At 72.4% G+C, this 56854-nt stretch carries 51 protein-coding genes and 1 pseudogene (1 of these 52 running past the window's edge); 19 read left to right on the forward strand and 33 right to left on the reverse strand.

Annotated features, from left to right (window positions below; translation table 11 throughout):
• Positions 1–302: 302 nt before the first annotated feature.
• Positions 303–563 carry a hypothetical protein gene (locus tag C2142_RS38395; RefSeq protein WP_148647390.1) on the reverse strand — a complete coding sequence of 87 codons (261 nt, stop codon included), beginning with the start codon at positions 561–563 and terminating at the stop codon, positions 303–305.
• Between the two features lie 208 nt (positions 564–771).
• Here C2142_RS38395 and C2142_RS38400 point away from each other — a divergent pair, with 208 nt between their 5' ends.
• The 4 genes from C2142_RS38400 (at position 772) to C2142_RS38415 (ending at position 4586) form a co-directional block, all read left to right on the forward strand.
• Positions 772–1863 (forward strand): glutamate--cysteine ligase, encoded by a 1092-nt coding sequence (locus C2142_RS38400; protein WP_148647391.1) that lies wholly within the window; start codon positions 772–774, stop codon positions 1861–1863.
• A 190-nt stretch (positions 1864–2053) separates the two neighbouring features.
• Positions 2054–3238 (forward strand): alcohol dehydrogenase catalytic domain-containing protein, encoded by a 1185-nt coding sequence (locus C2142_RS38405; protein ID WP_148647392.1) that lies wholly within the window; start codon positions 2054–2056, stop codon positions 3236–3238.
• A gap of 53 nt (positions 3239–3291) precedes the next feature.
• Complete coding sequence (locus C2142_RS38410; protein WP_148647393.1) at positions 3292–4272, forward strand: SDR family NAD(P)-dependent oxidoreductase; 981 nt, start codon at positions 3292–3294, stop codon at positions 4270–4272.
• The gene (locus tag C2142_RS38415; RefSeq protein ID WP_208693248.1) at positions 4188–4586 is read left to right on the forward strand and encodes a hypothetical protein; all 399 of its coding nucleotides are present in this window, start codon (positions 4188–4190) and stop codon (positions 4584–4586) included. The genes C2142_RS38410 and C2142_RS38415 overlap by 85 nt, the downstream gene beginning before the upstream one ends.
• 159 nt (positions 4587–4745) lie before the next feature.
• Here C2142_RS38415 and C2142_RS38420 read toward each other — a convergent pair whose 3' ends face one another.
• Complete coding sequence (locus tag C2142_RS38420) at positions 4746–6479, reverse strand: hypothetical protein (RefSeq protein ID WP_241003079.1); 1734 nt, start codon at positions 6477–6479, stop codon at positions 4746–4748.
• A 63-nt stretch (positions 6480–6542) separates the two neighbouring features.
• Entirely contained in the window at positions 6543–6749 is a 207-nt protein-coding gene (locus tag C2142_RS38425) for a hypothetical protein (RefSeq protein WP_148647395.1), read from the reverse strand.
• A gap of 782 nt (positions 6750–7531) precedes the next feature.
• On the opposite strand from C2142_RS38425, the gene C2142_RS38430 reads away from it, so the two are divergent.
• A complete protein-coding gene (locus C2142_RS38430; RefSeq protein ID WP_148647396.1) occupies positions 7532–7987 on the forward strand; it encodes a hypothetical protein in 456 nt (151 codons plus the stop codon).
• A 664-nt stretch (positions 7988–8651) separates the two neighbouring features.
• Here the strand turns inward: C2142_RS38430 and C2142_RS38435 are convergent.
• From C2142_RS38435 to C2142_RS38460, 6 genes are all read right to left on the reverse strand, one after another.
• Positions 8652–9617 (reverse strand): antibiotic biosynthesis monooxygenase, encoded by a 966-nt coding sequence (locus C2142_RS38435; RefSeq protein WP_148647397.1) that lies wholly within the window; start codon positions 9615–9617, stop codon positions 8652–8654.
• Positions 9614–12352 (reverse strand): molybdopterin cofactor-binding domain-containing protein, encoded by a 2739-nt coding sequence (locus tag C2142_RS38440; RefSeq protein WP_148647398.1) that lies wholly within the window; start codon positions 12350–12352, stop codon positions 9614–9616. The genes C2142_RS38435 and C2142_RS38440 overlap by 4 nt, the downstream gene beginning before the upstream one ends.
• Positions 12349–13176 (reverse strand): FAD binding domain-containing protein, encoded by an 828-nt coding sequence (locus tag C2142_RS38445; RefSeq protein ID WP_148647399.1) that lies wholly within the window; start codon positions 13174–13176, stop codon positions 12349–12351. The genes C2142_RS38440 and C2142_RS38445 overlap by 4 nt, the downstream gene beginning before the upstream one ends.
• Positions 13177–13766: 590 nt before the next feature.
• The gene (locus C2142_RS38450; protein ID WP_148647400.1) at positions 13767–14066 is read right to left on the reverse strand and encodes a DUF4193 domain-containing protein; all 300 of its coding nucleotides are present in this window, start codon (positions 14064–14066) and stop codon (positions 13767–13769) included.
• Between the two features lie 706 nt (positions 14067–14772).
• Positions 14773–14919, reverse strand: a complete 147-nt coding sequence (locus C2142_RS38455; RefSeq protein WP_153882863.1) for a hypothetical protein — start codon at positions 14917–14919, stop codon at positions 14773–14775.
• A 270-nt stretch (positions 14920–15189) separates the two neighbouring features.
• Complete coding sequence (locus tag C2142_RS38460; protein WP_148647401.1) at positions 15190–15921, reverse strand: SDR family oxidoreductase; 732 nt, start codon at positions 15919–15921, stop codon at positions 15190–15192.
• A gap of 287 nt (positions 15922–16208) precedes the next feature.
• Between C2142_RS38460 and C2142_RS38465 the strand changes: the two genes are divergently transcribed.
• The 4 genes from C2142_RS38465 (at position 16209) to C2142_RS38480 (ending at position 19052) form a co-directional block, all read left to right on the forward strand.
• Complete coding sequence (locus tag C2142_RS38465; RefSeq protein ID WP_148647402.1) at positions 16209–16784, forward strand: TetR/AcrR family transcriptional regulator; 576 nt, start codon at positions 16209–16211, stop codon at positions 16782–16784.
• A 90-nt stretch (positions 16785–16874) separates the two neighbouring features.
• Positions 16875–17663, forward strand: a complete 789-nt coding sequence (locus C2142_RS38470; protein WP_148647403.1) for an SDR family oxidoreductase — start codon at positions 16875–16877, stop codon at positions 17661–17663.
• A gap of 707 nt (positions 17664–18370) precedes the next feature.
• Positions 18371–18760 carry a transglycosylase SLT domain-containing protein gene (locus C2142_RS38475; RefSeq protein WP_148647404.1) on the forward strand — a complete coding sequence of 130 codons (390 nt, stop codon included), beginning with the start codon at positions 18371–18373 and terminating at the stop codon, positions 18758–18760.
• Between the two features lie 112 nt (positions 18761–18872).
• Entirely contained in the window at positions 18873–19052 is a 180-nt protein-coding gene (locus C2142_RS38480) for a hypothetical protein (protein WP_148647405.1), read from the forward strand.
• A gap of 127 nt (positions 19053–19179) precedes the next feature.
• On the opposite strand, the gene C2142_RS38485 is transcribed toward C2142_RS38480, so the two are convergent.
• The 4 genes from C2142_RS38485 to C2142_RS38500 form a co-directional block, all read right to left on the reverse strand.
• Positions 19180–20022 carry a sugar nucleotide-binding protein gene (locus C2142_RS38485; RefSeq protein WP_148647406.1) on the reverse strand — a complete coding sequence of 281 codons (843 nt, stop codon included), beginning with the start codon at positions 20020–20022 and terminating at the stop codon, positions 19180–19182.
• A 137-nt stretch (positions 20023–20159) separates the two neighbouring features.
• The gene (locus tag C2142_RS38490) at positions 20160–20495 is read right to left on the reverse strand and encodes a hypothetical protein (protein WP_148647407.1); all 336 of its coding nucleotides are present in this window, start codon (positions 20493–20495) and stop codon (positions 20160–20162) included.
• Between the two features lie 52 nt (positions 20496–20547).
• Positions 20548–21078, reverse strand: a complete 531-nt coding sequence (locus C2142_RS38495; RefSeq protein WP_148647408.1) for a UDP binding domain-containing protein — start codon at positions 21076–21078, stop codon at positions 20548–20550.
• Between the two features lie 444 nt (positions 21079–21522).
• A complete protein-coding gene (locus C2142_RS38500) occupies positions 21523–22341 on the reverse strand; it encodes a LysR substrate-binding domain-containing protein (RefSeq protein ID WP_148647409.1) in 819 nt (272 codons plus the stop codon).
• Between the two features lie 69 nt (positions 22342–22410).
• Between C2142_RS38500 and C2142_RS38505 the strand changes: the two genes are divergently transcribed.
• The gene (locus tag C2142_RS38505) at positions 22411–23304 is read left to right on the forward strand and encodes an NAD(P)H-binding protein (RefSeq protein ID WP_148647410.1); all 894 of its coding nucleotides are present in this window, start codon (positions 22411–22413) and stop codon (positions 23302–23304) included.
• A gap of 595 nt (positions 23305–23899) precedes the next feature.
• Here C2142_RS38505 and C2142_RS38510 read toward each other — a convergent pair.
• The 4 genes from C2142_RS38510 to C2142_RS38525 all read right to left on the reverse strand — a co-directional run bounded on the left by C2142_RS38510 (position 23900) and on the right by C2142_RS38525 (position 25759).
• Entirely contained in the window at positions 23900–24127 is a 228-nt protein-coding gene (locus C2142_RS38510; protein ID WP_148647411.1) for a hypothetical protein, read from the reverse strand.
• 82 nt (positions 24128–24209) lie between these two features.
• The gene (locus C2142_RS38515; RefSeq protein WP_148647412.1) at positions 24210–24674 is read right to left on the reverse strand and encodes a hypothetical protein; all 465 of its coding nucleotides are present in this window, start codon (positions 24672–24674) and stop codon (positions 24210–24212) included.
• Positions 24671–25261 carry a sigma-70 family RNA polymerase sigma factor gene (locus tag C2142_RS38520; RefSeq protein ID WP_148647413.1) on the reverse strand — a complete coding sequence of 197 codons (591 nt, stop codon included), beginning with the start codon at positions 25259–25261 and terminating at the stop codon, positions 24671–24673. Before C2142_RS38520 ends, C2142_RS38515 begins: the two co-directional genes overlap by 4 nt.
• A gap of 45 nt (positions 25262–25306) precedes the next feature.
• Positions 25307–25759, reverse strand: coding sequence for a hypothetical protein (locus C2142_RS38525; RefSeq protein ID WP_148647414.1), 453 nt, complete (start codon positions 25757–25759; stop codon positions 25307–25309).
• 530 nt (positions 25760–26289) lie between these two features.
• Here C2142_RS38525 and C2142_RS38530 point away from each other — a divergent pair.
• The gene (locus C2142_RS38530) at positions 26290–27918 is read left to right on the forward strand and encodes an alpha/beta hydrolase (protein ID WP_162002669.1); all 1629 of its coding nucleotides are present in this window, start codon (positions 26290–26292) and stop codon (positions 27916–27918) included.
• A 68-nt stretch (positions 27919–27986) separates the two neighbouring features.
• On the opposite strand, the gene C2142_RS38535 is transcribed toward C2142_RS38530, so the two are convergent.
• The 6 genes from C2142_RS38535 to C2142_RS38560 all read right to left on the reverse strand — a co-directional run bounded on the left by C2142_RS38535 (position 27987) and on the right by C2142_RS38560 (position 36096).
• On the reverse strand, positions 27987–31280 hold the full coding sequence (locus tag C2142_RS38535) for a BTAD domain-containing putative transcriptional regulator (protein WP_148647416.1): 3294 nt from the start codon (positions 31278–31280) through the stop codon (positions 27987–27989).
• Positions 31281–31863: 583 nt separating this feature from the next.
• Complete coding sequence (locus C2142_RS38540) at positions 31864–32640, reverse strand: MATE family efflux transporter (protein ID WP_148647417.1); 777 nt, start codon at positions 32638–32640, stop codon at positions 31864–31866.
• 837 nt (positions 32641–33477) lie between these two features.
• Positions 33478–33687 carry a hypothetical protein gene (locus C2142_RS38545; protein ID WP_148647418.1) on the reverse strand — a complete coding sequence of 70 codons (210 nt, stop codon included), beginning with the start codon at positions 33685–33687 and terminating at the stop codon, positions 33478–33480.
• A 195-nt stretch (positions 33688–33882) separates the two neighbouring features.
• Positions 33883–34587: a carbon-nitrogen hydrolase family protein gene (locus C2142_RS38550; protein WP_148647419.1), complete on the reverse strand. Its 705-nt coding sequence runs from the start codon at positions 34585–34587 to the stop codon at positions 33883–33885.
• Positions 34588–34678: 91 nt separating this feature from the next.
• On the reverse strand, positions 34679–35716 hold the full coding sequence (locus C2142_RS38555) for a hypothetical protein (RefSeq protein WP_148647420.1): 1038 nt from the start codon (positions 35714–35716) through the stop codon (positions 34679–34681).
• Between the two features lie 32 nt (positions 35717–35748).
• A complete protein-coding gene (locus tag C2142_RS38560) occupies positions 35749–36096 on the reverse strand; it encodes a hypothetical protein (RefSeq protein WP_148647421.1) in 348 nt (115 codons plus the stop codon).
• Positions 36097–36699: 603 nt separating this feature from the next.
• Between C2142_RS38560 and C2142_RS38565 the strand changes: the two genes are divergently transcribed.
• Positions 36700–37626 (forward strand): hypothetical protein, encoded by a 927-nt coding sequence (locus C2142_RS38565; protein WP_148647422.1) that lies wholly within the window; start codon positions 36700–36702, stop codon positions 37624–37626.
• A gap of 637 nt (positions 37627–38263) precedes the next feature.
• Here C2142_RS38565 and C2142_RS38570 read toward each other — a convergent pair.
• Complete coding sequence (locus tag C2142_RS38570) at positions 38264–39115, reverse strand: NAD(P)H-binding protein (RefSeq protein ID WP_148647423.1); 852 nt, start codon at positions 39113–39115, stop codon at positions 38264–38266.
• A 276-nt stretch (positions 39116–39391) separates the two neighbouring features.
• The gene (locus C2142_RS38575; protein WP_148647424.1) at positions 39392–40273 is read right to left on the reverse strand and encodes an SDR family oxidoreductase; all 882 of its coding nucleotides are present in this window, start codon (positions 40271–40273) and stop codon (positions 39392–39394) included.
• An 86-nt stretch (positions 40274–40359) separates the two neighbouring features.
• Between C2142_RS38575 and C2142_RS38580 the strand changes: the two genes are divergently transcribed.
• From C2142_RS38580 to C2142_RS38590, 3 genes are all read left to right on the forward strand, one after another.
• Complete coding sequence (locus tag C2142_RS38580) at positions 40360–40938, forward strand: TetR/AcrR family transcriptional regulator (RefSeq protein WP_148647425.1); 579 nt, start codon at positions 40360–40362, stop codon at positions 40936–40938.
• A 106-nt stretch (positions 40939–41044) separates the two neighbouring features.
• Positions 41045–41410 (forward strand): hypothetical protein, encoded by a 366-nt coding sequence (locus C2142_RS38585; RefSeq protein ID WP_148647426.1) that lies wholly within the window; start codon positions 41045–41047, stop codon positions 41408–41410.
• A gap of 342 nt (positions 41411–41752) precedes the next feature.
• Complete coding sequence (locus C2142_RS38590; RefSeq protein WP_148647427.1) at positions 41753–42304, forward strand: YceI family protein; 552 nt, start codon at positions 41753–41755, stop codon at positions 42302–42304.
• 887 nt (positions 42305–43191) lie between these two features.
• Here the strand turns inward: C2142_RS38590 and C2142_RS38595 are convergent.
• Together C2142_RS38595 and C2142_RS38600 are read right to left on the reverse strand one after the other, a co-directional pair.
• Positions 43192–44001, reverse strand: a complete 810-nt coding sequence (locus C2142_RS38595; RefSeq protein ID WP_148647428.1) for a hypothetical protein — start codon at positions 43999–44001, stop codon at positions 43192–43194.
• 314 nt (positions 44002–44315) lie between these two features.
• On the reverse strand, positions 44316–44984 hold the full coding sequence (locus C2142_RS38600; protein ID WP_148647429.1) for a hypothetical protein: 669 nt from the start codon (positions 44982–44984) through the stop codon (positions 44316–44318).
• 200 nt (positions 44985–45184) lie between these two features.
• Between C2142_RS38600 and C2142_RS38605 the strand changes: the two genes are divergently transcribed.
• Complete coding sequence (locus tag C2142_RS38605; protein ID WP_241003081.1) at positions 45185–45976, forward strand: hypothetical protein; 792 nt, start codon at positions 45185–45187, stop codon at positions 45974–45976.
• 270 nt (positions 45977–46246) lie between these two features.
• Here C2142_RS38605 and C2142_RS38610 read toward each other — a convergent pair.
• The 4 genes and pseudogenes from C2142_RS38610 to C2142_RS38625 form a co-directional block, all read right to left on the reverse strand.
• Positions 46247–46774 (reverse strand): annotated as a pseudogene (locus C2142_RS38610) (transposase); the annotation flags it as partial.
• Positions 46775–47138: 364 nt separating this feature from the next.
• Positions 47139–47441 carry a hypothetical protein gene (locus C2142_RS38615; protein WP_148647430.1) on the reverse strand — a complete coding sequence of 101 codons (303 nt, stop codon included), beginning with the start codon at positions 47439–47441 and terminating at the stop codon, positions 47139–47141.
• Between the two features lie 218 nt (positions 47442–47659).
• Positions 47660–49342: an IPT/TIG domain-containing protein gene (locus C2142_RS38620; RefSeq protein WP_148647431.1), complete on the reverse strand. Its 1683-nt coding sequence runs from the start codon at positions 49340–49342 to the stop codon at positions 47660–47662.
• 668 nt (positions 49343–50010) lie between these two features.
• On the reverse strand, positions 50011–50607 hold the full coding sequence (locus C2142_RS38625) for a hypothetical protein (protein WP_148647432.1): 597 nt from the start codon (positions 50605–50607) through the stop codon (positions 50011–50013).
• Between the two features lie 282 nt (positions 50608–50889).
• On the opposite strand from C2142_RS38625, the gene C2142_RS38630 reads away from it, so the two are divergent.
• On the forward strand, positions 50890–51453 hold the full coding sequence (locus tag C2142_RS38630) for a hypothetical protein (protein WP_148647433.1): 564 nt from the start codon (positions 50890–50892) through the stop codon (positions 51451–51453).
• A 47-nt stretch (positions 51454–51500) separates the two neighbouring features.
• On the forward strand, positions 51501–52034 hold the full coding sequence (locus C2142_RS38635; RefSeq protein WP_241003083.1) for an EF-hand domain-containing protein: 534 nt from the start codon (positions 51501–51503) through the stop codon (positions 52032–52034).
• A 780-nt stretch (positions 52035–52814) separates the two neighbouring features.
• Here C2142_RS38635 and C2142_RS38640 read toward each other — a convergent pair.
• Complete coding sequence (locus C2142_RS38640; protein ID WP_148647434.1) at positions 52815–53558, reverse strand: IPT/TIG domain-containing protein; 744 nt, start codon at positions 53556–53558, stop codon at positions 52815–52817.
• 1241 nt (positions 53559–54799) lie between these two features.
• Here C2142_RS38640 and C2142_RS38645 point away from each other — a divergent pair.
• Positions 54800–56593, forward strand: coding sequence for an IPT/TIG domain-containing protein (locus tag C2142_RS38645; protein WP_148647435.1), 1794 nt, complete (start codon positions 54800–54802; stop codon positions 56591–56593).
• Here the strand turns inward: C2142_RS38645 and C2142_RS38650 are convergent.
• Positions 56559–56854: the 3' portion of a transposase gene (locus C2142_RS38650; protein ID WP_162002670.1), read on the reverse strand. It continues 34 nt past the right edge of the window; the window shows 296 of its 330 coding nt (coding positions 35–330); the start codon falls outside the window, past its right edge; it ends in the stop codon at positions 56559–56561. The genes C2142_RS38645 and C2142_RS38650 overlap by 35 nt on opposite strands.

The raw sequence follows: 56854 nt of genomic DNA on the forward strand, positions 1-56854 counted from the left end.
TTCCCTCCTCCCACCACGACGCCGAAGCCGCAGGAGTCTGGCTCGTCCTCGTCGGCGCCAGCCCCCAGCTCCTCCACCTCATGGCGCTCACCGGCACCGACGAGATCTTCACCCTCCGCCCCCACCTGCGTGCCACGCGGCCGCCCCGCTCCCCATGAACCACCCGATGAAACCGCCGGCCCGCTACGCGGTCACCCCGGCGGGCACCGCGGATCACACGCACCACCCGAGGTCGCCGTCGCCCGCTTCACCGGCCGCCGCACCCCCGACGGCCCACCGCTCCACGCCGACGGCGCCGGCCCTCAGGGCTGGTCGGGCGGCTCCTCGGGACCGCCGGAAGCGGCGCCGTCCGCCGACGCCTCGTCGGCGTCGCGGACGGTCTGGGCGGCGTCGGCGGTGGCGTCGTACCGTTCGCGCACCGCTGGGTCCTGTGCCGCAGGATCGGGACGCTCCTGCGCCGCTCCGGTGCCGGCCGCACGGTCCCCGTACGACCGGTCCCCCGCGGCCTCGTCCTGGCCGGCGTCCGGCTTCACCCGGCGCTTGCCCCTCGCTCTGGAGACCACCTGTTCCTCCCCGATACCCGGTCCACGGTGTTGGCAGGGCCCTCGCATCACACGGTACGAGGCCGGTCGGCGGCGACGGTCCAGGCACGCGGCGCGCCGGGCTCGCGACGACACGTCCGGCGGTGCACGTCGTACCGCCGCACTCGCGGCCCCCGACGAGGCACGGGTCCGCAGGTTCCCGTGCCCCGTCGACGGGTAGCCGCCGGAGGTGCTCACCATCGGCGTCGAGGAGGAATACCTCCTCATCGACTCGGTGACCGGTATGCCCGTCACCCGCGCGGCCCGGGTCCGCAGCGCCGCCGGGCTCCAGCCGGCTCTGGGAGACGACGAGGTCCAGCGGGAGCTGAGCCAGGCCCAGCTGGAGGTTGCCACCCCGGTCTGCCGGACCCTGGATGAGGTCGGCGGTCACCTGCTGCGCCTGCGCCACACCCTGGCGCAGGCGGCCGAGGACTGCGGGTGCCGGCTGGCCGCCACCGGATCCGCCCCCTTCACCGACCGCCTGGCGGTTCCCATCACACCGACCCCGCGCTACCGGCGGATGCGCCGACAGGCCGCCGCAGTCGCCGACGAACAGCTCATCAACGGCATGCACGTCCACGTCGGCGTCCCCGACCGGGACGCGGGCGTCACCGTCCTCGACGCGCTCCGCCCCTGGCTTCCCCTGTTGATCGCGCTGTCCGCGAACTCCCCGCTGTGGCAAGGACGCGACACCGGCTTCGCCAGCTGGCGCACCGTCGTCTTCGACCGCTGGCCCGTGTCCGGGCTGCCGCCCCACTTCGCCGGCGCCGCCGACTACGACCGGCGTACCCGCCGCTTGCTCGCCGCCGGCCTGATCGACGACACCGGCCAGGTGTACTGGCAGGCCCGCCTGTCCGAACGGTATCCAACCATCGAGGTACGGGCCATGGACGTCCAGCTCCGCGTCGACGAGGCCGTCCTGATCGCCGGCCTCGTCCGTGCCCTCGCCGTCCACGCCTTGGACCATCCGCCCGTCGACGAAGGCGACCCGCCCGAGTTCCTCGGCGCCGCCGCCTGGCACGCCGCGCGCCACGGCACCACAGGACGCTTGTACGACCCGCTCACCGGCCGGATCGCCCCCGCCCGTGAAGTCACCGACGGGCTGCTGGCCCACCTCGAGGCACCACTGCGCGGCAGTGGCGACCACCGGCTGGCCGTCCGGCTGCTGGAACGCCTGCACGGCGAGGGGAACGGTGCGGTCCGCCAGCGGCGGGAGCTGCGACGCAGAGGCCGGAACGGTCTGATCGGCATGATCAGGGGTGAGACGGTCGGCACCCGGTGACGCCCGCCACCGGAGGGTCTGCGGCGGTTACGGCCCGAACAGGCCGGATGGCGCCGGCGCCCCGGTGCTCGGCCCCGGTCGGCCGCCCGGGCCCTCTGCCGTCGCGGCGACGAACGTCCCCGTTTCGCGGACAGGGATACGGAGAGACGCGGGAGGACGAGTCCTGCTACGGGCCCCATGAGGAGTGACGATGAAGGCCTTGACCTGGCACGGCAGGCGGGATGTCCGTGTCGACACTGTTCCCGATCCGGCGGTCAAGGATCCGACCGATGTGATCATCAAGGTGACCACCAGCGGACTGTGCGGGTCGGACCTCCATCTCTACGAGGTCCTCGGTCCCTTCCTCGACGTCGGCGACATCCTCGGCCACGAGCCCATGGGCATCGTCCAGGAGGTCGGGCCCGAGGTCACCGCCGTGCGCGTGGGCGCCCGGGTGGTGATCCCGTTCAACGTGTCCTGCGGAACCTGCCACACCTGCGGACAGGGCCTGCACTCGCAGTGCGAGACCACCCAGGTGCGGGAGTACGGCAGCGGCGCCTCGCTGTTCGGCTACACCAAGCTCTACGGACAGGTCCCCGGCGGGCAGGCCGAGCTGCTGCGCGTCCCGTTCGGGAACACCCTGCCGATCGAAGTGCCTCACGGGCCCGAGGACGACCGTTTCGTCTTCCTCTCCGACGTGCTGCCCACCGCGTGGCAGGCGGTGGAGTACGCGGCCGTGCCCGAGGGCGGCAGCCTCGTCGTCCTGGGCCTGGGGCCGATCGGCGACATGAGCTGCCGGATCGCCCTGCACCGCGGCGCGGCCCAGGTGATCGGCGTCGACCTGGTCGGCGAACGCCTCACGCGGACGCGACGCCGGGGCGTGCACGTCCTGGACCTGCGCGAGCACGGCAAGGACCTCGCCGACGTCATCCGCGGCCTCACCGACGGCCGCGGGCCGGACGCGGTCATCGACGCGGTCGGGATGGAAGCCCACGGCTCGCCCGGCGCGAAACTCGCCGCCCAGGCCACCAACCTGCTGCCGAGCGCCCTGGCCGCCAAGATGATGGAACACGTCGGCATCGACCGCCTCCACGCCCTGTACCTCGCCATCGACATCGTGCGACGCGGCGGCACCATCTCCCTCTCGGGCGTCTACGGCGGCCAGACCGACCCGCTGCCGCTGCTCACCATGTTCGACAAGCAGATCCAACTCCGCATGGGCCAGGCCAACGTGCACCGCTGGGTCGACGACATCCTCCCCCTGCTCACCGACGACGACCCACTGGGTGTCGACACCTTCGCCACCCATCACGTCCCGCTCGACGACGCCCCCTCGGCGTACGAGATGTTCCAGAAAAAGCAGGACGGCGCGGTGAAGGTGCTCTTCAAGCCCTGAGCACCCGTCACGCCGCCCCTGTCGACGAAAGCCCCGAACCCCAGGAGTCCGCCATGACCGCACGACCCCACCGCTTCACGGGCCGCACCGCCCTGGTCACCGGTTCCTCCCGGGGGCTCGGCCTGCTCGTGGCCCGGGAGCTGGCACGCCACGGCGCCCGGGTGATGCTCTGCGCCCGCGACGCGGACGCCCTCGACCGGGCCGAGCGGCAGCTGCGAGCCGACGGAGCCGACACCGCCTCCCTCAGCTGCGACATCACCGACCCCGAGACCCCCCGCCGGCTCCTCTACGCGGTGCACGAACGCTTCGGCCCCCTCGACATCCTCGTTAACAACGCCGGAATCATCCAGGTCGGACCCCTGGAGACCATGCGCGAGGAGGACTTCCGCCAGGCCATGGAGACCATGTACTTCGCACCGCTGCGCCTCACCCTGGCCGCCCTTGCCGACCTGCGGGCCAGCGGCGCCGGCACGGTGGTGACGGTCTCGTCGGTCGGCGGCCGGATCCCCGCCCCGCACCTGCTGCCCTACGTGGCCGCCAAATTCGCCGCCGCGGGCTTCTCCCAGGGCCTGCGGGCAGAACTCGCCGGGACCGGGGTGAGCGTCACCACCGTCCTGCCGGGGCTGATGCGCACCGGATCGCACACCGCCGCACGCTTCCACGGCCGCCCCGGAGCCGAGTACGCCTGGTTCGCCGCCGCGGCCTCCATGCCGCTGCTGTCGGTGAACGCCGAACGCGCCGCCCGCGCGATCGTCCGGGCGGCCGAGCGTCGCCGCCCCGAACTGGTGCTCACCCCCGCGGCCAAGGTCGGTGTCCGGCTGCAGGGGCTCGCGCCGGCCACCACAGGGCGGCTGCTCGCCCTGGCCGCCCGGACCCTGCCCGCCGCCGGTGACCGGCCGCGCCACGACGTCCAGGGCTCCCGCGCGGCGGAGCAGTCCGACCTGCCGGCGTGGGTCACCGCCCTCGGGGACCGGGCCGCCTCGCGGTTCGCGGAGCCTCCAACACCGACAACGACATCCGGTTCACCCTGCTGACCTTCGACACCGCGGAGCACGCGGGCCCCGCCTTCGAGGCGATGGTGACGTCGCTGGAGAAGGACGACGCCAATGCGCACCGGATCAGCCTGAAGGCGGCCGCCGACCAGTGGCAGGGCTTCGAGAGGCCCGCCGAGTCGGGCGACTCCGCGGGCGGGGCCGTCGCCTCGGTCATGGCACTGCGGGTCGGCTCCGTCGTCGCCCTGATCGAGCTCGACGAGGACGAGCGCGACCACAAGACGCTGCAGCAGTTCACCGCCCTCCAGGCGGACCGGATCAAGAAGGTCCTGCAGGGCACGAACCCGGACGCCTGACGCCCCCTGACGGCCCCCGGGCCGGCGGTGGCCGTGGTGCATCGAAGGACCCGCCTGGTGCCGCGAGCCCCTCGACGCCGCCGGCGGTGCCGTGTCCGCGCGGCACCGCCGGCGGGTCGTTCCCGTCTGCGGAGCGGGCCCGGTCAGGCCGGGCGTGCGTCAGCCGGCGGCGCGGGCGCCCGGGGTCTTCGCGGCGGCGGGGCGGTCCGGTGCCGGGTGTGCGCGCTGCGCCCGGTGGGTTGCGGCGAGGGCGGTGACGATGCTCTGCGTCCAGGACAGCCGCACGCGCAGCCGGGTCGCCGGGTCGTCACAGGCGGGGTGCCCGAAGGCCCCGTCGGCGCTCTGCTGGGAGAGGAGGAAGGCGACGGCGTCACGGGTGATGCGGTGGTCGGCCCATCCGGCGGCCGTCAGGTCGCGGACGATGCCGGCGAGGCGTCCGAGGTGGTAGGTGCGCCGGGCGTCGGAGAGGTCGGCGGCGAGGGCCTCGGCGGCCCGCGACGGGTCCCCGGGGGGCTGGGGGTCGGCGGGGGCGGGGCCGGGTGGGATCAGTCCGAGGTCGGCCAGGCGCTGGATGCCGGGCCTCGCCTGTGGGGGGATGTGCGGGAGGTCGGCGACGGCGGCGGCGGTCCGGGCGAGGAAGGTGTCGAGGGAGCGGCAGGCGATGCCCAGTTCCCGCAGTCCGGAGGCGAACTCCCCGACCACCTCGATGCCGTGGGCCTGCCAGGTCTCGCCGCCGGCGGCGTCGGGGTCCAGGTCGGTGAGCAGGCGCGCGAAGTGGTGGAGTGCGCCTCGGGCGAGTTCACCGCGGCCGACGGCGCTCGCGCCGAGGGCGGCCGCGGCCGCGGCGGGCAGTCCGACGTCGGGGCCGAAGCGGGTGCTGGCGTCGGCGAGCCACCGGACGGCGCTGTGGATCGGGCCGTCGAGGTCGGGGGCCGGCCGGCGTGTGCCGGGGCGGGGCCGGTGCGGGAGGCGGGGGCTGCGCTCCAGGAGCGCGGCCAGGGCGGCGACGACGGTGGTGTGGTAGCCGGTCGCCCACCGCCTGAAGTGGTCGTCACCGGCGGCCAGTTTCGGGTGGACGATGCCGGGCGGGCCACCCACCCGGCCGTCCGGTTCCTGGACGGAGGCGAGGAACTGCCAGGCGAGATCGGCTTCCTGGGAGTCCCTGACGCCCAGGCACCGCAGGCAGCACAGCAGTTCCCCGACCAGGTCGGCGTTGCGCCGGGCGCGGGTGAGCACGAGCAGCGCTTCGAGGAGTTCGACCGCCTCGGCGGGCTCGAACCCGCTGGGCCACCGCGGTCGGCGTAGGCCGAAGTCGGTGGCGTAGAAGACGGTGTGGGTGATGGCGTAGATGTCGCGGTCGGCGAGTTTGACGACGTTCGGCCGGTTGCACAGCAGCGTGAACGGCAGGACCTCGTCCATGGCGGGCAGGTCGTGGCCGATGCCGCACAGCTGAAGGGTGTGCAGGAGGTCCAGTTGCCGGTAGGGGATCCGCTCGAACGCGGCCGCGTAGCCGCCGGCCGCGGCCTGTTCGAGGATCCGCCGGAACGCCGTGTCCTCGCGGCCGCACAGCCGCAGCGCGGCGTAGGTGCCGGCGTACAGGAGGAGCGCGGCCTCGTCGCGGGCGGCGAGTTCACGGTAGGAGGGACGGGCGGTGATCTCCTGGACCTGGTCCAGGAGTGCGGTGTAGTCGCCGTCCAGCGGGGTGGGGTCGAGTCGGGCCCGCAGGCCGACGAGGAACGCCGTCTCGATCAGCGCCTTCCGGGCGAACAGGACGCCGTCGGGGTCCGCGCCGGCCGGGTCGATCAGGGCGCGGCGCGCAGCGAGCCAGGCGATGGCCCGGGTCTCGACCGCGCGCCGGTTCCGTGTGCCGTTGCCGGGTTGCGTGATGTTCATCGAAGGGCCTCCCGGCATCGTGCGGCAGCGGTGGGTGGGTTCAGTCGACGGTGGCGGGTGGGTTCAGGCGGTGGTGCCGTCGGCGGCGTCGGCGACCTGGTTGGCGACGACGAGGACGTAGCGCTCCCAGGCCAGGACGTAGCCGGCGACGTCGTCGAGCTGGCCGACCTGGTCGACGACGCGCGCCAGCGGGAGGGAGAGGTCGACGAGTCCGCTGGTCCTCAGGAAGTCCAGGGCCTTGCGGGCGTCGACGGGGGGCGGGCAGGACATGGCGTTGCTCCCATCAGTGGGTGAGGCAGATAGGAGGATTGTCACGAAGGGTCGTCGCGGTGTCACTGGCAGTGTCTGCCCGAACATGCGGCCGACCGGCTGACGGCCTTCTGCCGTCGGGCCGCGAAGCCGCAAACGGGCCGAACGGGTGACACCTCGCGGGGTCGGGCGGGGGGCGCACGATGGTTCGCCCACGCCCCATGAGGGTGGGAGCGCGGCCGGGCGCGAGGCGGTCTCACCCGAATGCCGCACCGGGGTGCGCTGGTGCGCACGGGATCGGCGCAAACCCGAATTGCAGTCATGCAATCCTATTTTCCGCGTATTGATGAGACGTCTGCGCCGTCCTCCGGCATGGTGTCGCAGACCTTCCGGGCTGCGCCCCGATGTGCCGGGTTCACTCCGCCGCGGCTTGCCCGCCACCTTTTCCACTGTGGCCCGTGCGGCTGTCTTTCCCGTGAGGCGCCGAGCTGCGGGCGGCGGACATCGGTATTCTGATTCCGTTCGAAAGCGCCTCGACAGAGCGCGCCATCTCTCCATTGCCGGTGCGGCGTCCCCCTCCGGCGACGACCGAATTCCCCCTTCGACGGGCGCCGGCCGGCGAACTCCGGACTGGTTTCGGCGCCTCCGGCCGCCCACGCGGCGAGCCTTCGCAGCCGGACAGCCGCTCTCGCGGCCCTCGACCCGACGACCCCACGGGTCAGATCCGGAACGCTGCGGCGCCCCACCCGGCGCCGACCTCTTCGGACCTGACCGTCAGCCAGACCACCGAAAGGAACACGAAAATGGCTCTTCCCCGACTGGGCAACCGGACCGTCATGGCGGCTGCGAGCCTCGCCCTCGGCGTCCTCCCGCTCGCTGCGTGGCCCGCCGTTGCCGTTTCCGGCTCCCAATCCGCGAGCCTGGCAATCGGACCGGTGCCCGTCCCGCACGTCTCCGTCTCGGCGTGCATCGACGCCACGTGCGTCTCGACTCCGGCGCTCACCAGCGTGAAGCTCGTCGCCACCGCGACGGTGACGGGCGGCCCGCTCCCCGCGGTCGTCCTCACCCCGGCCGCCTGCCCGAACGGCGGCCGGGGAGTCGCAGTCCGGGTGACCAGCCTTCAGCGCGTGACCGCCACGATCAGCGGGACGGTCTCCGGCACGACCACCAGCGGCCCGGTCAGCATCCCCGTGGGGCCCGTCACAAAGACGATCTTCCCGGGCACCCCCGGCGTGCTCGTGTCCGCCTGTACGGGCTGACGCGCCCCGCCCCCGGGACGTGGGGATGACCCGTGAGCGGGGGCGGTAGCAGGGGCGGCCCGCTCGGCGACTCGACGCCGGGCGGGCCGCCCTCCGGAACCCGGCCCGGCTACCGGTGACACCCGCGCGGGGCTCTCACCGGGCGGGCCGGGGCTTCACGGCGGCGCGTGGGTCAGCCGATCGGCAGCCGGCGCGAGACCGTGTCACTCGGCTTCGACTCCCTGGTGTCGCCGTCGTAGAGGGCGTTGCGCAGTTGGATGAGACCCGTCTCGCGCATGTCGTGGCCGCACTGCGCCCACCGGCCGGCGCCGTAGGGGTTGCGGCATCCGCCGGAGCGGCCTAGTCGGTGCGCCAGAGGCCGACCGCGAAGTGGCCGTCCTTCGCGAGGTCGAGCACGCGCACCTTGGCGTCGGCCTGGTCGCGAGGAGTGCTCCCCCGTGCCCGGCCTCCCCCGGCGCCGCCCGCCGGGGCGCTCAGCTGCTGACGCGCGTATAGGTGAGGAACACCGCGCCGCCCTTGAGAACGGTGTGGTCCGCGAGTGCCCAGGCGCGCGGGTCGAAGACGGCCCTGTGCCGTGGCGCCGTCGGCGAAGAGCTCGGCTCCGGTGACGGAGCCGCAGGCATCGCCAAAGGGCAAGGCCGCGGCCTTGCCCGTCTCGCGGGGGTCAGGGCAGTGTCCAGAAGCGGGTCGTGACGAGGTAGAAGACGACGGCCCAGAACGCGGTCACCCCGGCGACGATGGCGAGGCCGATGCGGTTGGTCCTCGCCGCCGGCTCGCCCGGTGAGGGCCGCAGCCACCGCTTGAGCAGCGGGTTCACGTAGTAGGGCATCGTCAGGAAGCTCATGATGAAGCTCGACAGCAGGTTGCCCACCAGCAGTGCGCTCCAGAGCGGCATCTTCAGCGGCGACAGGGCGAGCGTCAGCAGCACGACGGTCGGGTACAGGCCGGTCCACACCGCGACGGCGGTCTTGGTCTCCGACGGCGGCGGCACCTCCTTGCCGTTCTCCTCGAAGGCGAACCAGCTGCCGAAGGAGTTGTCGATCGTCCGGAGCCGGTACTCGTTGAACTTCCTGCCCTCGGCGAGAATCCTGCGCCGCGTGCCCGACGCCAGCCACGCGTCGAGGTGCTCGGCGCTGTCGAACCGGTACAGCGTGGTCCACTCGTCCTGGAGCCCCTCGACCGGGCGGAAGAGCTCCGTACCGCGGAAGCCCTCGAACGTCCGCTCCTCCTCGCTCATGCGCTGCTGCCAGTCGAGGAACTCCTCGACGTGGTCGGGGTGGACGCGGTGGGCGATCACGACGGTCACGAGCGGATCCGGCGGCTGCACGCCGCCTCTGACGACCTGCTGGGTTCCCGGGCCGTCGAAGTACCTGCCGCCGGCGTCGAGCAGGCTCTGTCTGGTCGCGCTGTTGATCCACGCCTGCAGGTGGGCTGTCGAGTCGAACCGGTAGACGACGACCCAGTCGGGCTGCAGGGACGTCGGCGGGGAGACCTCCGCGCCGAGGTAGCCGGCGTAGCCGGCGGCGGCGGCGTTGACGTCCTTCTGCCACGTCTCGTACTCGCGCTCCAGCCCCGGCCGGACCTTCAGACCGATGATGGCCGTTGCCGCGGCGTCCCCGGCGGACTTCACGGTGTTCCTGCCGGTCCGGCCGTCGTCGGCACCGGCCTGGCCTCGTTCAGCCGGCCGTAGATCCGTTCCGGGGTCAGCGGCAGCGCGCGGTAGCGCACGCCCGTGGCGTCGTGGAGCGCGTTCGCCAGCGCGGCGGCCACCGGGTTGATGCAGCACTCCGCCATGCCCTTCGAGCGCACCGGACCGACCGAGTCCGAGGACGCCACCAGGAGCACCTCGGTCCGGGGGACGTCGGCGTAGGCGGGGATGCGGTAGTTGCGCAGGTTCGGGTTGACCATGACGCCGTTCGCGTCGATCTGGTGGTTCTCGGTCAGCGCGAAGCCGACGCCCTGGGCGACACCGCCCTCCACCTGCCCCCGGACCTGTGCGGGGTTGACGACGTCGCCGGCGTCGGTGGCCTGCACGCTGTGGAGGATGCGGATCTCGCCCGTCACCCGGTGGACGGCGATCCGGAACCCCTGGGTGTTGGAGGTGACGCTGCGCGGCGAGCCGTAGGCCTTGCGGGCCGCGGTGAAGCGGATTCCGCGCGCGCGGGCCAGGGCGAGGAGGTCCGCCAGCGGCACGCGCTGCTCGCCGCAGACGACGCCGTCGTCGTCCATCGAGCACATCACGACGTGGACGCCCGTGCGGGCGGCGGCGAACTCCAGGATCCGGTCGCGCACCGCGCCGGCCGCACGCAGGACGGCGTTGCCCGCCACGAAGAGTCCCGCGCTCGCGAAGGCCCCGGTGTCGAATCCCGTGCGGTCGGTGTCGGACTGCACCAGGCGGATCCGCTCCGGCGTCGTGCCCAGCTGGTCGGCCGCGATCTGGACGTGGGCGGTCGAGGTGCCCTCGCCGAACTCGACCGTCCCGACGGCCAGCTCGTACACCAGGTCGTCCCCGAGCGTGACCCAGGCCTCCGAGACGTGCTCGGTCGGGGGCGCGGTCTCGTGCAGGGAACTCGCCACGCCGGCTCCGACGAGCCAGTCGGGCCCCGGGGACGGCTCGTGAGCCGTCCGGGCCATCGCGGCGTCCACCAGGTCGATGCACCTGGCGAGTCCGTCCTCGGTGAAGACCACGTCGTCGGGTCCGTCGTCCATGGCGACGAGCGGATCGCCCGGCCGGACGATGTTGCGGCGCCGCAGTTCGAGCGGGTCCAGGCGCAGGGCACGGGCCAGCTCGTCCATCGCCGATTCCACGGCGAACGCCGGCTGTGTCATCCCGTACCCGCGCAGCGCCCCGCTCGGAACGGTGTTCGTGTAGACGGCGAAGGCGTCGTACCTCTTGTTGGGGCAGCGGTAGATCATGACGGCCGCGCCGCCCGCGTACAGCGTTTCGCCGCCGTGGTTGCCGTAGGCGCCGGTGTTCGACACGTTGCGGACCTGGAACGCCGTGAGCGTCCCGTCCGCCTTCGCGCCGAGCCTGATCGTCAGCGTCATCGGGTGCCGGGGCGAGGCCGTGGTGAACTCCTCCTCGCGGGTGTACTCGAGGCAGACCGGCCGCCCGGTGTCCAGCGTGGCGAGCGCGACCAGGTCCTCGGAGATCACCTCCTGCTTGCCGCCGAAGCCGCCGCCGACCCGCTTGCAGAACACCCGCAGCTGGTCGGGCCGCAGGGCGAACAGATAGGCGAGTTTGACCTTGGCGATCGACGGCGACTGCGAACTGGTGCGCACGTTCAGGCGGCCGTCCTCCATCCAGGCGATCGAGCCGTGGGTCTCCAGGTGCGCGTGCTGCACGCGCGGGGAGGAGTACGTGCCCTCGTGGATCACGTCGGCGTCGGCGAACCCGGCGTCGACGTCGCCGACGTGGGAATGGATCTCCAGCAGGATGTTGTGGACCGGGTCCCGGACGAAGGGGTCGTTCGTGCCGTGCAGCTGCGGCGCCCCGTCGGCCATCGCCTCCTCGGGGTCGAACACGGCCGGCCTGACGTCGTAGTCGACGACGACCCTGCGGCAGCCCTCCTCCGCCGCCTTGACGGTGTCGGCCAGGACGGCCACGACGCGCTGGCCGACGAAGCGCACCGTGTCGTCGAGGATGAAGGTGTCGTCCGGGTCGACGAGATGGTCGGTGTGGATCGCCGTGGTGAAGCGCCTGCGCGGCACGTCCTCCCAGGTGTAGACCCGGCGCACGCCGGGAACCGCGAGTGCGGCGCTCTTGTCGACCGAGACGATGCGGGCGTGCGCGTGCGGTGAGTGCAGCACCTTGAGGTGCAGCATGCCTTCGAGGCGGGTGTCCATGGTGAACTCGGCGCGGCCGGTCACCACGTCCTCGGCCGCCGGCGCGCCGACGCTCGTCCCCACGGCCTTGCCCGGGGCCGCCGTCTCCACGCCGGTGACGCCCCGCACGGCGTCCTCGATCGCCCGGTAGCCGGTGCAGCGGCAGAGGTTGCCCTTCAACGCCCGCGGCAGGTCGTCCTTCTGGGCCTCGGTGAACGTCGCCGACGTCATGATCATCCCGGCCGTGCAGAAGCCGCACTGGAATCCCGGGGCGTCACGGAACCGCCGCTGCACCGGATGCAGGGCACCCGGTGACCCGAGACCTTCGATCGTCGTCACCTCGTGACCGTCCGCGCGGAACGCGGGGGTGATGCAGCTGTGCACCGGATCGCCGTCCAGCCACACCGTGCACGCGCCGCAATCGCCCGCGTCGCACCCCTTCTTGACGCCGAAGTGACCGAGCGAGCGGAGGAAGGTACGCAGGCACTGCCCGGGTTCCGGCTCCTCGTCGAAGCCCCTGCCGTTCACGATGAAGGTCATGCCGGGCTCCCAGCCATGAGTTCGTGACGGATTTCCTCGGTGAAGTGCCTGGTCAGGTGACGGCGGTGGGCGGGGGTCCCGTTCGGATCGGCGAACCAATCCTCGGCGGGGATGACATCGATGCCGTGCTGGAGAGTCCGTGCGTCGGGCATGCTGTCGAAGGCGATCCGCACCGGCCGCGTGGTACCGGCGGTGACGGTGAGCAGCAGGTCGTCCGTCCCGGGCGTCTGGGTGCCGATGAGGAAGACCGTCGAACGGCCGAGGCGGGTCAGCGTGAAGCGGCGGTGCACGGCGCGTTTGCGCAGGGCGCTCGCCGGGATCCTGATGCGGCGCAGGAGTTCGCCGGGGGCGAGGACGTTGCGGTTGTTGCCGGTCACGAAGTCGAGGGCGTCGACGACGCGGGTCGACCCGTCGGGAGCCCACAGCTCGTACCCGGCCTCCAGGGCGACCGTCAGCGTGATCATCGGGCCGGCGGGCAACGACAGGCAGATGTTGCCGCCGACGGTCGCCGAGTTCCACACCTTGAACGAGGACAGGAACGCCTCGCAGCCCGTGGCGAAGAGGGTGCCCGCGGTCCACTCACGCGGTGGCTCGAAGGCGTACAGGTCGCGGATGGTGCAGGTCGCGCCGATCTCCAGGCCGGTGTCGTCCGCGACGAGCGGATCCCAGCCTAAGGACGTCAGGTCGATCAGGCGGCGCAGGCGCGGCTGCTCGGCGGAGAACAGGAACGTGCCGCCCGCGAGCCAGGCGTCGCCTTCCCGCCACTGCCGCCCGGGCCGGTCGGGCGGGCGGCGGACGACTTCGGTGATGGTGTTGAGGTCCATGGGAACCGTTCTCCCTCACGACGACCATCGTGCGGCGCACCCCCCTCCGGACCACGGCCACCGTGCGGCGCACCGCCCGCCGGACCGCCGTCGGACCGCAGTGGGCGCACCGCCGGAGGAGGACTTCGGCGGGTGCCCGGATTCCTCTCCAGCGTATAACCGGGCGGGTGAACCGACGCGTCGGCCGGAAGGGCCGGGAACCCGGTGGCCCCGCCGGGGAAGGCCGGCGCGGTCCGCACGCTGGCCGTGGCCGCGCGGGCCGGCGCGCAGGGCAGGGACCGGCGGCCGGGGAGCCGGCCCGTGACGACCGGGCCGCGGGCGCGGGCCGGGCTTGCCGGACACCGCGGGCGCCTTCGGCCGGGCCTCGCCGAGGTCGCGGCGGGCGGGGCTCGGCCGGTCGGGTGTTCGCCGCGCACGCCGGCCGCCACCGCCGGATCGCGGGTGCGCACCGGCGCCGGGCCGGGCGCGGGTGCCGGATGCCGGGTGCCGGGTGCCGGGTGCCGGGGCGCCCGGAGCGGGCGGGGACGCGCACGGCCGCGGGACCAGGCCTCGTCGTGGAGACGGGCACGCTCTGCGGCTCCCGCCGGGAGTCAGGACGCGCAGTCGGTGCAGATGGGCTGGCCGTTCCCGTCCTCGCCGGCGAGCTGGGCGCGATGGTGCACCAGGAAACAGGTCATGCAGGTGAACTCGTCCTGCTGGAGTGGCACGACCCGAACGGTGAGTTCCTCGCCGGACAGGTCTGCGCCCGGGAGCTCAAGCCCCTCGGCGGCCTCGGGGTCGACGTCGACGGCGGAACTCTGCTTGTCCTCGCGCTGGCTCTTCAGCGCCTCGATGCTGTCGTCGCTGCTCTCGTCCCCGGTCTCGCGCGGGGCGTCGTAGTCGGTTGCCACGGCGGCGCCCTCTCCTCAACGATCGCTTCCGGTGCGCGTGCCGTGCCGCCCGCCGGCCGGTGCGGCACCGGCCCGGCACGCCAAAGGGCCCGCCTGTGACGCACCACCCTGCCACCTCCCGGCCCATCCGGCACGTGAAGGCCGGCCCATCCGCCACCCGCCCGCCCAACTGTGGCGCCCAGACAGATGCGCTCGCGCGTCCAGGTCCGCCGGCACCCGCCACCGGAGCAGACGGGGGTCGGCGGCCGCGTGGCACGGACCGGAGCGACCGGTGCGGGGAACGGCGGGCGCGGGCGGGGTGCTTCCCGCCGGTCCGGGGCAGGCCGGCCCGCAGTGAACGGCCGTGCAGTCGTGGTCGGGTCAGCCGGTGACGGTCTCGGCGTGCCGGTGGAGCGCGTCCAGGAGCGCAGCCTGGTGGTCGGTCAGCTTCCCGTCGGTGCGGGCCGTCGCCTGCTTGCGCAGCCAGATACCAGGCCGGAAGATCGGGTCGTCACCGAAGCCGGTGCGGTTTGCCGGGCCGTCCAGGGTGCCGCCGGCGGCGAGGTAGACGAGCAGGCGGCGGTAGGAGCGGTTCCAGTCCGGCTCGATCCGTACCGCGAGGTCGAGCCACCCGGCCGAGCAGGAGCCGATCAGCGCGCGCAGCTCCTGCGGGCTGTGTGGCGGGACGGACCGGAGTCCCCGCAGGCGCCGCGGATCTCGTCGGCGGTCAGCGGCCTGGGGAGCAGCACGGGCACGGCCGGCCGTCGAGCGCGTCGGCGAGCGCAGTGACGGCGCGCTCGGACAGCGGCCGCCACACCGCGGCGGCGGCGACGGGGAGGCAGGTGCCGTCGATGTCCTGTACCCGGAGGCTCACGGTCGGACTGGCGCCCCTTTCCGGAACGGCTCTTTTTCATGTCCTCGGGCGGTCGCTGACGACGACGGGGAGGAAGACCGTCTCCCTCGGTCAGGCCGCTGGGCTCCGAGTAGGCGGTCCCGACGAGCGTGACGGTGAACATGGTGACCCCGAGGCCCCGCGACCGTGTGACCCCGGTGGCCCGGGCCGGCTGTGAGCCGGCCCGAGGTGTCGGGGCAGGCGATCCGGCCTGTCTGTTTCGGGCGTGGCGGCTGCGCCGGAGGGGCTGGTTCAGGAGAGCCAGTCGGTGTAGTGGGTTGGGGCGATGCGGGCGTCGGCCGGGGCGGTGAGGACGTCGCCGTCGGCGGCGGCGAACAGGCCGGCGGTGTCATCGGTGACGACGCGGCGCCCGTCGCCCTTGGCGGTCAGGGTGAGTCGGCCGAGTTCGTCGAGGGGGTAGACGTCGGGACCGGCGATGTTGACGACGCCGTTCACAGGGCTGCCCGCGGCGACTTCGGCGACCACGCCCGCGACGTCCGCGGCGGCGATCGGCTGGATGGGCGTGCGCGGCAGGCGGATGGTGTCGCCGTCGGCGGTCATGGACAGGGTCGCGTCCATGAACTCCATGAACTGTGTGGCGCGGACGATGGAATACGGGATCGGTCCGGCCTTGAGGGCCTCCTCCTGGAGCACCTTCGCCCGGTAGTAGTCCAGGCCGGGCACCTTGTCCACGCCGACGATCGAGAGGATGACGACGTGCCCGACCCCGCCCTTGCGGCTCGCGGCGAGCAGGTTGTCCATCGAGGTCCGGAAGAAGGCGGGCGAGGCGTCGTCGAAGGTCGGGGAATTCGTCAGGTTGACGACGACGTCGGCGCCCGCCACGGCCGCCTCCAGTCCCTGACCCGTGATGACGTCCACCCCCGTGGACAGGGAGTGCGGTACGGCCTGGTGTCCGGCGGCGTTCAGGTCCTCCACGACCCTTGACCCGATCAGCCCGGTTCCGCCGATGACTGCGAACTTCATGGCAATCGCCTTCTCTCGATGACTGGCGTCCGACATGTGCCCTGGTGCAGTGCCCACCCTCGACGAACGCGACCGTCCCGGCGAGCGGGGCCCGGCCCGAACGGGTGCAACCGGCCATGACGTCCTGGAAACGATCGACCTGTCGTAGAGGGCCTCGCGGTCGGCTCCGCGGGTGTAGCGGGAGGTCGGCAGGAACGGCGGTGACAGGGCCGGCGCGAGCTGGCCTCGTCGCGCGGTGCCCCGCGCGGTTGTTGACCTGGGGGTCAACTACTCGTTACGGTGGCGATATGGGCAGGCCGAAGAGTTTTGACGCGGACGTGGTCGTCGCGCGGGCGATGGAGACGTTCTGGACCAAGGGGTACTCGGCCACCTCCCCCGCCGACCTCGCCGAGGCGACCGGAGTGGCCAAGGGCAGCCTGTACCACTCCTTCGGCTCCAAGCGTGAGCTGTTCGCCAGGGCGTTGGACCTCTACGGCCGGGTCGGGTCGGGGATGGCGGAGGAGGTGCTCTCCCGGCCGGGTACCGCCAGGGAGCGCATCCGCGCGTACTTCGTGCTGCTCGTGGACATGGACCTGGACGGGCCGGTGCGTCGCGGGTGCCTGGCCCAGAACACGGTGGAGGAGCTCGGCGGGCGGGACGAGGAGGCCGCCCGCGCGGTGCACCGCATCGAGGAGCGCATGATCGGGCTGCTCGCCGCCCGGATCGAGCGGGGGCAGCGGGACGGCGACGTCGACCGGAGTGTCGACGCCGGGGCGCAGGCCCTGCTGCTGCAGACCACCCTCGCGGGGCTGCGGGTCATGACCAGGACGTTCGAGCGGGCGACCCTGTACCGGATCATCGACACGGCCCTGGCGGGCCTCTGAGGCACGGCACCCAGGGCGGCAGCGCCTTTTTGCGCCCTGATTTTAGACCTTCAGTTCAAGAATCTGTCATCCAAGCAGCAGGGGGAGAACATGGACCTCGGTATCGGTGGAAAGACCGCTCTGGTCACCGGCGCGAGCCGCGGAATCGGCCTCGCGATCGCTCGGGCCCTGGCCGCGGAGGGCGTCCGGGTGGTGGGTGCCGCCCGCACCGTCACCCCGGAGCTGGAGGAGGCCGCCGCCGCGGCCGTGCCCGTCGACCTGAGCACCCGCGACGGGGCGCGGTCGGTCGTCGGCCGGGCGCTCGACGCGGTCGGCGGAATCGACTTCCTCGTCAACAACGTCGGCGCGGGCGACCCGGAGCACCTGTCCCTCGACGGATTCCTGCACGCCGACGACGAGCAGTGGCAGAGGATCTTCGACCTCAACCTGTTCAGCGCGGTGTGGACCACCAAGGCGGCACTACCGAGCATCCTGGAACGCCGGGGCGCGATCGTGAACATCTCCTCGATCAACGCCCGCATGCCCGCCGGCGCACCGGTCGGCTACGCGGAGGCCAAGGCCGCGCTGACCCAGTTCGGCAAGCGGCTCAGCGAGGAACTGGCACCGCGCGGCGTCCGCGTGAACACCGTCTCCCCGGGCCCCACGACCAGCCCGCAGTGGACCGACCCGAACCGCCTCGGCGGCAAGGTGGCCGCCGCCTCCGGGGTCGACCACGGCGACCTGCTCGCCGGCCTGCCCGGGAGGTTCGGCATCGCCTCGGGACGCCTCACCGAACCCGAGGAGGTGGCGGACCTCGTCGCCTTCCTGCTGTCCGACCGCGCCGCCAACATCCACGGCGCCGACCACGTCATCGACGGCGGCACCCTCAAGAACGCCTGAGAGGGGAAGGGTAGGGCGGGTAGGGCGGGCCTCCGCGGCACGGCGGCGGCCGCTCGGGTGTGCCCGCGCGGCCGGGGCGGGGGGGGTCCGGCGACCCCGGCCCTGACTGCGCGGCCGCCGGGGTCGTCCGGCGCCTCGGCCAGGGGTGCCGGACCGACGGCGGCAGCGCCACGGGACGGTTGCCGACAGTCACCGCAATGTGAGCCGGATCCCCTTCGGGGCGGGTGCCGGAGCTGGTGGCCCGTGACGGTTCTCACGCGCCCGGCGGGCCTCCTACCCTTCCTAGTGGGCCGCCCGCCCGGCCCGTCCGCCGCGTACGCCCCGCCGGGCGCCGCCGCTGCCGCGCTCCCGCGCCCGCGCCCGAACCTCCGCCGTTTCCGCAGATCAAGCCGGTGCAAATCGCACCGAAAGTGCAGTTTTGGTCATGTTTGACCGCTCGGACGGCGGGTAGCGGCCCGCGTCCGACGGGCGTGTTCCACCCGGCCCCGCTACGACGCCGCGTCGTAGCGGACACCCCTTGGAGGCGGCCGCGGACCCCGCTAACAATGGCTCAGTCGCCAGCTGCGGCGGTGGTCCGATCCACTGCCGCGACTCCCGTCCGGCAGTCACCATGCGTGACCGCCCCGGCGCCGGCTCCCGCCCACGGGCCCTGACGGGCCCGCCGGCCGCGGGACGAGACGCCCCCACGATTGAGGTCGAACTCCCACATGCCCGTGATCTCCACCCGCATGCGCAAGTCCGCCGCCCTGCTCACCGCTGCCACCGGCATCGCCGCGATCGGCGCCGCCGTCGTCCCGACCGCCGCCTCGGCCGCCACGCCGCAGTCGCTGGCCGCGAGCATCGTCCCCGCCGACCAGCTCGCCTCCTTCGACCAGATCATCTCCCACGAGAGCGGCTGGAACGTCACCGCGACCAACCCGTCCTCGGGCGCCTACGGCCTGGGCCAGGCGCTGCCGGCCAGCAAGATGGCCTCCGCCGGTGCCGACTGGAAGACCAACGCGGCCACCCAGATCAAGTGGGCCTACGACTACATGAACAGCCGCTACGGCAGCCCGAACCAGGCCTGGGCCTACTGGCAGATCCACCACAACTACTGATCGGCCTCAGCCGCCGGGCGGCCACGCAGGGGTGCAACCCCTGCCGCCCGGGCCCTCGCCCAACCACCGTGCGTTCCGGCCGGCTCGCCGAGCGGAAGCCCACCGGCCGGGCGTGACCTTGGTAGAGGCCGTGCGGTTGACCGGTCATGACGAACCTGATCCCCTGCCCGGCCTGCACCTCCACGACGACCACGACGGTGACAACGCACCGACGGTGCTCGCCGCCGAACGGCTTCCCGAACTCGCCCACCACCTCGACCACACCGTGAACACCGGACGCGCCGCCGCGTAACACCACCGCCCCCGGGGCCCCCGGGGGCGGTGGTGCGACTGCACGAGGGCCGGGACGCCCGGCGACGTCTCGGCCCTCGTGCAGTCGACGGGTCATGGCGCCGGCGATGGGCTGGGGGGGCGCCGGCTCAGGTTCGTTCGGCAGCGGGTTGCGCGGTGAGGAACTGGCGTGCGCCGCGCAGTCTGGTGTGGATCCTGCTCTGGGTTGCCCGGCTGTCGAGGCGGACGTCGAGCGCTCCGGGCAGCGCGCTGCGGGCCCGTAGGCCGGCTGGGAGCCGAGCGGCGTCGAGTCCGTCGCGCCGGGCGATGAGGACGCCGAGTTCGTGGCGGTTCACGGCATCGGGGCCGGCCAGGTGGTGGATGCCCGACGCGTCGTGGGAGACGAGTTCGAGGAGGGCGGCGGCCAGGTCGGTGACGTGCACGGGGCAGCGGACGTCGTCGGTGAACAAGGCGCCGCTGCGGGTGCCGGACGCAAGAGCGTGGACCAGGGCGACATGTTCCGAGCGGCGGTCACCGATGATCAGGGACGTGCGGGCGACGACGGCGTGGGGGTGGACGAGGCGCACTCCGGTCTCGGCCGCCGCCTTCGCCGCGCCGTAGGGCGTGAGCGGGTCCGGGAGACTGGATTCGTCGTAGGTGGCGCGGGCGCCCGAGAAGACCGCGTCGCTGGAAACGTGGACCAGGCGGCTGCCGTGCCGAACCGCGGCCATGGCCACGCGGACGGGGCCCTCGGCGGTGACCGCCCAGTCGGTTCCGCCGCTCGCCGCGTTGACGACCACGCGCGGTGCGGTCTCGGCGACAACAGTCTCGATGCGGTCGGTGTCCCGCAGGTCGAGTGCGTGCCAGGAGACTCCCGGGGTGTCGCCGGGCCGGGTGGCGAACGTCGCTGCCACCCGGTTCCCCGCTGCCGCTGCCTGGCGGACCAGCTCGGTGCCCAGGAATCCACTGCCGCCGATGATCAGGACTGTCATGCCATGACGGTAGATCAGCGGCCGCCTCGCCCGGCCGGGAACGCCCGCACCGCCGGTGACAGCGGCCAGGACCGGCACCCGTGTCCCCGCGGTGCGGCGCCCCCCGGCAGGGGAGCGTCGCGCCGCCACTGGAGCGGTCAGGGCGCTTCGGTGTCCTCCCGCAGGGCCCGCTCGTAGCCGAAGGCGAGGCAGCCGTCCCAGACCTGGACGGCGTCTCCGTCGGGGCACAGGCGATCGAGGGCGACCAGCCCGGCCATGATGGCGGCACACATTTCGCGCCGGGCCTGCTGGGCGGTGGCGGTCACCGGGCCTTCGGTCACCCAGCCCTTGGAACGCCGGTACGGCTCGCCGGCCTTGCAGGCCTCCTCGCCGACCTTGGTGACCAGCAGGAGTTCCTGCACGTGGTCGGGTGCGCAGCTGCGCCGTTCGTCGCGTCGGCGCAGTTCGCGGATCTGGTGGAAGAGGTCGTTCACGGGTGTACTCCTTCCGTGGGGTCGGTGGTGGGGTCTGGGGTCGGGCGTGGGTTCAGGCGTCGGGGGTGCGGGTGGGGCGGCCCATCTGGTGGACCGTCCAGCCCGCGGCGAGCCAGGGGCCGGCGTCCAGGGCGTTGCGGACGTCGGTCACGGTTCGGTGGTGACGCGGTGGGCGGCTTCGGCGGGCAGTTTCGGGTCGGTGGTGAAGGCGGGCCATTCGGTGGCGATGACCACGAGGTCGGCTTGGTCGGTGGTGTCCAAGGGAGCTGTCTGCGTAGGTGAGGCGGGGGGTGCGGCGGGCGTTGTCGAGGGCCTCGGGGCCGAAGAGGCGTACGGTGGGGCCGAGTTGGTGGAGGCGGTCGGCCAGGCGCAGTGCGGGGCTGTCGCGTACGTCGGAGGTGCCGGCTTTGAAGGCGCCGCCGAGGAAGGCGATGGTGCGGCCGTGGATGTTGCCGTCGAGGGCGTGGGTAATGAGGGCGAAGGCGGCGTGCTGGCGGCCGCGGTTGACGGCCTGGACGGCGTCGAGCAGTCCGGCGGCTCCTGCGGCGCCCGGAGCGAGGTGCTCGCGGACCCGGCTCAGCATGCACCTCGCCCCCCGGGGCACCGGTCAGCTTGCGCGGGTCACAGTCAGCGTCCGGGCTCCGTGCCTGGACGGGCGACGACTTCCGGGTCTTCGGACAGGACGGCACCGGCGGCGACGCGGCGTTCTGGCTCGTCCGCCCGCCGGCCCGGAGCTGCGCCAGTAGGAACCCGGCCGGGAAAGCGCCGCAGGAGCAACCCCGGGCTGACGGAGGAACGTGAGGCGGCACACTCCCAGCCCGCGGAACACGCTGACTGCCGGCAGCCTTGACTGTGACGGTTCAGAGAGCGTTCGCCATCTTCGAACGTGCTTGTCGGAGGCTCTGGTGTGGCGCTCAGCCGGGGTGCTCGCGCTGGTCGCGTGCGGGAGTCTGCGGCCTTGATCGTCCATCAGCACCTGCCTTCGAGAGCTCCGTCATGGCCACCGGGCCCTGCCACTGACGACGCGTCAACCGGTGTGAGCCGTCAGCACCCGTGCCGCGGTGGCGAGGAAGGCGCGCACCCGCGGCACGGTGCGGCCGGCCAGGACGGCCAGGCAGGTGCGCACCGGCGGAACGTCGGTGACCGGCAGGTAGACCAGGTCCGCCCGGGAGTACATCGCCGCCACACTGGCCGGCACCAGCGCGACGCCGCCGCCCAGCGCGATGACCTCGAACTTCTCGTCCAGAGAGGAGGCGCGCCGCCGGGGCTCGGCGTTGAGCAGGGTCTCCCCGGCCAGGTCGACGGTGGTGATCGCGGCACGGCGGGCCAGCGGGTGGGCGGCGGGGAGGCAGGCGACCCTGGTCTCCTCGCCGACCGGCAGCAGCCGCAGCCCGGTGGTGTCGAAGGGTTCCCGCAGGTAGCCGACGTGGGCGCGGCCGTCGCGCAACGGCCGTTCCTGCTCCCACCACGGGACGCCGAGCAGCTCCACCTCCACGCCCGGGTGCTCGGCGGTGAAGGCCCGCACCGCCTCGGCGACCAGCAGCCCCGGCGCGAAGGCGACCACCAGCCGCTCCCCGCCGTGCGCGGCCTCGTTCACCCGGCGCACCGCGGCGTCCACCGCCCCGAACACGTCCTTGCACTCGGCGTGCAGCTGCTCGCCCGCCGGGGTGAGCTCGACGCTGCGGGTGGTGCGCCGCAGCAGCGCGCAGCCGAGCTCCTGCTCCAGCGCCCGGATCTGCCGGCTCAGCACCGGCTGCGCGATGTACAGCGCCTGCGCGGCGCGGCCGAAGTGCCGGTGCTCGGCGACCGCGGCGAAGTAGCGCAGCTTGCGCAGGTCCAGATCCATACCTCAAGGGTATCAATGAGCCGCGAAGGGTATTGGACCCCGCAGGCGGCGGGCGCGCAGCATCGAAGCATGCTCCTCATCACCACGCCCACCGGCGACATCGGCAGCCAGCTCGTCCGGATGCTCCTCGACAGCTCCGACGCGGCATTCCGCGTGATCGCCCGCGACCCTGCCCGCCTCCCCTCCGACCTGCGCGAACGCATCGACGTGGTCACCGGCTCGCACTACGACCCGGCTGTGCTGGACCGCGCCCTCGACGGCGCGGACGCCCTCTTCTGGAACGCCGCGCCCAACCCGGCCGCCACCACCCTGGACGAGGTCTACGCCGGGGCCGCCGCCACCGCCGCCAAGCTGCTGGCCGCGCACGGCACCGGCCACGTGGTGACCGTCTCCGCGCTGGGCCGCGGCACGTCGCACCAGGCGGACGCGGGCCTGGTCACCGCCTCCCTTGCCATGGACGACGCGCTCTCCGCCGCCGTCCCGAACTTCCGCGCCCTGGCCAACCCCTCCTTCATGGACAACCTCCTGCGCCAGGCCGCCCAGCTCCGCGACCCTGGCGTCTTCTCCGGCCCCATGCCGGCGCAGTCGCGCCAGCCCACCGTGGCCACCCGCGACATCGCCGCGGCGGCGGCCCGGCTCCTGCTCGACCGCTGCTGGACCGGCTCCGCCGAACAGCCCCTGCTCGGCCCGGAGGACCTCTCCCCCGATGAGCAGGCCGCGACCGTCTCCGCCGTCCTGGGCCGCCCGGTGACCTACCGCCAGGACCCCCTGGACTCCGTCGAGACCCGCCTCCTGGGCTTCGGCGCGTCCCCGGCCTTCGCCGGGGGCATGGCCGCCATGGTCCGCGCCAAGGCCGAACACGGCCTCGACACCGGCGTCCCGCGCACCCCGGAGACGGCCACCCCCACCACCTTCCGCCAGTGGTGCGAGCAGGTCCTGAAGCCCGCCGTGGAGAACGGCTGACCGCGCGCCCGTCCAGAACGCTCCTGTTCCGCCCCGCCGGCGGGGCGGGATCTGATAGGCCGCCTGCAACGAGGCGGCCGCGCCGTGGCGCGAGGCCTTCGAGGACCTGGACGAGGACGTCCTGGCGGAGGCCGCCGCCGAGGCACGGGCGTTCGACGGCGATCCGGTGGCCGCAGTCGACGAGCTGGAGCGCTCCCTGCTGCTCCAGGTCGCGGACTGGCAGCAGGCGATCAGCGCGCTCGGCCGCGACCTCACCGCGGCCACAAAGGAGCGGCCGCGGCAGGCGGCCGACTTCCCGTCCCCGTTCCGGGCACGCATTCCGGTGCTCCGGGTCGCACTGCGGTGTCGGACCCGCAGCCCGGCATCGGGTCCGCTTCGTCGGGCGGCCGAGGTGTGCCCGCCGCCCGAATGGACGCGAGGAGTGGCCCGACTCGAACACCACTACCGCGGCGCAGCCACGGCAGCACCCTGCGCTCCGGGCGCTGCTTTAGGTGCACCCGGAGCTGGTGGCTGGCGGCCGCCGGGAATAGACGGCCGCCGCCCCCCAGCACCCCTGGGGACGGCGGCCGGGGGCGTCCTCCGCGCCCGGTTGTGACTAGCGGCTGGTGAGCCACCAGGTGAGCAGGGTGAACACACCCGCGCCGGCCCCGTACCCGAGACCGCGGGCGGTGTGCATCGTCGCGGTCCGGAGCAGCCGCCTGCGGTGGCGACGCCTGTCGCACGTGCGGCAGTCACATGCGCCTGTGCTGACGACGGCACGGCTGCGGTCGACTCGTTCGCAGGCCCGGTCCCGGCGGAGCTGGTGGTGGTGCATTCTGGTCACGGTGACCTCCTCGCTTGTAGGTGGGGATTGCCTGGCCCGCCGCTCTCTTGGCCTAGGAACCGGGGCGGCGGGCCCATGTGCACTACAGGTCCTTCGACCGACGCTGCTCCCGCTCCCGATCGAGCCTGTGCGGCAGCTCGATCGGCAGGCCGCGAAGAACCCCGACGGTCGTCGCGAGGGGGACGGTGACGTGCACGCTGAGACGTCCGGCGATCGTGAGGGCGACCAGGGTGGCGATCACGGAGCCCGTCACGGCGTTGGCGAGCGCGGAAGTGGACGCCGCGGCCTTGAGGACCAGCGCGAGGAGATCCAGCCCCGGCCAGTCGCGAGACGACTGGCCGGGAACCCAGGTGGTGCGCGCCCGCTTCCTGCCGGCGCGGGCACGGGCCTCGGCCTTGGTTTCGGCTGCCGCCCGGGCCTGGAGCATGCTCAGGCGCTTGGCCGCCTGCGGTTCGTCCTCGCTGTAGGCGCTCTGGAGTGCGTGGTAGGTGTTCGTCAGGGTGTCGGTGATCTGTCCCGAGTGGTCCAGCGGGTCGTCGTGCCTCATGCCGTCGCCTTCTTCTCCAGGTAGGCCAGGACCGTCTCCGGCTTGTTCCGGTCCTTGTCGATGATCTTGCGAAGCTTCGCGCTCGCGCGGGACAGGCGGGCGCGCAGCGCGCTCGGCTTGATGTCCAGGACCCTCGCGGCCTCTTCCCGGTCCATCCGCGCCACGTGGACGAGGACGAACACCTCGCGCAGCTTCTGCGGAAGCCGGTTGACGAGGCCGAGGACGTACCGCTCGCCCTCGCGCAGTTCGAGGGCTTCCGCCGGCCCCGTCATGTGGGCGAGCGAGGAGTAGGCGGCGGCGCCGACGGCATCGGGAAGGTCGGCGGGCTCCACCGGATGTCCCCACAGACGGCGGCGGCGCTTTCGGTGGTAGTCGCGGGCACCGTTGAAGGCGGCCGTGAGCAGGTACCCCGACGGGTGGGGCACCGGTCCCTCCCGCTGCGCTTTGAAGAGCGCGACGAACGCGTCGTCGGTCACGGCTTCGCTGTCCAGTCCGTGATCGCCGTACAGCAGTTCCACTCGAGCCCTGACGATCGGGTACCACTTCCTGAAGAAGTCCTCTGGCGAGCAGAGAGCGTCTTCCTCCATGAGTCATTGCCTCTTCGCTCTACGGGGCCCGCAGGCCGATCGTGTCTACAGAGCGTTAGGCGCCCGAACGGGCATCAGCGTTACATCCACCCCGCAGGAAGCACAGTCAGGCACCAGGGGTTCGGTGGCCGCGGCCCGAACCGACCACTTCCCCAGCAGCACCCTGCCCCGTCGGCTACGCCAGGGCGGCGACCAACATGCCCACGGCCGCCGCTCGACGGCGGTGCTCTCCTCCACCATGCTGACGGAACCGGTCGCGTCCGGCAGACGGCCGATCATCCGCCCGTGGCGGCCCCCGAACAGCGCCATCGGCTCCAGCCCGCGCTCGCCCTCCACCACCGTGATCCGCCGAAGCGGCGCGCTCATCAGCCGCACCGCGAACGAGCGGCGCCGCCCGTTCGGCACTCCGCTCAGACGCATGCGGCGCAGGTCGATGTCGTCGACGACGAACAGCTCCGCCCGACGCCGTGCCAGCGTCGGCGCCGCGCTTCGCACCACCCGGGCCCCGCAACCCGACGTCCTTCAGGAACCGCCACTGCTCGAACGTCAGGTGCCGCACGTCCATCTGCGACACCGCCCCCTACGCCAGGACGTCCCGTCCGTTGCGGCGCCGGTGATAGGGCCGCCGCTCCAGCAGTCCCTCTTCGACCGTCCAGGAGTGGAAGTTGCCGACCGCCGTCCGGCGCCGGCGCCACGAAGCCGGACTCGGCGGCGCCTCCTGGTGACGGCTGCCCGAGCCCACGCATCTACCTGAACGCAATGGTCAGGCGCCACAGGGGGATTGCGGATGCCTCCCACGCTGCGCGCGCCGCCGACGCGGTCTCGCACCAGGCCGCAGCGGAAGCAGCCGGCCACTGGGCCGTATCGGCGGTGCGCCTCCCACAGCCCTGCCGGACGGCGCCTGAGCTGCTGCCAGCGGGATGCCAGCGGTCTGCCAGCGGGGTGCGGAACTGTCGCATGTGCCGGGCGGTGCGCCGCAACCGAGGAGCGCCTACGACTGCCCGGACCGTCGACGAAAGGGCACCCGCGTGACTCGCACCTCCCCTCCCACCGGCCCGGCCGCAGGACCGCGCCGCCCCAGGGCCTCCCGCACCGCGAACCGGCGAGCAGCAGCCTCCTGGCGGCCCGTCGCCGGTGCCGCCGCGGCCGCGCTGCTGGCCGCGGTGTGTCCGGCGACCGCGGTGGCCGCGCCGGACACCACCCCGGTGCCGCGACTCGCCTGGGCGGCGTGCGCGGACGGCTTCGAGTGCGCGACCGCCCGCGTCCCGCTCGATCACCACGACCCGCGCGGCGCCGGGATCGACCTCGCTGTCATCCGGCACCCGGCGCAGGACCGGGCCCACCGGATCGGCTCGCTGTTCTACAACCCCGGTGGCCCGGCCGTGGCTGGCACCGAGGCCCTGCCCATGATGCTCGGCCAGTTCCCCGAAGAGGTGCGCCGGCGCTTCGACATCGTCAGCTTCGACCCGCGCGGCACCGGCGCCAGTGCACCCGTCCAGTGCTTCGACGCCCCGGCGGACGAGCAGGCCCTGCTGGCGGGCACGGCCGCCGGCTACCCCGAGGGCGCGGACCAGCAGAACGCCTGGGCCGACGCCTACCAGCGCCTCGCCCGGCAGTGCGCGGCCCGCAATCCCGCCCTGCTGCCGCACATCTCCACCGCCAACGTGGCCCGGGACATGGACCTGCTCCGCCGCGCGGTCGGCGACCGGCAGCTCAACTACCTGGGCACCTCGTACGGCAGCTACCTCGGCGCCACCTACGCCAACCTGTTCCCCGGCCGGGTCCGCGCGATGGTCCTCGACAGCGCCCCGGACCCGGTGGCCTGGTCGACCGGCCGCGGAGACCAGGCCGCCACCACGGGCAGCCTGCTGCGCAACGGCAGCGACGTGGCCGCCGGCCGCGTCCTGGACGCCTTCCTCGACCAGTGCGGCCAGGCCGGCCCCCAGGCCTGCGCCTTCTCCGCCGGGACGGCCGCCGCGACCCGGGCCAGGTACGGCGAGCTGCTCCAGCGGCTGCGCACCCGGCCGGTCGCGCTCGGCGGGGCGACCGTCACCGCCGGCTCGGCCGTGGAAACGACGATCATCTCGCTGTACGCCACCAACCCCGTCGCGAAACTGCCCGTCGGCTGGGCCCAGCTCGGCGCCACACTCCAGATGCTCTGGACCGCCACCGAGGCGCCTGCCACGCCGACCGCACCGCTGCCGCCCGTCCCCCGCCGGTCTCCGGACCAGGCGCTCGCGGTGGTCTGCTCGGACAGCGCCGTCCCGCCCGCCCGGGCCGACTACCCCGCCCTGGCCGCGTCCGCCCGAGCCCGCTCCGGCGAGGCCGGCCCGTACTTCGCCTGGGCCGACGAGCGCTGCGCCGACTGGCCCGCCCGGGACCGCGACCGCTACGACGGCCCGTGGAACCGCCCGACCGCCAAGCCGATCCTGGTCGTCGCCAACACCGGTGACCCGGCCATGCCGTACGAGGGGTCCCGCGCGATGGCCCGCTCGCTCGCCCGCGCGCAGCTGCTGACCGTCGACGGCTACGGCCACACCGTGCTGGCCAACCCCAGCGACTGCGCCGCCGAGCACGAGACCCGCTACCTGATCGACGGCATCCTGCCCGCCCCCGGTACGGTCTGCGCCCCCACCAAGCCGCCGTTCAGCGGCTGACCGCACATCCGGCCGGCCGCGCCACCCACCCCCGGGGGGGCGCGGCCGACGTGCCCCCCGGGGGTCGGTCAGCCCGCCTCCAGGGCCAGCGACTCCGGCCGCGACAGCGCCCGGCCGCGCTCCCAGGCGGCCCGGAAACCGGCCTCCCCGAGGGTCTCGGCGCAGCCGTCCAGGACGGCCCGCAGCTCCGGATCGCCCGCGTCGTGGGTCCCGCGCAGGCCGTACGCGGCACCCAGTGCCGCCGCCCCGCGTGCCGCCTCGCCGAGCGCGAGGCAGTACTCGGCGAACCCCTCCAGCACGTCCGCCCGCACTGGCTGGTCGCCGCTGTCCGCGGCCAGATCCAGGGCCCGGCGGTGCAGCGGGCCGGCCGCGTCCGGCGCGCCGCGCCGCTGCTGGGTCCGGGCCAGGCTGGTGTGCAGCAGGGCGAGCAGGTGCAGGCGCGCGGGGGCGCCGGGGCCGGTCGCCGGCAGCTGCTCCAGGCGCCGCAGCACTTCCTGCTGGCCGTGCAGCGCCGCCTCCACGTCCCCCTCGCGCCGGGCGAGTTCGCCGAGCGCGTAGCGGGCGGCGGCCTGCAGGTCCGGGTCCCCGGCCCGTTCGGCTGCGGCCAGCGCGCGCTCCAGGTCGGCCCGGGCCGCGGCCGGTTCGCCGCAGCGCACCCGCAGCCGGCCCGACAGCAGCAGTGACAGCGGCGCCTCGCCGGAACCGCCCATCTCGGCGTCCCGTTCACCGGCCTCCGTCAGCGCCGCGAGGGCCTCGTCGGCCGCGCCGGTGACGGACAGCAGCGCGGCGAGCGTGACCAGCGCCATGGCCAGCCCCCAGCGGTCGCCCAGGGCGCGGAAGCCGTCCACCGCCCTCCGCAGGCAGTGCTCGGCGTGCCCGATCCGGCCCGCGCCCAACTCGATCCGGCCGAGCACCAGATGGGCGGCGGCCCGCATCCACCGGTCGGAGTGCCCGGCGAACCGCTGCGCCGTCGCACCCACCGCTTCCGCCGGCCCCGCCATGGCGAGCAGCAGCGCGGCGGCCAGGGCGACCGGGTGGTCGGCCTGCTGTGCCGTGTCCAGCGCCGCGCCCATCGCCTCGGACGGGATCACGGCGCCACCGGTCTCCCGGAGCGGGGCGGTGAGCTGGGCCAGGATCACGCACAGGGCGTGCGCCTGCTCCAGACCGGGCGGCGGAGTGCAGCCGTGGACAGCGAGAACGGCCGCCGTCCGCTCACCGGCCTCACGGCCCTGGCCACGCATCAACCAGGGCCAGGCCCGGGCGGCCGCCAGCCGCAGCGCGTGCTCCGGCGGGCCGACGGCGACCGCCCGGCCCAGTGCCGCGTCCAGGTTGCCCTGCTCCGCGTCCAGCCGGGCCAGCCAGCCGATCTGGCCGTCCGTCCGCAGCCGGGCCTCGGCGTTCTCGGCGAGCTCGACGAAGCAGCGCAGGTGGGCGGCGCCGGTTCGACCGTCCTCGCCGGCCTCGACGAGCCGTTCGGCCGCGTAGGCGCGAACCGTCTCCAGCAGCCGGTAGCGCACCGTGCCGGTCTCCCGGCCGACGGCCGCGACCAGGGACTTGTCGACCAGGGACGCCAGCAGGTCCTCCATGACCGTCGGGTCGGGCGCCGGCCCGCCCGGCCAGTCCCCAGCGCAGACCAGGTGTGCGTCGGGGAGGGTCGCCCCGCCGGCGAACACGGAGAGCCGTCGCAGCAGAACGCGCTCGTCCTCGTCGAGCAGCTCCCAGCTCCAGCCGATGACGGCGCGCAGCGTGCGGTGCCGGTCGGGAGCGGTGCGTGAGCCGCGGTCCAGCAGCCGGAGCCGGTCGTGCAGCCGCGCCGCGACCTGTCCGGGGCTCAGGGCCCGCAGCCGGGCCGCCGCCAGTTCGAGGGCCAGCGGCAGGCCGTCCAGCTCGCGGCAGATCCGGACGACCGGCTCGACGGTGTCGTGGTCCAGTGTGAAGCCGGGGCAGGCTGCGGCAGCCCGTTCCGTGAAGAGGTCGACGGCCGGGTGCGCGAGCGCTTCCTGGGCGGTGGAGCCGGGCTCGGGCACGGCGAGCGGTGTCACCGGCCAGAGCGCCTCGCCGGTGATTCCGAGCGGTTCGCGGCTGGTGGCCAGCACGGTGAGCCGGGGCGCGGCGGCCAGCAGGCGATGGGCCAACCGGGCCGCGTCCTCGATCAGGTGCTCGCAGTTGTCCAGGACGAGCAGGACGTCATGGCCCTCCAGGGCCCGGACGATCCGGTCGACGGGATCCCCGGCCGGATCGCCGGCAGGCAGGCCGCCGGCCAGCACGCCGGCCTCCGCCGGGCGGCAGACAGCAGTCAGCACGACCTGGGTCACTGCGTCGGGCCCGTCGACGCCCGCGAGTTCGGCGAGCCGTACGTCCGTCGTGGGCGGGGCGGCCCTCGCGGCCGCAATCGCCAGCCGGGTCTTTCCGACACCGCCCGGCCCGGTCAGCGTCACCAGGCGGAAGCGGTGCAGGCGCTCCTTAACCGCTGCCAGCGCCTCGTCGCGGCCGACCAGAGCGGTCAGCCAGAGGGGTAGTGCCGCCCGCCCGGCCGGGAACCCTGCGGGAGCCGGGGCCGGCCTGGGCACCGGCGGCTTCGCGCCCGACAGCACACGCAGGTGGACGTCCCGCAGTTCGGCCGACGGGTCCGCACCCAGTTCCTCGGCCAGCGCCCGCCGGGTACGTTCGAACACCTCCAGCGCCGACGCCTGTTGCCCGTTGGCGTGGAGCGCGCGCATCAGCCTGACGGCGGCCCGCTCGCGCAGCGGGTGGGTGACGCAGAGCCCGGTGAGCTCGGCGACCAGCCGCGGCAGCGCTTCGGTGCCGCCGAGCGCGAGGAGGGCGTCCGCCCGGTCCTCGACCGCCGCCAGCCGCAGCTCCGTCAGCCGGGCCGTCGGCGCGGAGGTGAACCCGGCGCTCGCGGCGCCCGCGAACGGTGCCCCGCGCCACAGTTCCAGTGCCCCGTCCAGCAGCGCGACCGCCTCGGCGAACCGGCCTGCCGTCAGCGCCGCCCGCCCCGTGGCCACCCGCTGCTCGAAGTCCCAGGCGTCCACGCTCGCCCTGGGCAGATCCAGCAGATACCCGGCGGGGTGCGAACCGACCACCGTCCGGTTGTCCCCCAGCGCCCGGCGGAGCCGGGAAACCAGGGACTGCAGGGCGCCGACCGGCTCCTCCGGCGGCGTGTCCGCCCACAGGTCGTCCACCAGACGCTCACGGGTGACCACGCGCCCGGGGTCAAGAGCCAGCCGGACCAGCAGCAGCCGAAGCCGCACCCCGCCGACCTCGAAGGCCGCCCCGTCGTCCCCACCCCGCACGACCTGAAGCGGCCCCAGAACGTTGATCCGCACCCCGCCCGCCCCTCGCTCAGCACCAGCCAGCATCCAAGATCATTATCCCGATGTCCCGCCAGGCCCGGACGGCAGGGCACGATCCGAGCGAGGCCTCATGGCCGCACCACGGGACGGCGTGTAGAACGTCCCCTCCAGTGACGAACGCGTAGCGCATCCGGGCCCGCCCAACAGCGTGCTGGTCGGCGCTGAGGAGCGGCGGAAGACCAGCCGTCAACCCGGAGCGCCGTTCATCGCGACACCAGGACCGTGGCATCGCAATGTCCCACAGCCCAACAGGCACCCGCAGGTCAACCCACCCGCGCCCAGGCCCTGTGCCGATTCGAGGACGAGGTCAGGGGATTCTGGAGGTCACGGCCCAGGCCGTCGTGGTGGAGGACGCGGAGGCCGGGCACAGGGTGGTCGCGTTGATCGACCTGTTCGAGGCGGCGGACTTGATCGTTTCCCGAAATCGCCCCTGCCCGCCCTCCCCGGGCGGGACCCGGCCGAGTTGACCGGCCACCGGCTGCCGCTGTCCGCGGCCGCCGACGCCTACGACCTGTCCGGCCGCCGCGAGGCCTTCAAGACCATCCTCGCTCCGTCCGAGACGCGACCCCTCGGGGAGGTCCGCGGTAACTCAGCCAGTCGTGGCAGCTGTCCGGGCGCTGCCCTCGGCTGACAGTTTCCGGATGTGCCGTACGGCGACGAGCGGCACACTCACGCCGATCAGATTGCAGTACGCCACCCCGGCGTCGCCGCTGATCAGCCGCGCCAGTGGCTCGTGCACCAGCCACACCAGTACCGCGATCGCCACGTAGACCATGACAGTGACCTCGATGCCGCCGCGCATCAACGCGCGCATCCGCTGCCAATCGCCTTTCCCGCGCAACTGGTTGATGGTGATCGCCGTGGCCGTGCCCAGGACCATTCCCGGCAGCAGTACCACGTTCTGCATGGTGGACACGACCGTGAACCCGGCCACGGCGTCCTGTCCGTAGTTCCCGAGGACGCCGATGACCGCGACGTTGTACGCGGAGATCAGGAGGAGCGACATGGCGATGGGCACGCCGATGCGGCGCAGGCCGGTGAGGACTTCGCGCCGCCAGATCAGGACGGCCGGGGGATGCCACAGCTCGGTGCGGCGCAGCAGCACCAGGCCCATGGTCAGGCCGGTCAGACCCGCTGTCGCCTCGGCGACGGGCACCGCCGCGATCCCGACGTCGGTGCCGAGCCCGAGGCCGGCCACGAGACCGATCCGTACGCTCGCCGTGCAGAAGACCAGAAGGGTGGCGTGCCGCACATACCCGTAGCCGCGCAGGCTGGACGCGCAGAGCTCCGTCCCGACGGCCAGCAGATTGGCGGCGCTGGTCCAACGCAGGAAAGAGATGAAGGTTTCCCGCCGCTCGGCGTCCACATGGAAGAGACCCGTCAGCAGGGGGGGCCGCGATCGCGAGGACCAGGTACAGGGCCGCGCCGAGCCCGAGCCAGACCCTGGCCAGGCTGGCGGCGTTCGCCATGACGTCCCGGGGACGCCCGGCCCCCTTGCTGATCGCGGCGGCGACCTGGTTGGAGACCGCGAAGCCTACGGTCACGGCGAGGACGACGAGGCTGACCGGCTGATACAGCGAGCGAATGTAAACGGCGTCGCCCCCCATACGCCCCAGAATGGCGACGATGCCGAGCTGGACAGCGAAATTGAGGGACTCGGCCACTAAAAGCGGAACAGCGAGGCCCGATATGGTGCGCCACACACCCCTTCCTTCATGCGTGGCCAGGGAAAACATACGGACCTCCGGGAGTGCGACGGCTGGGCGTGAAGGGGGGAAGAGTCGCGGGACGCTATCGACATTCACCGACGAATGTCCACGGAGGCTGGCCAGTTCAGGCCGCTGCCGCGTCGAACCGGCACAGGCTCAGGTATCCCGGGCGAGGGTCGTAGTCGGCGAGGACGACCCACATCGCCGGCGGCCGCACCCGCCTCGCGAACGCCCGCTGGCAGCGCCCCGGATTCTGGACCGACTACCACCACGGCGACCCGCAGGCCCTGGCCGACTACGACCAGGTGAAACGCGAGCTCCTCGCCGCCGCCCCAGCACCCGAGAGCTGACCCCTGTGCCCGGTGTCCTCTCCCGCGTCCGGACGGTCAGGTCAGCAGCCCGACGGCGACGGACCAGATCAACTGCCGAGTAGCCGAGGGGAATCTCACCCCTCGGCTCTCACAGAGCGGTCGAGGCCTGCTCGGTCGGGGCGGTCACGGCCGGGCGCCGGTCGTGCAGGCGGGCTCGTGCCAGGTCGTGCGGACGACCAGGCCGCCCGGACAGATGTGCTCGCTGGACCAGGTCCGGCAGCACCCGCCCGCGCCGCGCCGGCGGGTCGGGGCCGGCGGCATCTGGGTGCGGGACGCGACGGCGGCGGCCGCCGGGTGGCGACGGCGACCGCGGTGCCCGGTGGGATTCGTCATGCGAAGGCTCTGCCCGCCCCGGTCCTCCGGCGAACCCGGCCACCCCCCGAACGAAGCAGCCCGGCCCGTTCCATCCGCGCACTGACCTGCGCCGACACCCGAAACTCGCCGGGAGCCGGGGCGGAACTCACCAGTGCCTCGGGGTGGAACTCACCGGTGCAGGTCAGCGGGGGTGGCGAAACTCCCCGCCGCAGGTCAGAACGCCGTGCGCTCATGGCTCCTGGGGTCGGCGTCGGCGCGGTGGCTGATGTAGAGGTCTGCGCGGGCGAGCCTGCGCCAGGGCCGGACGCAGCGCATCGCGATGTCGATGTCCGCCTCGGTGGAGTGGAGGTCAAGGTCGGCGAGTGCGAGGGCGGGTCGGTTGTCTGCGTCGGTGCGGTGGAGCCAGCGGCCGCCGGGGGCGACGATGCCACAGGGTGCGCCGGCGGCGCACTGGGCGGGGACGGCGTGGCCGAGCCAGTAGTTGTCGAGGGTGCCGTAGGCCTGGGCGACGGTGGCGCGGGCGGGGTCGTCGACCATCACGGAGACCAGGACGCAGTCGACGTCCAGGCGTTCGTACTCGGCGAACAGGGCGGGGAAGTTGGCCTCGATGCAGATCGCCAGGCCGAAACGGACCCCGTCGACCTCGAAGACCGTCGGCTCCGGCCGGCCGGGGGTGTAGAGGTAGGACAGCTCGGTGTTCGACAAGAACCGCTTGTCGTACCGGGCGACCAGGCGACCCTGGTCGGACCAGGTGTCCTCGGAGGCGGCCTCGACCTCCTGGAGGCGGTGCAGCAGCCGGCGGTGGTCCCGCTCGGCCTGCTCCGCCTTCTGCTCCGGGGTGAGCCGCTTCGCTCCGGGTCGGTCGCGCTTGCGGCCGGCGCCCGGGCGGCGGGTGGCCCGGGCGCTCGCCGCGCGCATCAAGGCCCTGTGCCGCCCGACGGCGGTGGCCTTCGGCCTCAACCGTCTCCCCGCACCCCACCGCGACCGGGGAGTGGTCTCTCGGCCGGTCCTACGGCCGGTGGTCGTAGATGTTGAGCCCGCCGGTGATGTCCGAGCCGTCCACCCAGAACGTTCCCGCGTTGCCGAACCGGTCGTAGGCGACGATCTGCGGGGTGAACCACGTCTGCCACGTGTTCAGTGGCCCGTTCGGGATGTGCCATCCGTCGCCACCGGTGATGGAGTGCACCCAGCTGAAGCAGAGGTACCGTTCGGGGTGGTTCCGGTCGTAGATCTTCGCGTAGTCCCACCACTTGTTGCTGTCGGGGAAGTTGACCACCTCCCCTTCGCTGTGCCCGTCGTTTTCGACGACGTAGTACGCGGAACCGTGCGGCTCGCGGTACCAGACGTAGCCGCCGTAGAAGTTCTTGCGGTTGCTGTCGGGAGTGATGTGGGAGGAGAAGAACCCGTCGTAGCCGTCCTCGCTGAAGTAGGAGCTCACCGAGAAGGTGACGAAGTAGTTGTCCGCGGACTTCAGGGTCAGGTAGTAGTTCCAGGCGTCCGTCGTCACGTACTTCGTGTTGCCGCCGTACTTGGTCGACGTGTGAGAGTAGTCCCAGGTGATGTCCCCCTTCATGTAGGTCACGGCCGTCCGCGGATTGAGTTTGATTTTTTCCTGGTACGTTCCGTTCAAGGAGCTCTTGACGATGTCGTCGCTGTCAGTCTTGACCTGGACGCCGATCGACTTCGGGCTCACTCCGGGGGCGCAGTACACGTAGAACGTGATCAGCTGGGTCCCGTCGTCGCCGAACGAGACTTCGGCGCGCTCGCCGGACAGGCCGGGGGCGGCGGTGAAGGCGTTGGTGGTGTCCGTGTAGCACCAGCCCGAGCTGCCCTTCCAGTTGAGTGTCGACTCGGTGACGTAGTCGATCAGCCACATGCGGTTGAGCAGGTGGGAGAAGTCGACCTCGATGGGATTCCCGTCCTTGTCGGTCGGCGCGACGCTGATCATCACGCCGATCCGGTTCCGCCCGTTCGCGTAGATGTCACATGTCTCGTCGCCGCTCACGAGGATGATCGAGAGCTTCGACACACTCGTCCATGTGGACATGGGTTATCTCCTTCGTTAGTGGGCGATCGCAGTCACGGCGACCAGCATGCCCGCCCGCACCGCTGGGCAAGGCCGGTTTCACTCCTTCGGTACCGCCCCTTGACAGCCCCGCGCGAACCGGCCCACGAGCACGCCGTTTTGACGCGGCGACGCGCATCACCGAGGCTGCGGCGGCCGGGCAGCGCGTGCTCGACCTCGGTGGAGAACGCGACCAGGTGCCCGATGCCGCCCTTGGCGAGAAGGCCGGCGACGGCGGCGACGTCCAGGGCATGCTCGGAGAACACCGCCGCCGAGCCCTCCCGCTCCGGGCGCGGCGCCGACAGCTTGGCCCCGGCGGGAAGCAGTGCTGCGCGCGGTGGCCGGCCGCGGTCGGGCACCACGGCTTGCGTCCGTCCGGCAGCCGCAGCTCCTGGCGCACCCTTCCTGCGTCGCGCAGGTCCGGCGGGGCGTCCCGCACCGCTCGATCGTTCGCCTGTCCCGCGCAGGCGAGCATCCAGATCTCTCGTGCGGTGCAGCGCTGAAACAGAGCCGGTGCCACCAAGACCCCAGCTCTCACCGACGACGTCGAACCCCGCTTCCGACGCACATCAGCAGCAAGCAGAAGAGGGTTGTCAGATTCCCGGCCGAGACCGGACCCGGGCCCTGAGCTGCCAGAAGAGGCCCGGCGTCGGCGAGGTGGTATTCGAGGATCAGGTTGTGGACCTGGCGGGTGCCGAGCGTGGCCGCATGTGGCGCTGCGGCTCGGACAGGCGGTCCTGCCCGAGCCGCGGTGAACCCTCTGTCAGAGGTTGATCTGCAACGTGCTCGCCGACGTAGCTGGCGCCCATCGCAAGCCGAACATCAGTCAGCTGTGCGACGGGTGACCTGGCACGTGCGGCGGCGCCGGCCCCTGACCAGGCCGAAGAGCGCCGCCGCCGAACCATATGCCCCCGTGTGGCGTCTTCTGCCCCAACATCAACCCCCGATCAAGGAGCTGCCCCACCGTGAAGGTCCACCCCGTTACCGCCCTGTTCCCGATGCTCGGCCCCGACGAACTCCTCGACCTCGCCCAGGACATCGAGAGCAACGGGTTGACCGAGCCCGTCATCCTGGACGCGGACGGTGTTCTCCTGGACGGTCGCGGCCGACTCGCCGCCTGCGACCTGGCGGACACTGCACCCCGCTTCACCACCTATCAGGGTGACGATCCGGTCGGCCTGATCGTGTCCGCCAACCGCGACCACCCGAACACCACCCCGGGCCAGCACGCCATGATCACCGCGATGGCACGCGCACTCTCCCCGCACGCGCTCCCGTCCGGCACCGCCCGCTGCGGCATCAACGTGACCCGGCTGTCCATCGCCACCATCGTGCTCGAACACGCCCCCGACCTCGCCGAACAGGTCCGCACCGGCGCCCTCGCCCTCAACGCCGCCTACACTGCCGTCCGCAGACGCAAGGCCGACGCCAAGGCCCTTCTCACCCAGCACGCGCGACTGCGGCAGCACGCCCCCGACCTCGCCGAACAGGTCATCACAGGCGACCTCGCCCTCACCGACGCCATCGCGGCCCTCGACGCCCGGCAGGAGGAGGAACACCTCCGCCGGCGCGTCGAGGAAATCGACGCCATCCGCCTCGCCGACGGCGCCACCACGCCGGCCTTCGTCCCGACCGCTGAAGCCGGCGCCATCGACTGGCGTCACGCCCATCAGAGGGCCGAGCAGTACCTCGCCCAGCGCCACGATGCCATCCGCCACGTCCAGCACAGCCTGTCCGGCATCGCGGAACTCTGGAGCGCCGTCCAAGACCTCGCCCACCACCCTCGGAGCCCCTACGCCCGGGAAATCCTGAAGGGCCTCACCGGTCCGGCCCGCACCCTCGCCAACCGCCTCATCGCTCTCGAAACCGCCTGCGCGACAGGCACGGTCTGACCCGCACCCCGCCGCCGTTACGACTGAGACGGCGATCCGGAAGTCTTCTGCGGCGGCGCGGTAGAAGCACCGGCCCGCAGCGCACGCATGGGGGCGGCCGGGCCGTGTACGGGCCCGGCCGCTCGCGGGCTTCGCGGGCCGCCACGACGGCGGAGCAGGGCCTGCGGCGTCGCCGGGGGCGGATGCGGGGAGTGGTGGCGGCCCTGCGGGGAGGGGCCGGGGTTGGGTCTGGCGGCCCCTCAGACAGGGCGGAGACGGGGCGTAGCACGGGAGAGCCAAGAAGAGACGGCCTGGCGGCCGCAGGGGCCGGGGCCCGCGGCCCCCGCGGTGGATGCTGGGGCCCAGGGGCCTGGCGGCCCCTTGGTAGGTGGTCTGGGGGTGGCACCTGCGGCGCCCCCCAGGGGTCGGGTGACGGGACCGGTGCGGGGGCGGAGGAGGAATGGCGGTCCGACGGCTGGAAGACGGGCACGGTCAACCCCGTCCTGCGCGTACCGTGAAGACAGGGCTGGGTGGGTGCGCCGCTGCGCGTTCCACCACTGTGGCCAGGGTGGGGGAACCGGAGTGCCGAGCAGGCCGGGCCCCGTATGGCCGGTCAACGCGACAACCGGGCCCCGTATGGCCGGTCAGTGCGACAAGCTCAGCGGAAGTCGTCGGCGTGGTCGACGGCCCACTGGGCGTAGGTATGTGCGGGAGCGCCGGTGATCTTTTCGGCGATGGCGGAGGTCACGGCCACGACGCCGTCGGCGGCGGCCCACTGGCTCACGATCGCCTCGGCCACGACCGGATGCATTGTTCTGGCGACTTCCGCGCGGGCCTGCTCGTCGGAGATGTGTTCAACCCGGATATGACGGCCGATGGCCTCGCCGATGTGCTCGACCTGGCGTTGCAGGGTCAGGGACTCGGCCCCGTAGATGGTGTAGGTCTGGTGCGAGTGGCCCGGTTCGGTCAGGGCGGTCACCGCCAGCGCCGCGATGTCCTTCTCGTGCACCGGTGCCGACTGTGCGAGCGGATAGGGAAGGCGGACGACGTTGTCGGTGCGGATCGATTCGGCCCACCAGGTGCGGGTGTTGGTCGCGAATGTCCCCGGCCTGAGGAACGTCCAGTCCATGCCGGACCGTTGGACGGCCTGCTCGATCGTGCGGTTCAAGCGGGCGACCGGGTGGTCGGCGTCGGGGTCCAGGACGACCGACACCGACGAGAGCAGAACCACCTGCCGGATCCCCGCGGCTGCGGCCGCCGCAGCGACCTTCTCGATGTCGTAGGGCTTCTGGGGGTCGAGCATTCCGTACAGGAACACCTTGTCGGCACCGTCGAGCGCTGCGGGCAGCGTCTCGGGACGCCCCAGGTCGGCGACGACTGCTTCGTACCCAGGCGTCGAGCCCGTGGCTGGGATCCTGCTGACTGCTCTGACCTGTTCGCCGGCGGCCAGCAGGCCATCGGCCACATGACGACCGACGTTACCGCGGGCGCCGAAGACAACTGCCGGCATGATGAAACCTCCTGCTTGTTGTGGACATGAATTGCTCCATTGGCGTGGGTGGTGCGAGATGTGTCGCTGCACGCGGGTGGCGGACCGGCGTCGGCGGGCCTGGTCGTCGGCGATGGTGTGGGGGGGCAAGTCGGGAGCCGGAGCGCGTTGACCGCGGGATGTGCGGGTACGAGATGTCGCTGGGGCGGGACGGTCGGTCGCGAGTGACATGGGTGAGGGTTTTCCGCCGTCAACGTGAGTGTCGGCAGCGGGTCCGCCCCGATCGTCGGTCGCCGATCAAGGCTGGATGTTCTCCAGGTCCTCCAGAAGGCCGGGGTGCTTCGGCTCCCAGCCGAGCGCCTGCCGGGTGCGGGTGCTGGACGAGGGCTGGTCGGCCCTGAAGATCGGGCCGAGCGGGCCGTAGGTCTCCTCCGGCACCGACTCGACCGGCAGGCCCAGCCGTCGGCCGATGACGGCCGCGATGTCGCGCACCTCGTCCCCCTCGTCGGCCACGGCGTGCCAGGCGGTGCCGGCCTGCGCCCGCTCCAGGGCGAGCCGGAAGAGCACGGCGGCGTCGAGCGCGTGGACGGCGGGCCAGCGCTGTGTGCCGTCGCCGGGGTAGCCGGAGATCCCGCTCCGGCGTGCCATGCCGGTCAGCAGGCCGGCGAACCCGCCCGCGCCCTCGTGGTGAACCGTGCGCGGCAGGCGCACGGCCGTGCTCCGGACCCCGCGCGAGGCCAGGCCCAGGACCGCCGTGACCGTGCGGCCGCGGCCGCCGACCGGCCCGTCGGTCGGCACCGGGTCGGCCTCGGTGGAGGCACGGCCCGGCACCCAGGGCGTACCCGAGACGGTGACCAGGGGGCGGTCGCTGCCGACGAGTTCCTCGCCGAGGATGGTGAGGGCGGCGGTCTCCTCGGCGACGTTCCGGGCGAGGGCCTCGGGGCTGCTGAAGTCGTTGCCGAAGGCCAGGTGGATCACCCCGTCGGCCCGGGCGGTGCCGGAGCGCAGGACGTCCAGGTCGGCGAGGCCTCCTCGCAGCGGCTCGGCGCCGGCCGCCTCGGCGGCCTGCGCGGAGGCGTCGGAGCGGGCGAGCGCGAGGACGGTGTGGCCGTTGCCGAGGAGTTCGGCGACGACGGCGGAACCGATCAGGCCGGTGCCGCCGGTGATGAAGACGTGCATGGAAATCCTCCCAGGAGTGATGGGACTCTTGTCCCATCACCCTAGCAGAGTGATGGGACAAGAGTCCCATCACGTATGCTGAACCCATGGGTCGATGGGAACCAGGTGCGCGTGAACGCCTTGTCGTGGCTGCGGTCGACCTGTTCACGGAGCAGGGGTATGACGCCACGACGGTCGCGCAGATCGCCGAGCGTGCCGGGGTCACCAGGAGCACCTTCTTCCGGCACTTCCCCGACAAGCGTGAGCTGCTGGTCGCCGGACAGGAGACGCTGAGCCGGCTGCTGGCCGAGGGGATCGCCGACGCGCCCGGCGACGCCAGCCCGCTTGAGGCAGTCGCCTCCGGTCTCGAACGCGCCTCGACCGCGATGGGCCCCGGGAGCCGCGAACTCGCCCCCCGCCTGAAGGCGGCCGTCGCCGCCAGCACCGAGCTTCAAGAGCGTGACACCCTCAAGACCGTCAGTCTCGCGGCCGCGATGACAACCGCTCTGGTCGCCCGCGGCGTACCCGATCCGACTGCGGCTCTCGCGGGCGAGCTGGGCGTCCTCGCTTTCAAGCGGGGGTACGCCGAATGGGCCGAGGACGACCGTGGCGCCGAGGACGAGCTCGCCGGGTACACCCTGGCGGCCCTGGACGAACTGCGTGCGGCGAGCGCATCGCTGGGCTGACCGGACGAGCATCGTCCAGGCCGCCACCACGGCACCCTGCCCGCTGGGCCACCGGACGACCGGCCGCGGTGATCACCACCGCCGCCCGGCCGGGAGAATGGGGCAGGTGACCAGCGCCCAGCCCCCGCCCCGTGCCATCAGCGCCCTGATCCCCGACGCCCGCGCCAAGGCCACGCCCGGCGAGAAGGCCGCCGCCCAGCTCGCGCACCTGCGGTCGGCGACCGTCCCGGTGCCGATCCTCGCCGCAGCCGCCGAACTGATCGCCCCGCAGCTCGAAGACCCGGACCAGGCCACCCGCGAAGCCGTCGGCACCGTCCACGCCCCCAGCGGTGGGGCCGGGCCACGATGGCGGCCCGATGGCCTGACCGTCCGGCGGCCCGGCTGTCGGACGGACGGTCAAGCCGCCGATATCCTCCTCCGTCCAGCGCGGGCCGACCCGGCACCATGGTGCCGGGTGCGGATGCCGTCGTGACCGGACCGGCGCGACCACATCGCGCCGCGCACCACCGGGGAGTCGAGGATCGGAGTCGAGCACCAACTCCAGATCCGTGACCGGCCAGACGATCTGGCCGCCGTCGAACAGCCAGGTCGCCGCCCACCGCCGCGGCCCGCCCTCATCGAGAACCAGCCGCCGGCTGTGGACTGCGAGCGAGGCCGACAGCGGCGAGGCGGTGATCCAGGGTCACTGCTCAGGGTGCAATTCGTCTACGGCCAGGCGCGTTCGGCCAGGTCGGGAACGGCTGGCCCCTTAGCGTGATTCGGGAACGATCCAGGCGGGCGTCGTCGGGATCCGGCCCTACGGAGGTACCTACCCATGACCGTCTCAATCCCTGAGCTCACGGGGGACTACATCCTCGACCCGGCCCACACCCGGATCGGGTTCGTCGCACGCCACGCCATGGTCACGAAGGTGCGCGGCTCCTTCCACCGGTTCGAGGGCGCCGCGCATCTGAACGGCGCCGACCCGGCCAAGTCCACCGGCCAGGTGGTGATCAAGAGCGAGAGCATCGACACCGGCGTCGAGCAGCGCGACCAGCACCTGCGCACCAACGACTTCCTGGACGCGCCGAACTTCCCCGACATCACCTTCCGCACCACCGGCGTCGAGGCGTTGTCCGACACCGAGTACCGGGTCACCGGCGATCTCACCATCAAGGACACCATCAAGCCGGTCACCATCGACTTCGAGTACACCGGCAACGCCGTCGACCCCTACGGCAACCTGCGTGTCGGCCTGGAAGGCTCGGTGACCATCTCCCGCAAGGAGTTCGGCGTCACCTGGAACGCAGCCCTGGAAGGCGGCGGCGTCCTGGTCGGCGACAAGGTCGTACTGGAATTCGACATCTCCGCGATCAAGCAGGACTGAGGTCCCAGCCGGCCGGGGCCCCGGCCCATGAAGCGATCACGCGGCGCGGTCCTCGAGGCCAGGGCCGCGCCGTCACAATGCCGAACGTCTCCCGTGTTATCTCTTGCCGGCCGACAGAACCGCACCCATGTGTCGGAGTCTGCGGCCGGACGAAGAGCCGGCCCGACGGTCGCAAGGCACCGGGGCCTGCGGCCCCTTGGTGGGTGGCCGGGGGGTGTCGCCTGCGGCGCCACCGAGAGTCGGGTGCGGGAGCGCGCGGGGCGCAGCACGGGGCGGAGACGGGAGACCCAGAGGGGGCTGCGGCACTGACCGGAGCAGTGGCGGCGAAGGCGCCCGGACGGTGGCGGCGAGCTCCAGCAGTTCCTGGTGGCCGGCCTGCCCGCCGTCGGTCAATTCGACGCGCGAGGAAATGAGGGCGTCGGCGACCGCGTCCTGGTGGCCTTCGGCGCGGCGGCGCCGGTATGCCTTGGAGGAGCAGGCCCGGCCGCAGTAGACGGGTCGGCGGCCGGCGCCGGAGGTGCGCAGCGCGGTCTTGCATTCCGGGCAGTGTGGTGGGTCGGGTTCTGCCTTGATTCCTCGCGCGTCGATTCCGCTGGTGGCTTCGTTTCCTCGCGCGTCGAAACTCTGATCCATGATCGGGATCGTAACCGGCTCTGCGGATGTCCGGTCTCGGCGAGCCTGGCGGAGTCTCGGGCAAGGTGGCGGTCGCTGCTCCGGCTTCATGGTGAAGTTGGCTAACTTGGCGGAAGGTGAGTTACCTCCTCCCCCAGACGGACCAGAAGAGCAGCCAGTGGTAGAGGTTGCTGTGTGCCCAGTTACGTCCGCCACCGGCCCATTCGCCGAGGTAGGCCTTTGCCTGACGCTTGGCCCCTCTGCCTGTGGCGGCCCTACGGCCCGTGTCGGCGACGGAGCCTGTTCGGGGCCAACTCCAGGAGGACGTCTTTGACGTCGAAGGTCTCGCCCAGCCGGGCGTGCAGGTGGTCGAGGGATTCCTTCAGGGCGGCGAGTTCCTGCTGAGGCTGGGCCCGGAGCAGGTAGTCATTGACTTCGCGGTAGAACCGCTCGACAGCTTCCTGTGGAATGTTCGGATTGGTGGCGGGGTCCCACGGGTGCAGGGGAATGATGGGGGCCGGGTGACGGATCTCGAGTGCCGCTCGGAGTCGAAGGCCCGGCCTGCGGACCCTCCCCTGGCCGGAGTTGGCGCCCGGGCGGGGCTCATACTCCAGGTCGAGGTGTCCCCGGCCGAGCCGGTCGACTATCTCTTCCAGGATGGTCAGTCGCCGCACCTTTCCCTGGGCGATGAATGAGACAGCGCCGTATGCATCAGGGTCGATCAGGGTGAGGACTTTCCAGACTTCCAGCATGTCCAGGTGGAGCTGTTCGAGCGTGGTTCGCTGACAGTCGAGATTCCGGTGGAGGCGAACCCAGCGTCCGGAGTCGGGGTAGGGCTCGCGGGAGCCCTGGGCACGCAGCTCCGCGAGGTGCTGCCACCAGCTCTCGCGCTCAATGTATGCCTCACGGATGTGCTCCAGGTCAGCAACGATCTCCTCGCCGCGGTGCACGATCGCGTACCCGGTCACCGGAACGTCGAACATCGCCGCGCCCAGGCTGCGCATCTTGGCGGCGTCCCGCCGCGACATGGCGGTGGGAAGGAGGCTGATCAGCGCGGTGACGATGTCCTTGATGAACTGATACACCTAGTTACTCCCCCCGTGCCCGCTCCCTGGCCCTCCACGGTAGGCCAACAGCGGTGGCCAGGCGCCAGATTCCCGGGCAACGCCCTACGTTCGGGCTCCCGGGAGCAGATCCGCCATAGCAAGCCATTCCGAAGAATCGCCATGATCCCTAAGCGTGAAACCCTCCTCGCGCAGTCTCAGGAGCTTGGCGAACCGCAGCTCACCGGGACCGGATCCGCCACATTCGTCGAGACCGGACAGCGGACACCGCCGCGCCCGGTGCCCACCACGCAACCAGGTGGCGGGCCACCGAGCCGGCGCCCGGTGGTGGCGGGTCAGGTCTTCAGGACGCGGCTGATCTCGTTCGGGGTCTGCTGGGCAAGGGCCACCAGGGAGTCGAGATGGCCGATCCAGGGCCGGTCCATGTACGTCGGGTGGTCCACCGAGAGGCGGGCACCAGCCGCGGCGGCCCGGTCCATCCGGTCCTCGATCGCGGCGTCGCCGAGGCACTCGTAGGCGGTCTCGACGAGGTCGAGCAGTTTGCGCCGCTCCTCGCGGTACAGCTTCAGGTGCTCTTCCTCCCGGTTGAGGAGCCCGTCGACCGGGACAGCGACCGCACGCTCGAACTCAGCCAGGGTCGGCTCCTCGCACAACCGCCCGACCACCGCTTCGGACAGCGGCGGGCCGCCGGCCGCCAGCCGCTCGAGGATGCTGATCCCGAGCACCGTGAACGCGCTGGCGTACCGCCACAGCAGCACTTCCAGCTCGTCCGCGCACCGGACCGCCGCACTCGCCAGGCCGCGGAACGCCTCGACCTCGAACGCGAACCGCGTCTCCTGGGCACGGCGCTCGGCGTTGGCTTCCCACACCCGGGCCCGGTCCTCCGCCGCGAGCGCCGAGCGCAGCTCGACGTCGAGCGTGCTCACCGCCTCGCGCAGCGACACGAGCGCCTCGTACTCCGCCGAGCCGAGTCCTGCCAGAGCCTTGCGCGCCGGGAACTCCATCCCGCCCACCCCCTCGTCGCTGAGACATCCAGCAACGTAGCCAACCCGTCACGGATCCCGCAGCCGAACGCCCGGCTTCCGCCCGGCCCCGCGAACAGCGCTGCACGCGGTGCCGCCCGGCGCGTGGCGGGGCCGGCATCCGGCGCGGGCTGCGACAGCACAAGTACACCGCTCGCTCGAAAACGCTATAGCTTCGGCCTGTGACCGACGCACCCAGCCAAACCGACGCCGCCTTGCCGGACGAGCTCCCGCATCACCAGACGCTCCTGGACGAGACGGACTGGGCGTCACTGGCCACCCCGTGCGGGACAGGCGAAATCCTTCCGGCAGCGCTGGCACGCCTCCTCGATCCCGATTCGGGCACCAGAGCTGCGGCCGTCGTCGACGCCCTCGGGGCGGTGACCCACCAGAACAGCATCTACGAAGCCACCGTGCCCGTAGCGCTGTATGTGGCGGCCATTCTCAACCATCCGGCCACCGCGACGGGCGACTACAGACAGGATGCGGACCGGGCGCCGCATCGTCCCACCCGCGCGGCACTCCTGGACTGGCTCAGCAGCACCGCCTACGACGCCGACGACGAGAACGTGGCCGTCGGCGAACGCCACTGCGGAAAAGAGTTTCTCGACCACTATCAGGAGATGCGCGCGTTTCGCGACCTGCGTCCAGTGCTCTACTCCGCCGTCCAGCCTCTCCTTGGCCACGACGACGCGGAGGTACGTGCCGCAGCCGTCGTTGCCGCCATCCCCTTGGTGGAGCACCCGGCTCTCGCTCTGCACCGAGGAGAGTTGACCGACCGAGCCCGCAATCTACTGGCCACCAGCACGGACCGTTACAAGCGCGACCGTGTCTTCGACGCGCTGAAGGCGTGGGGACATGACACGAGCGGCCTGGAGAACGCGGACGACCTGAGCGCTCGCGAACTTCGTGCCCGTCGCATAGCCGAACGCGCTTCCTGGGCGGGTGGTTACGCCGAAGAACCGCCGTTCTGACTCAAGGAGTGGCAGTGCCCCCAGCCCCGGCTAATTACTGAGCGGTCGCCATCTTCGAACGTGCTGGTCGGAGAGGCTGGCGTGACGGCTCTCCGGGGTGCTCGTGCTGGTCGCGGGCGGGAGTCTGCCGTGTAGATCGTCTGGCAGAGGGGTCTTTGCGGATTCCGGTCCGTCCCTGTCCGCACGGCTCCTACGCTCCGGCTCATGGTGGATCCCGATGTGCTGGAGCGGATCGCCGCGCGCCGCGCGGAACTGGACAATTCCGCAGCGTTCGGCGACCTGGTCGGGCAGGACGGTGCCGGCGGCGTTGTCGTGGGCGGAGGCGGCCGGGACGACGACGCCGATGATCAGCCCCATGACGTCCACGGCCAGTCCCTGCTTGCGCCCCGACACCTTCTTGTTCGCGTCCGGTCCCGTCGTGGTCTTCGGGACACCGGCGGCCGCGCGGACGGACCGGGTGTCGATGATCACGAGGGACGGGTCCCCTGATCGGCGGGCTCTCTCCCGCACCTGGCGGCGCAGGAGTTCCTGGATCCGCTGGTCGGGCCCGTCCTGGCGCCACAGGCCGAAGTAGTAGAACACCGCCGACCGGGACGGCAGGTCATGGGGCGGGTACCGCCACTGACAGCCCGTCCGGTTCTGGTGGAAGATCGCATTCACGATCTCCCGCAGATCACAGGACCCCGGATCCCCGGTCGCCAACCGCGACACCCGGTCCTGCTTCCAGGCCGTGATCATCGGTTCGATCAACGCCCACCGCTCATCCGATAAGTCGCTCGGATACGCCCGCCTGTCCATGTGCTGCAGAACATCACCCGAACCCCGACTGGCACGCCAGTACGGCCAACGTTCACACGTACGAGCGATCACGAAACAAGAGAAAAGGGACTTAACGTCCACTCATTCGACGACGAGGACGACCAGGACGACGTGCCCGGCGAGCTGGACGCCGCGCTGGAGTGGGCCCGCGCCGGGGTGTGCGTCCTCCAGCAATCCCTGCCCTGGCCGTTCCGCGACGTCCTGGCTGGCAGGGCCGGGGTCTATCCCTGCCGGGGACACCAGCACGTCTGGTGTCTGGTCCGCATCCCAGGATGCTGAGTACTCGGCGCCCATCCCTCTGGCTGAGAGCTCGGGAGGGAGGGGCGTCGGGTGTCGGGGCGGTCTATCCGCAGGCTCCCGTCTGGAGTTCACGCACCGGCGCGCGGAGGTCGATGACTGCCACGCCGTTCGGGGCGTCGATGCCGCCTTTGCCGAAGCGGATCCAGACCGGGACCGCGCCAGCGTCGCGGGCGAAGGCGAGTTTGGCGGCGGAGGACGGGTTGGGCGCGGAGTCGATCTCCATGACGATGTCCGCGGCGCCGAGTTGGCGGATGACGGTGTCCAGGCGGCCGTAGCGGGTGGCGCCGGGCTCTGGTGCTGACCACTTGGGCGACCGGGCGTACGGTGAAGACGCGGCCGTGGCCACCCCGCGCCTGCCCGGCGGGACCGGGCGGGCGCGGCGGCCCGCGAGGGCGGGAGCGCCGACACCGCGCCGAGGCCGTCGCAGCAACTGGTCGAGCTCGCTCAGGCCGGTTTTGTGCCGGTTGTCGGCCACGCCGGGCCGCAGGTCGACTGGGGAGGCGGGCCGCGGCGCCGGTGTCGGTGGGCGGGCCCGGCCGGCTGTGGTCGGGTCGGCGTCCGGGGTCAGATGGCGGGGCTGTCGAGGTAGGTGTAGGTGCTCTGGGTGCTGCCGCCGATGGTGGTGACCGTGATGGTGATTCCTCCGGTGGGGTGGGGCGGGGCGGTGGCGGTGATCGTCTGGTCGGAGATGACGGCGAAGGGCGCGGGGGTGTTGCCGAAGGTGACTTCCTGGGTGGTGGCGAGGTTGGCGCCGGTGATGGTGACTTTGGTGCCGCCGCCGGTGGGTCCGGTGTCGGGGTTGACGGCGGTCACGGAGGGTGCGTCGACGTAGGTGAAGGTCAGGCCGGTGGCGTTGCCGGCGGGGGTGATGACGGTGACGGGCACCGGGCCGGAGGTCGGAGCGCCGGGGATGGCGACGGTGGCGGCGGTGTCGGTGACGGACTGGACGGGGGCCACTCGGGAGCCGAAGCGCACCGAGGTGGCCGAGGCCAGGTTGGCGCCGGTGATGACCGCGGTGCCGCCGCCGGTGACGGGGCCCAGGGTGGGGCTGATCCCGGTCAGCAGCGGGGCGGGGCGGTAGTAGAAGGCGCCGAAGACGGCAGTGCCGCCCGGGGTGGTGACGGTCACAGGGACCGCGCCCTGTCCGGCCGGGGCGCGGACGGTGACGGAGGTCGCGGTGTTGGCCAGGATGGCGGCGGGGCTGTTGCCGAAGCGCACGGAGGTTGCGCCGGCCAGGTCGTGACCCCGGATGGTCACGATGGTGCCACCGGCGGTGGTGCCCTGGCCGGGTACGAGTGTCAGAGCGATCACCCTGACGGCGTTGTCGGCGTTGTCCGTCACGTACAGCCGGGTCCCGGTGGGGGTGACCGCGACGCAGACGGGGCCGTTGCCGACCGGGATGCTGCCGGTGGCGGTGTTGGTGGCGGTGTCGATCACGCTCACGGCGTTGTCGGTGAAGTCGGCGGTGTAGACGGCGGTCCCGTCCGGACTCACGGCCACGAAACGCGGCAGGGTGCCGACGCCGATGGTGGCGATGGCGGTGGTGGTGGCGGTGTCGATCACACTGACGCTGTTGCTCCCCGCATTGCAGACATAGGCGCGGGTGCCGTCCGGGCCGAAGGCGACGATCACCGGCACGTCGCCGGCGGTGAAGCTGCCCGTGACGGTGTTGGTCGCGGTGTCGATCACACTGACGGAGCTGTCGCCGACGCAGCAGACGTAGGCGTGGGCGCCGTCGGGGGTGACGGCGACGCCGACCGGCATGGGGCCGGTGGTCACGGTAGCGGTGACGGTGTTGGTCGCGGTGTCGACCACACTGAGGGTGTTGGTGCCCTGGCTGGTGACGTAGGCGCGGGCGCCGTCCGGGGAGAGCGCCACCGCGACGGCTGCGGCACCGACCGCGATGGTGGCCGTGAGGGTGTTGGTGGCAGTGTCGATCACCCCGAGGGTGCCGTCGTCGAACAGGGTCACGTAGACGCGCGTGCCGTCCGGCGAGACCGCCGTGAGGAACGGGCTGCCAGCGGCGGCGATGGTCGCGGTGACGGAGTTGGTGACGGTGTCGATCACGCTGATGGTGTTCGACGCCCGGTTCGCGACGTAGGCGCGTGCCCCGTCCGGGGTCAGGGCCACCCCCAGCGGGGAGCTGCCGACGGGGATGGTGGTGCCGGCCGGTGGCAGCAGCGTGGAACGTTGCGATGGCAGCGCGACGGCGGCCAGTAGCGGATCAGGTCGGGTCAAGACGCTCATGACGCAGCCTTTCTGAGAGCACGTAGTCAAGCGACCACGCAGGAACGGCTGCGACCGCCTCCAGCATGTTCCCCGGCAGAGGATGGGCGGCCCGCCGCTTCAACTACTTAAAGTGACGCACGATGTCAAACAGGTGACAAGAGTCGGTCGTGCGGCATCACCCGAACAGCCCAGCGCACAGGGACGGCGCTCGCCGAAACCCGGTCCGACAGGACTCCGCTCGCTGCCCCATGTCCTGATTTCTCGTCATGCGGCCACGCTAGGGCTCCAGAGCGGAAAGCTACGTTGAGGCTCACGCTCAGGCCGACCGAACGGCACACCGTCCGCCGGGGCGCCGACCCACTGGCCACGTTTACCTGGCCGCCGATCCGGTCGTGCCCCTAACACGTGTCCCTTCGACGGGTTGGCCAGTTGATCGGATGTGTCCATCCGATTAGTGATCACCTGCGATGTGGGACCGGATCGAGCCGCGATGCCTGCAGACCCGGTCCACGGACGTCGATGAGCCGACCGTCGTAGAACGCCCGAGGTCCGGTTGGGGTCGCGGCCGGTCCCCGGAGCGGCCTGGCACTGGTGGAAGGTGGCGGCCCGCCCGGTGCCGCCGTTGTCCGTCAAGGAACGGGGCGACAGCGGGGTCGGCACCGGTCTCGGAGCACGCACGGCGACCATCACCGGGGTGCAGCCGTGCCGGGTGACGTCGCGGGCGGGGCATCCGCGGCCCCGCGTGCGATGCGGGCGCGGGCGTCGGCCGGCAGGACGACGAGGTACTGCCGGTCGGTGTCCTCGACCCGGGCCAGCGTGACGGAGGTGCCGGCCGCCGCGAGCGCCTCGGCGGCCGGCCCGGCCTCCTCCGTCATCCGGTCGAGCCGCGCGAAGTGCCGGGCGAGGTCCTTTGCCGGGCCGGTGATCCAGACCGCGATCCGCGCACCCCGGCGCAGCGTGGCGAGCAGGTCCGTCCGCAGCGGCCCGTCTTCGGCGTCCTGGAGGAGCAGGTCGTGCAGGCGTTCCTGCCCGCACGGCCGGGACGGCGCCGCCTCGGCCAGCACCCGGCACTTGCGGCACGAGGCCAGGCCCCGGGGCCGGAAGTGGTGCAGGAACAGCTTCAGGTACCGGCCGCGGATCCCGCACAGGGTACGGCTCCCGCCCCCGGCGTGCTCGACCCCGGGCACGCCCTCGACCTCGACGGCGGGGAACCCGGCCGGCTCGCGTGCGGTGGCGAACGACCAGGCCCCGCCCGAGTCGCCCATACCGGGAGTGTCGGTCATGCGAGGCAGCATGCCACGCCCGAGACCACCACCCGCGTGGCGGAACAGGCGCAGCCGCACGGCTCACACACCGCGCCCTGTGGCCGGGTACAGCCCCGAATGCAGCACCACGCCTCCCACCACTGATCATCCGGAGCGGAGACCAACACGGTCACCGGCTCCCGCCTGGTCGGAGCGGGCAGCAACGCCGAGACCGGGTGCGTCGCCAAGGCGGCCTACCGGCACGCCCACGAACGGACGCCGGTCACCGCCACCGGCACCACCGGCCGGTACGTGTACGGCATGACTACTCCCCGCCGCCCATGGCGCCCCGCCACAACCCTCCTGTTCGCCCTGTCCGCCGCGGTCCCGCTGCTCACCGGATACCCGGCCCACGCCGACCCCGCCGAGCCCACGACCGACGCCACCTGTGTGCTGAACGCCCACGGCGCCTTCGCCACCGCCGTCGCCCCGGGGGGCGTCGACCTCCCGGCGCCCAACACGCTGGCCATGACCGGCACCGTGTCGTGCGTGGACGCCGCCGGCGCGCCCCTGGCAACCGGGGCCTTCGAGCGCACCGTCACCATGCCGGCCACCGAGTGCACCGGCGACGAACACGGGGACACCTCCACCACGAACGTCCACTGGACCGACCAAACCGCCTCCGCCTTCAGGTTCGACAAGATCGACGTGGTGAAGGTGAACGGCACCGCCTCGCTCGTCATCACCGGCGGCGTCACGGCCGACAGCGCGCGCTTCGCCGACGACACCATCAACGCGGTGGGCACCAGCACCGGCACCGGATGCGGCACCCCGGCCGGCGAGACCGCCGTCGACTCGACCATCGTGCTCCGCCTCGCCCACTGAACCTCCCAGCCCGCCGGCACCCACCCGTACGTGAAGGAAGACCCGACATGCCCCTCCCCCGGACTGAGCCGCAGACGGCCCCGGCCCACGACGGATCCCCGAAGGCCCGCATCTACGCGATGCTGGACACGGACGGAGACGGCGTAGCCTCCCGCCACGACTACTTCGTCCGGATCGACCGGGCCCAACAGGCAACCGGACGCGGCAACGACGACCCCCTGGTCATCGCCGCCCGCGCCACCGGCGAACGGGCCTGGGCAGCGATGGACGCCAACGGCGACGGCCTGATGACCTACCAGGAGTACGCCGCCTGGGTGGACGCCGAGAAGTTCGACACCGTCTGCCAGTACGCCCTGGGCGCCCTGTTCGACCTCGCCGACACCGACCAGGACGGCGCCCTGGACCGCCTGCAGTTCACCCTGCTGCGCCAGGCGCTGGGCAACCGGGGCGACAACGCCGACGCGGCCTTCGACGCCCTGGACAGCGACGGAGACGGGCGCGTCAGCCGCGCACAGTACCTGGCCTCGATCCGCGCCTACGTCACGGGCGGCGACTCCCCCATGGGCGACGCCCTGTACTGACCGCCTCGGCCACCCGCGACCTTGCTCGGGCTGCGCCCTCGGGCGCCTCGATGCCAGGCGGAGCTTCTCGTGGAGGAGGCGGACCTCCCACCACGGGTCGAGCCTGCTGCGCCGCTGCTGCTTCCGGTCCTTGCCGGTGGGCACGGGCAACCACAGCGGTCCGAGGCCTTCGACCTCCCGGGTCCGGGCGCAGTCCGGGCACTCGGAGGCCTCCGACGCCGCCTCGGTGCCGCAGCTCCCGGCCGGAGCCCTCGGGGCCGCCCAGAGGGCCCTTGCAGGTCCAGCAGGGCGGGCGGCTCCACGTGGGCGGTGCGGGCTGCCTGGAGGCGTTCCCGGTCCTCGCGGCGGACTTTGGCGGCCTTTCGCCTGGCGTGGCAGGGGTAGTAGGTGCCGCCCTTGCGGTGCGTCCAGTAGTCGCGCCTCTCCTGGTGCCGGACCTTCTCCTCCTTCGGGACCTGGCCGCAGTCGGCGCAGGCGAGGGTCCGCATCAGGTCGCGGTGGGCCTGGCGGGCCTTCTTCTCCCTCTCCTTCTGGCGCTGATCGTAGGCGGTGCGGTTGTTGGGGTTGTCGAGCGCGTCGGTCAGGGAGTGCCGGCCGCGGCTCGGTCCTGTCTGCGACATGCCCCGCATCGGTGCCGGGCGGGAGGCGGACATCGCTCTTCCGCCCCCGCCCCCGCCCGCCGCCACCGGTCGCTCGCGACCATGTGCGAGCCCGGGCGGAGAAGTTCTCCGCCCGGGCGGCTGAAGGCCTGCGCGACGCGTCCGCCGCGTGGGGTCGCCGTTAGATACCGGGGCCGGCCACGTAGGTGAAGGCGCCGACATCGGTGACGGAACCGCCGGTGGTGGTGACCACGACGTCGGCCGCGCCGGCGACGCCGGGCGGAGTGACGACGGTCAGCTCGGTGGCGCTGATCACCGCGAACGGTGCCAGGGTGCCGCCGACGGTGACCGACCCGGTGGTGGTCAGGTTGGTTCCGGTGATGGTGATCGCGGTGCCACCGGAGGTGGGGCCGGAGGTCGGCGTCAGAGTGGTGACCGTGGGCGCGTCCACGTAGGTGTAGGACAGCCCGTTGTTGGTGCCGCCCGCGGTGGTGACGCTCACCGAGACCGATCCGGCCGCCGCCCCGGCCGGCACGACGGCGGTGATCTGGCCGTCGGAGACCACGGTGGGAGTGACGGCGTTGGCGCCGAAGTTCACGGCGGTCGCGGTGGACAGGCCGGTGCCGGTGATGGTGACGGTCTCACCGCCGGCGGTGGCCCCGGACGTCGCGCTCAGCGAAGACTTGAACGGCGCGCCGATGTAGTAGAACGACAGCGGGTTGCTGGTCCCGCCGCCGGTGGTCACGGTGACGCCGACCGTGCCGGCCCCGGAGGGCGAGATGCAGGTGACCGAGGTGGGCGTGTTGGCGGTGATGGTGGCCAGCTTGCTGCCGAAGTGCACGGCGGTGGCGCCGGACAGGTTGGTGCCGGTGATGGTGACCGTGGTCCCGCCGGCGGTGGATCCCTGGTTCGGGCTGATAGGCATGGTGTTCCTCCTGGACGATGGTTGGAACGAGTGGGAGTGGAACCGTCCTCGGCAGTGCAAGCGGCCCATGGCGCCGACAAGCCGGCCGGTGGTCGGCCAACGGGATTGCTCGTCTTGGGTGTTCATCGGCGAGAGCGGAGTCTGCGGCTCGGTGGTCACACGGGACGGCCGAACAGTCGATGTGGCCACATCGAACTCCGGAGCCCGGACGGCGCCCGTGGGAACCCGGATGGTTGAGGCTGCCGATTCCCCGGCTCAGGCCGATCTGACGGTGGTGAAGGTGTCCGGGTGAGGTGCGCCGGACCAAGAACCGGCCTGCCCGACGGCAGTCCGGAGAAGGCGGGCCGGACGAGACCTGGGCCCTGATCACATGTGATTCGCCGCGCCGGCTGGTGAAGAACCCAGCCCTCTACGGGGTGCCCATCGCGGCGGCAGACCTGGGGGCTGACGGTAGGCCGACTGCCGCTCCCCCGGAGAGGGATGGGCGCCCACCCGGTTGGATACGTACACTAATCCATTTGCCGGACGGCGGCCGCAATAGTCCTGACGATGCATCACTCTAATGGCCGAGCGTCCGCAGCCGCAAAAACGCCCCCGTGGTGGCGACCTGCCGGCGAGGCGCCCGGTGACCTGCGCATCTCGGCCCGGTTGCACCGGCGGCGGTCAGCGATCGACGGCCCGCGGTCGATTCCCGGCCGAGCGTCGACTCCCCGCCCGCGCGCCGGACAGCGGTCGGCGATCGGCTTCCCCTGCCGCGCGACGCACGGCAGGCGTCATACGGCGTGACTGCCGATGCGACACGCTCTGCCATTCGGGTGATCTACCGTCAGGGCTATTGCGGCCGTCGTCAGGCAAATGGATTAGTGTACGTATCCAAACCGGTGCGCGCCCGTCCCTCCTGCGAGGGAGCGGTAGTCGGCCCATCGCCGACCCGAAAGGGCGGTCCGGGGTGAATGGCGCCCCCATGGGCACCCCGTGGAGGGCCGGACCTGCCAACCGGTCCGGCAAACTCACACTCCGTCCCTTCTCCACCACCGTCCGATCGGCCTGAGCCGGAGATCTCCCGCAGTGCCGGCCGCCGCAACTCCACTGCAGACGGCGGCTCTCGGCGGCATGATCGCGCCGTTCTCCCCCGTCAACGACACGACGTCGCCCCCAGCCATCCCGCCCGGGGAGCGACCGCGCGTCCACCCCCTCGTCCCGAGGGCCGTGCACACCACCTCCACCGATAGGGGCCCCGCATGACGAAGTCCCAGAGTCCACATCCTGTCGCCGCACCCGCGGCGACCCTGTCCGCGCCGTCGTTGGTCTCGCTCACCCCCAACCAGGGTTCCCCCAGCGGCGGCACAACGGTCACGATCAGCGGCGGCTCCCTCACGGGTGCGACGGCCGTGAAGTTCGGCACCGTGAACGCGGCTTCGTACACCGTCCTGTCGAGCACGGTGATCAGCGCCGTGTCCCCGGCGGGCAGCGGCACCGTGCAGGTGACCGTGACCACCGGAAGCGGGACGAGCAACGGCCTGCCCTACACCTACCTGGCACCGTCGTTGGTCTCGCTCACCCCCAACCAGGGTTCCAGCAGCGGCGGCACAACGGTCACGATCAGCGGCAGCTCCCTCACGGGTGCGACGGCCGTGAAGTTCGGCACCGTGAACGCGGCTTCGTACACCATCCTGTCGGACACGGTGATCAGCGCCGTGTCCCCGGCGGGCAGCGGCACCGTGCAGGTGACCGTGACCACCGGAAGCGGGACGAGCAACGCCCTGCCCTACACCTACGTGGCCCAGCCGACGCTGACGTCGGTGACGCCGGGCCAGGGCTCGTCGGCGGGCGGCACCATCGTCACCCTCACGGGCACCAACCTGAGCGGCGCGACATCGGTGAAGTTCGGTGCCACGCCGGCCACGTCGTTCACCGTGGTGTCCGCCTCCCAGATCACCGCCACCGCTCCGGCGCAGGCCGCGGGGCCCGTTGCGGTCACGGTCACCACGCCGGGCGGGACGAGCAACGGTCTGACCTACTTCTACCTGAGCGCGCCGGCCCTGACCTCGCTCAGCCCGGACCAGGGGCCGGTCTCCGGCGGCACCACCGTGACCCTCACCGGTGCGAACCTCTACGGCGCGAGTGCCGTGTCGTTCGGCGGCACACCCGCCACGGCGTTCACGGTGGTGTCGGCGACCCAGATCACCGCGACCGCTCCGGCCGGCACCGGTACGGTGCAGGTGACGGCGACCACCGCCGGCGGGACGAGCAACGGACTGCCCTACACCTACCTTCAGGTACCGACGCTGACGTCGGTGACGCCGGGCCAGGGCCCGTCGGCGGGCGGCACCACCATCACCCTCACGGGCACCAACCTGAGCGGCGCGACATCGGTGAAGTTCGGTGCCACGCCGGCCACGTCGTTCACCGTGGTGTCCGCCTCCCAGATCACCGCCACCGCTCCGCCGCAGGCCGCGGGGCCCGTTGCGGTCACGGTCACCACGCCGGGCGGGACGAGCAACGGTCTGACCTACTTCTACCTGAGCGCGCCGGCCCTGACCTCGCTCAGCCCGGACCAGGGGCCGGTCTCCGGCGGCACCACCGTGACCCTCACCGGCACCAACCTCACCGGTACCAGCGCCGTCTCGTTCGGCGGCACACCCGCCACGGCGTTCACGGTGGTGTCGGCGACCCAGATCACCGCGACCGCTCCGGCCGGCACCGGTACGGTGCAGGTGACGGCGACCACCGCCGGCGGGACGAGCAACGGACTGCCCTACGGCTACGTGCCCGCCCCGACACTGACCGGTCTGGTGCCGAGCCAGGGGCCGGTCTCCGGCGGCACCACGGTGACCCTCACCGGCACCGGCCTCACCAGCACGACCGGCGTCGTCTTCGGCACCACACCGGTCGCCTTCACCGTCGTCTCCTCCACCCAGGTCACCGCCGGCGCCCCGCCGGGAAGCGCGGGCCCGGTGTCCGTCACGGTGACCACCGCCGGCGGTACCAGCAACAGCCTCACCTACACCCGGGTCGAGCCGCCGAGCATCTGACGTCCGACAGCCGGCCCGGCACGTCCGTGAACTTCTCCAGCAGGTCGGGGGCGGCCACCGAGTCGTACATGTCGGCCGGGGTGACGGTGACTTCCAGCAGCAGGCCCGGGGGGTCGGTCAGGACATGGCGCTTCCTGCCGTCGCGGAGCTTCGCGCCGTCGTAGCCGCGGCTGTCGGCGGCGACGGTGTCCGCGCCGTCCACCGGATGGGCGTCGATGATCCCGGCGCTCGGCTCCGCGGACCGCCCCCGCTGCTGGCGCT

Source organism: Streptomyces sp. CB01881 (assembly GCF_002953255.1).
Taxonomy (GTDB): domain Bacteria; phylum Actinomycetota; class Actinomycetes; order Streptomycetales; family Streptomycetaceae; genus Kitasatospora.

Excerpts from the sequence above, each read along its gene's own strand:
- C2142_RS38405 (WP_148647392.1), top strand. The coding sequence starts at position 2,054 with ATGAAGGCCTTGACCTGGCACGGCAGGCGGGATGTCCGTGTCGACACT.
- C2142_RS38410 (WP_148647393.1), top strand. The coding sequence starts at position 3,292 with ATGACCGCACGACCCCACCGCTTCACGGGCCGCACCGCCCTGGTCACC.
- C2142_RS38420 (WP_241003079.1), bottom strand. The coding sequence starts at position 6,479 with ATGAACATCACGCAACCCGGCAACGGCACACGGAACCGGCGCGCGGTC.
- C2142_RS38425 (WP_148647395.1), bottom strand. The coding sequence starts at position 6,749 with ATGTCCTGCCCGCCCCCCGTCGACGCCCGCAAGGCCCTGGACTTCCTG.
- C2142_RS38430 (WP_148647396.1), top strand. The coding sequence starts at position 7,532 with ATGGCTCTTCCCCGACTGGGCAACCGGACCGTCATGGCGGCTGCGAGC.
- C2142_RS38440 (WP_148647398.1), bottom strand. The coding sequence starts at position 12,352 with ATGACCTTCATCGTGAACGGCAGGGGCTTCGACGAGGAGCCGGAACCC.
- C2142_RS38445 (WP_148647399.1), bottom strand. The coding sequence starts at position 13,176 with ATGGACCTCAACACCATCACCGAAGTCGTCCGCCGCCCGCCCGACCGG.
- C2142_RS38460 (WP_148647401.1), bottom strand. The coding sequence starts at position 15,921 with ATGAAGTTCGCAGTCATCGGCGGAACCGGGCTGATCGGGTCAAGGGTC.
- C2142_RS38465 (WP_148647402.1), top strand. The coding sequence starts at position 16,209 with ATGGGCAGGCCGAAGAGTTTTGACGCGGACGTGGTCGTCGCGCGGGCG.
- C2142_RS38470 (WP_148647403.1), top strand. The coding sequence starts at position 16,875 with ATGGACCTCGGTATCGGTGGAAAGACCGCTCTGGTCACCGGCGCGAGC.
- C2142_RS38475 (WP_148647404.1), top strand. The coding sequence starts at position 18,371 with ATGCCCGTGATCTCCACCCGCATGCGCAAGTCCGCCGCCCTGCTCACC.
- C2142_RS38485 (WP_148647406.1), bottom strand. The coding sequence starts at position 20,022 with ATGACAGTCCTGATCATCGGCGGCAGTGGATTCCTGGGCACCGAGCTG.
- C2142_RS38495 (WP_148647408.1), bottom strand. The coding sequence starts at position 21,078 with ATGCTGAGCCGGGTCCGCGAGCACCTCGCTCCGGGCGCCGCAGGAGCC.
- C2142_RS38500 (WP_148647409.1), bottom strand. The coding sequence starts at position 22,341 with ATGGATCTGGACCTGCGCAAGCTGCGCTACTTCGCCGCGGTCGCCGAG.
- C2142_RS38505 (WP_148647410.1), top strand. The coding sequence starts at position 22,411 with ATGCTCCTCATCACCACGCCCACCGGCGACATCGGCAGCCAGCTCGTC.
- C2142_RS38515 (WP_148647412.1), bottom strand. The coding sequence starts at position 24,674 with ATGAGGCACGACGACCCGCTGGACCACTCGGGACAGATCACCGACACC.
- C2142_RS38520 (WP_148647413.1), bottom strand. The coding sequence starts at position 25,261 with ATGGAGGAAGACGCTCTCTGCTCGCCAGAGGACTTCTTCAGGAAGTGG.
- C2142_RS38535 (WP_148647416.1), bottom strand. The coding sequence starts at position 31,280 with ATGCTGGCTGGTGCTGAGCGAGGGGCGGGCGGGGTGCGGATCAACGTT.
- C2142_RS38545 (WP_148647418.1), bottom strand. The coding sequence starts at position 33,687 with ATGACGAATCCCACCGGGCACCGCGGTCGCCGTCGCCACCCGGCGGCC.
- C2142_RS38550 (WP_148647419.1), bottom strand. The coding sequence starts at position 34,587 with ATGCGCGCGGCGAGCGCCCGGGCCACCCGCCGCCCGGGCGCCGGCCGC.
- C2142_RS38555 (WP_148647420.1), bottom strand. The coding sequence starts at position 35,716 with ATGTCCACATGGACGAGTGTGTCGAAGCTCTCGATCATCCTCGTGAGC.
- C2142_RS38570 (WP_148647423.1), bottom strand. The coding sequence starts at position 39,115 with ATGCCGGCAGTTGTCTTCGGCGCCCGCGGTAACGTCGGTCGTCATGTG.
- C2142_RS38575 (WP_148647424.1), bottom strand. The coding sequence starts at position 40,273 with ATGCACGTCTTCATCACCGGCGGCACCGGCCTGATCGGTTCCGCCGTC.
- C2142_RS38580 (WP_148647425.1), top strand. The coding sequence starts at position 40,360 with ATGGGTCGATGGGAACCAGGTGCGCGTGAACGCCTTGTCGTGGCTGCG.
- C2142_RS38590 (WP_148647427.1), top strand. The coding sequence starts at position 41,753 with ATGACCGTCTCAATCCCTGAGCTCACGGGGGACTACATCCTCGACCCG.
- C2142_RS38600 (WP_148647429.1), bottom strand. The coding sequence starts at position 44,984 with ATGGAGTTCCCGGCGCGCAAGGCTCTGGCAGGACTCGGCTCGGCGGAG.
- C2142_RS38620 (WP_148647431.1), bottom strand. The coding sequence starts at position 49,342 with ATGAGCGTCTTGACCCGACCTGATCCGCTACTGGCCGCCGTCGCGCTG.
- C2142_RS38625 (WP_148647432.1), bottom strand. The coding sequence starts at position 50,607 with ATGACCGACACTCCCGGTATGGGCGACTCGGGCGGGGCCTGGTCGTTC.
- C2142_RS38630 (WP_148647433.1), top strand. The coding sequence starts at position 50,890 with ATGACTACTCCCCGCCGCCCATGGCGCCCCGCCACAACCCTCCTGTTC.
- C2142_RS38635 (WP_241003083.1), top strand. The coding sequence starts at position 51,501 with ATGCCCCTCCCCCGGACTGAGCCGCAGACGGCCCCGGCCCACGACGGA.
- C2142_RS38640 (WP_148647434.1), bottom strand. The coding sequence starts at position 53,558 with ATGCCTATCAGCCCGAACCAGGGATCCACCGCCGGCGGGACCACGGTC.
- C2142_RS38645 (WP_148647435.1), top strand. The coding sequence starts at position 54,800 with ATGACGAAGTCCCAGAGTCCACATCCTGTCGCCGCACCCGCGGCGACC.